Genomic DNA, 57253 nt, shown 5'->3' on the forward strand with positions numbered 1-57253 from the left:
GCAAGGCGTGCCCTTGACCTGGCGGCTGTTACTCGCCATTGAGGCCGAAGCGCTCGCGGATCTTGGTTTTGCGGGGCGACATGAATCCGCACTGCGCGCGCTGTTTGCGCGCCCGGATGACATGGCTTTTCCGGAAACCGATGACCTCGTGGATTTCGGGGCATCGAATGCATTACCGCCGGTGTTTGTATTTGCCGTCGATGCCTACGATTGTGCCGCGCGTGCTGGACATCCCGAACTCGCAATAGCTGTTGCACATTGATAGCCAACAAAGTGATCGAGTGAGCTTCGAGCGTGGCCGCCGGGCAATCGGTGGCCGTGCCTCCGCCGATAACCATTACAGTTTGCCGCGAAACTCCAATGCACAAATGCCGGGACGCGGTTTGTGCGCCGGTTGCCGCACGGCCATTACCAGGATGCCGGCACCTGTTACTCGCACTTCTTACTCATCACGCAATAGCGCGCCGGTGCTCAACAAGCGCGGCGTTCAAAATGCGGTGCAATGGACATCGCTTCCAGCTATCGCGTAATCTTCTATCCAATAAATTCACAACTAACGGATTGCCAAGTCGATGACTGCCTCAGCCGAAAGCCACGGGATCTTCGATCACACGCGCGCCAATTGGTACGCTGATCCACGTAGCGCGTTCGACTCATGGATGGCGAAACAAGCATTCAAGGCATCGTCCGCCGATGTTTACCGGGCTCAATGGGGACTCTTCCTCGAGTGGCTGACGGTCAAACGCGTCGATCTGCGTACGGTTGATAGGCTGGCAATCGAACAGTTCGTCACGCAACTAGAAATCCGGAAGCCACAACGCATTCGCTATCTGCGCCTTATCGAGCGCGTACTCGACCACGTGCGCGAGATAGAAATGGCATCGACGAACCCGGCTCGCTTCATCGCCCAGGACGGTGAGGCTTCGTGGCGAGATGCCCGGGAAAACGAGCCAACAGGATTTCTCGCCCATGGCGAACGAGCAGCTCTGATCAGTTACCTTTTTTCCGCGATCGGTGATCTACCGGCAGGGCAGCGTTGGCGGGAGCGCCGTGATCGTGCACTAGTCGGCACTTTTTTGGGCGGTGGTGTCAAAACGGGCGAAGCAGCAGCATTGACCGTTAGTAACTATGCATGGAATCAGCCATGGTTAGCCATCGAGGCAACGAATCCCGCGTTGAATCGGGAAACCCGGCTCGCGCCATTCGCGATCGCACTACTCGACAGTTGGGTCAGCGAGCGCAAAACAGTACGGTTACTCGGCAATCTTCTGTTTCCATCCGCTCCCTCGGGGCGCCCGATGCATAAGGCGACGATGCTTCGCGCCGTCGATGCCGTGATCGAAGCCGCGGGCATTGCCAATTCCCGAACGGCGCGCGCCAGTCCGCAAACCTTGCGGAACACATTCGCAGCCGAGTTATTCGAAAGTGGCACGGCAGCCGAGCGCGTGGGCCAATGGCTGGGGTTCCAACAGCAGATCTCGGCGCACCGGTTGCATCGAGCATGGGAAAACTGGACAGGTGAGGAAATACGGGAGCGCGATTTAGCAGCGGCCCAGGAAAGCGGCCACCAGGAAACTCGCGGATTCGAATAGCGTTCGCCTCCCGAAAAGTCTCACCTCTCGGTTTGCTCACTGGCGTCGACCCTCTCGGCGGAGCGAAAGCGGGCCACCGCAAGCAGCCGGGACAAAGCTGTCCCCGACGAGCGCTCACAATCCGGACAGGATAACTCGAACTCGTCATCGTGCTGCGCGAGCTCAGGCTCACCGGTGACGCATGTGGGGCAACGTGCCGGCACCGTGACAAAACCATCGATATCCGTTCCCAAAGTCCGGATTTCCTCCATGGATAACCGTCCTTCCTCGACCATCGTGCAGATCAGCCGGGCGACGTTTTCGCTCGTTCCACTTCGTCCGAGCAGCGCATCGCGCTCAAGGGCCAACGTGTCGAGTTCGTCGGACTGCTCGCGAATTCTCAGTTCCAGCCGATCCGCTCGCGCCTTCGCAATGCTAAGTTGTTGAATAAAATCGAATTCCTTCTGGCTTGCCTGACGTACACCCGCTTGATAGGTCGCAGCCATGCCACGCAGGGAGTCAAGTTCCACGAGCATTGGCTTCACCCGCCGCTCGGCTTCGCTGATTGCATCCTTGATCTGTTGCGCGTAATGCTCGGTGTTGTGCCTCAGCTCACCGTTTAACGTATCGACGCGGTCGCGTAGTGTGGCGTTGGCTGTTTGTTCCGTTTCAAGCCGTTGAGTCAGCGCCGCGTGCTCACTCTCCAGCCGATGAATCGATGCGTGCAGGCTGCTTTGCGCGTCCAGTTCGCGGCCACGAAGCGAGCCCAACTCGATTTCCAGCGAGGAATTTCGGGCTAATGCGGTATCGGCACGCGCTTCACTGCGGCGAAGCGCCTCTTCTACCGTCGCACAACGCACTTCGGCATCGCGAAGCCGGCTCATTGCCGCATCAATGTCATCTTTTGCTGCGTGACGCTCGTCTTCCAGCGATCGAATTGCAAACTCCTGCGCTTCCTGGAAAAGTTGGCCGAGCAGTTCGCCGGCTCGTTCCTGCAATCCCTCGGGAATCGCGCCACCTTCGATACGAACGCGCGACGCGGATCTGATCCGTGTCCAGAATGTGTCGATATCCTTCGGAATATCGCTTGCGCTACCGGTTTGTGTCAGGTCTCTGACGGTGGCCATTGAAGGGCGAATACCGAAATCGAAGAAAAGCCGCTTACACGCATGCTGCGAGAGATCCTGCCGACGCGCACCATTGGTCCGCATCGCAGCGAGTTCCGTCCGCAGCGCGAGACGTTCTGCGTCGTTCATGGAAAGCTCCGAATCAATTTCGTTCGTATAATAATACTTTACGTATCAAATGCTACACATTTAGGTTGAACGGATGAGTTACCCACTGCCGCTACTTTTTTTCTGACTGAATGACTGATATTACACAAGCTCTGCAGTGGTATCCGTGAAACATGTCGAGGTTAATCCCTCAAGCTGTTGATTACTAGCGTCTTTTTCAAACGTATGCCTTTCTGCTGATGTTCCACGGGGTCTTTGTTTCACGCTTCTCTTTCTTGGATCGCTCAGCTGCTTGAGAGTATTAGAAGTAAACACCTTTGAACCCTAGTTAAAGACGTTAACGCCACGGCAAAGCCTTGCCAGATAAGGCTTTCCAAGATGATTGGTGAGTATCTGCGGGATAGAAGGTGAGTGAACACGGGGGTGATCGGTGTATAGGTTCGGGACCTAGCGTGAGGAGTCACGGGAGCATGTGTGAGCGAGTTCGGGAGACAGGCGTTTTATGAAGGTGAGGAAATACAGGGGCCATTCAGACGATCGACCATACACAGCAGCACGATGCACTTCCGATCGTGAATCTGAGCAGTGAGCGTTTGCAGGATAAAGAAAATCAGAAAATCTCAATCGAAAATAGGTATTTATTACCTATAGGTGAGGCTTTGCAGGGGCCAAACCGACTTCAGGGTGAGACTATGCGGGCGTGAGCGGCTCGAAGGCCGTAGTTTGCAAAGCGAGTAATCCCTCGACGGTGAGGAAATACGGGAGAGGTGCGTGGCTCGGTTCGAGCCCTCCCACTTTGACGATGGTGCTGGTTTTAAGGGGTATTTCGGGCGAACTGGGTTAGAGGTGAGGTTTTTCGGGAGCGGTGTGAGGCCACTCCTGGACCGCGTCAGTGGCATTAGGGGATATCAAAGGTGAGGCTTTTCGGGAAGGTGTCGCTTCCGTCGTAGGGCTTGAGGATCTCGTTCAGCAGATACCTTGTTAACCAATGTTATATTAAGTATATGATTTAAAAAGGTTTTGTGTGGAATTAATGCATTTGTATCGCGACAAAGGTGAGTGTTTCCGGGAGTGTTGATCTCGAGCGCGAGGCTGTCCTCGCTGTGTTGAAAAGAGGCAAAGGTGAGCTTTTACAGGACCATATTTAGCCGAGTTTGGGTCCCTGGACGGGTCCCACAGCACTGAAATCGAGCAAATCGTCCGTTTGTGAGCCTAAAGGTGAGTGTTTGCGGGGGCCGATGGGGGACATCGACCGATGCCGCTACCCGCGCGAAAGTTTAAAGGTGAGGTTATGCGGGACTGCGGATGTGAGGTGAAGAACCCCGTTTTGAAACGCCAACTCGGCTGAATAGGGCTCTCCGGCGAGTCTAAGGTGAGCTTTTACAGGATCAATTGCACGGCAATTGGCGTGCTATCAAGGGTTAAAGCTTTGATAACTCGACGATTACCGCAATTTCTCTGCGTTTTCGTGAGTTTTTGCCGCGCAGGGAGAATTTCGTAAAAACCACAGGGACGCGTAAAAAAATTTCAGGTGAGGAAATACGGGACCAGGTTTGAAGCACCTTGATGCGACTCCGCAGCCGCTCAATCCGTTTACCCGCATGGCACGGGGCATAAATGAGATGGTGCATGACGGTGAAGGTGAGAGTTTTCAGGAGCGCACCTCAGTGAGTTTTGCATGCTGCATCCCCTTCACCACTACAGGGTGAGGGCGCGCCTGTAGACGAGCTTCACCGTCATGAGTATGCTTTCCCAAAATTCTCCTGACTCCAGCATGGCAACCAAACGCGCGAAGAAGACCGATGTAGTGAGTCCGAGTTCGGCTGAGCTGCGAAAAGCCGTCGAAGCCATCGCTATCCAGCCAAAGAGCGGCAAGATCACGCTCTTGACCCGCAAGTTGTTCAACGTGTTGCTGGCTGTTGCTCAGCAGGCGGACGAATCCGGGGACACGTACCGCGCGCTGTTATCGGACATTGTCGCGAATTCGGCGTTCGATTCCAACGATACCGCGCTGGTGAAAGAGCATTTACGCCGCATGGTGTCGGTTCAGGTTGAGTGGAGTACGGGCACGTCAAGCCAGAAGCCTGGACGTAAGTGGGGTATATCGACATTGATCGCAGACGCCGAAATTCTCGAAGACCCCGCCACGCGCCGGGTGTGGGTCGAGTTTTCCTTTGCGCCGAAGATCAAGAAAAAACTGCTCGACCCGGTGCAATATGCGCGTTTGAGTCTGCAGTTTCAGAGTCAGCTTCGCAGCAGCGCGGGTCTCGCGCTGTACGAAATCTGCGTTCGCTATCTGACGAACCCGAGTCATCTCACCATGCGCGAGACCTGGGAATGGTGGCGGCCTATCCTCTCGGGAACGCCCGACACCGAAGCGGGCGACGAAGCCAAGCGCGAGTACAAATATTTCAAGCGCGACTATCTTCGGCCCGCGATCGCGGAAGTCAATGCCGTTACCAACATTTTTGTCGAACTGATCGAGCATCGGGAAGGTCGGCGCGTGGCTGAAATCCAGTTTCGCGTGACTGAACGCAAGCAGCCAATGCTGGCACTCGATGAACATCCGAACGTCTTCGACAGTACGCTGGTCGACCGCATGGTCAAGATCGGGATTCCGTTGAAAGATGCGCAAACGCTTTATGCGGACAGCGAGGAAAACCGGATTCGAGCAGCGTTGCAAATGACCGAGCAGAGAATGCGGAGCACGTCGCTGCCACCGGTACGAAGCGCCGCCGCACTTTTCAAGGACGCTTTGAAGAAAGGTTATGCGCCGCAGCTTGAAGCGTTGCCGGCAGCAGCAGCTCCCGTGAAAGCCACGGGAGCACCGGCCGACGACCTGAAGGCGCGTTTGCTGAGCGAATACTCCGTGTTTCGCCGGAAGGAAGCACGTGCGTTGTACGAGGAACAAGGTGAGTCGGAACGGGAGCTGGCGCGTCAGACCTTCGAGGAAGATGTATTGCCAGAACTCGGCGCCCACATGCGTGACGATTGGCGCAAGCGGGGCCTTGATTCAAAGATGGGAGAAACCTCGTTTTTCGACTGGCTTGCACGGAAAACTTGGGGCGAGCCGACTGACGGCGACCTGCTGGCTTTTACATTGAATCAAAGCCGCGTCGCGTGAGACCACGATAGAGGGACGGCTTGTCGCGGCGCTGTCCCTGTTTTCGTTTGCCCGTTTGCCGCTATCCCGCTTGCTTTATCGCTTTACCGTATCCGCTTGCAGCATTTTCTCTATCTGTTGAAGAATGTCGTCGCGTTTGTCCTTCGACAATCCACGCAAGCGCAACTCCAGCCTGTCATCTCCATACGTCTTGAGATCACCTACAGCTAGCCCGTCCAGCTTGATTTCCAAGCGTTGCGCGTAGCGTTGACGGCTCGCGGGCTTCGGCGTTTCTTGTGCGCTCGCACGGCCTTTCACAATGTCGGCGACTTGTCGTGTGCTTAGGTCATCCGAGGCAATTTTGTTGATCAACCGCAACGTGGCATCGGCGCCGCGCGCCGTATGAAAGCGTGAGACCTGGTAAGCCATGTTGGACCCGAACCTATCCGGACGGGCGACCATTTCATGCATGACGTTCTCGGGCAACTTTGCGATAGCCAAAGCCACGGCAATTGTTGACTCGTCCAGACCTAGGTGGTCAGCGAGTTCCCGCTGGCTCTGGAAGTGCTTTTCATCGAGGAAACGCTTCCAGACGATGGCGTTATCGAAGACGGTTTGCGAGTCCCGCTGTACGTTCAGGTCATAACCCAGCTTGTAGCTTTCAATACCAATAGGAAGGTCGATGACGATTGCCTTGACCGTTTCCTTGTTGGCTTCCTTCAGCGCCCGCACGCGTCGGCCACCGTCGCTGACGAAGAACGTGCCGGGGTTTTCGTGATCGGGGATTACGTGAATCGCTTGCTGCTGGCCCTGTTTCGCCAGATTGACGGCCAGTTCCGCGATGGACGCCTTCAGATAGAAATGCCTCGGGTTGAATGGGCTCGGCTTGATTGCCTTTAGCGGCAACTCAACGACCTGGCCATGTACGTATCTGTTTTGCCGGCGCCACGCCTTGAACTGTTCCGACTCTTGCATCGCTGAGTCAGCGTGAAACTCTTCTTCGGTGTAAGCGCTGGAACGGCCGGTGACCTGCTTGTCGTTGCCTGCCTCTTGATTGACGATTTCGTCGATAGCGTTGATCCGGTCAAGGGCCGTGCGCTTTTCGCTGCTAGTGGTATCCGGCCGTGCTTTAAAGCCTTTTGCGAACTGGGTAGGTTTCATTCAGGATCCTTTATGCGCATAAAGTCAGGGAAGCATGGCGAGAACTTCGTCTGCGCACGCACGTATTTCAATGGCAGCCAGTCGCGCTCCCCGGTCGCTCATCTGAAGTACCGTTTGCCCTAGCGCCATTGCCTGCTTGTAGCACTCTCGGGTCGGAATCTGCGTTTTCATCAAAGGAAAACCCAATTCTTCCAGCGCACGTTTCAGTTCGCGCGTAAGCATGCGTTTTTCCTCAGTTTTGTTGAGAAGAAACACGGCGCGCAGATCTTCATTCATGACCTGCGCTTGCTGAATGAGTTTGACAAGGCCCACGCTGGACCAATAGTCGGCGGGTGATGAGGATGTCGGGACAATCGCAACCGTCGCAGCGAGAAGGACAACGCCCGAAACCTTTTCCGTAATGGAGGGTGGGCAGTCGACAACGATGATGTCGTAGTCGTTGACGAATTTCTTGATCTCTCGATGGATCTGGGCCCCCGCTTCTGACAGGTTCACGATAGGAAACGGGATACCGCTGGCCTCGTCGGACGCAGCGCTGGCCCAGTGAACCAGCGTGTTTTGCCCGTCTGCGTCGACGACAAGCACTCGCTTTCCTTTCTCGTGAAACGCCGCGCCTAGATGCATTGCTATCGTGCTTTTCCCCACTCCGCCCTTCTGCTGCGTGATTGCAATGATTTCAGCTGCCACGTTTTGCTCCCAAATTTAGCTTTGCGAATTTTACATTGAAAACTCAATTTTTCTAGAGATAACTCAGCGAGTTGGCTGTTCAGCCGGTTTTTGGTGGGGTTTATGCGCATAAAGTCCCCGCTTGTGGTTGCTTGGTCTCGCCGCGATAGTGTTCTCGATCATTGAAGATGCGGATGGGCTCGCTAACAATGCGACGTAGCGCAGCGCAGATCCTCTGTGCCGCAGTTCGGTTATCTACATTTGGTCTGCGTGCCAGTGCGATTCCAGTCGATCCGGAAGCAATTCGTGCCTGAGCGCCAGTCAGATCAATCGGGAAAACTCGGCTTTGGCTTTGGCTTCGGACGAAGGTCTGTAGTCTGTTCTGGGTATTTCCGTAGCGCGTCGACGTCTTCGACTTTGGCAGGAACATGAGCCGTGGCCCCGGCATCGCCTTTTTCAACTCGATAGTCTTTTATCTTTGGCACAGCCTGCGGGAGTTCGGCCCCTCCTGCTCACAACGAAAGTAGTGCGATCTATAGGGCTCGGCTGGAAACGTCACGGATCAAGGCGCAGGGTCCGGCTCCATGTGAATTGAAGTTAAGTTGCGCCGTAACTACCGCAACCATTGCTGTGACGGCGACTGCATGGAAGCAAGCAATACCGAGCTGGGAAAAGTACCGAGGCAAGCCAGCTTTATGCGCATAAAGTCGGGTATGACGACACTTGGCGCGACGCCAGGCGATTCGTCGAGAAAACGCTGACCCCCTCCGGCGACGTGACAAACCTCGAATGTTCTTATCCGATTCAGTCCCCCACTCGTGGAGTCTCGGATACATGAGTCGTGTATCGCTCGGATGTCTGCTACAGGTGGTTATCGCGGTCTCTCTAAAGCTCTCCAAGAGTTGCTAGACCCTGCGGTGTTCTGAACACGCGTAGTTCTGGCACAGATCCCGGCGGACTTCAGGTTCGCAGCAATCAAGGGATTAAGGTGAATTTATAGAAATTAAATTTATTAAATATCGTCGACGACATACATGGCGACCCCCGTTTGCCATCTTGGGAACGACCGCAAACCAGTGCATACGGGCCCATTCCGTATCCGTTACACACAAAGCCAACCCGACTGCCTCAGACCTGGCTCCTCACTTGAAAGCCCATCCCAGCCAACCCAACCGAACCCAACCCCCAATCCCGCCGCCCCAAAAAACACCTCTAAACCCCTACGGAGTGAAAGCATCCCAAGTATTCTGTAAGCCATCGCTCGTAAAATCCGGCGACCGTGCGGTGCCTGCCGCTTATCGGCACCGACCGCGGCACCGACCGTCGCCGACACACGGAAAAAACGGACAAACGAGTCACTCCCTCCACTTAGCCAAGGGCATTTCAGTGCATCTGACCTCGACTCTCGCCGCGTGGTCCCCCAACGACACGCGTCTTCTCATTGCATGCGCACTCGGTCTGGCGTCAATCATCGTTCTCATCAGCGCGCTGAAACTGGCGCCATTTCTCTCGATACTAGTCGGCACTTTTGTCGCGGGTTTCACGGCGAGCTTGCCGCTGGAGGCCGTCGCGAGCGCATTCAGCAAAGGGGCGGGCGGCATTCTGGGGGACGTCGGCATCATCATTGCGCTTGGCGCGATGCTCGGCGCGTTGATGGCCGAATCGGGAGCGGCGGACCGGTTGGTGTCCACCATCCTCGATCACTCCACGCCGCGCACGTTGCCGTGGCTGATGGCGCTGGTGGCAATCATCATCGGCTTGCCGCTGTTTTTCGAAGTCGGTCTCGTGATGATGGTGCCAATCATCTTCGTGATGGCGCGCCGCTCGAAGCAACCGATCCTGCGTATCGCGATTCCCGCGCTCGCCGGCATGACGACGCTGCACGCGCTACTGCCGCCGCATCCAGGTCCGCTGATCGCGGTCAGTGCGCTGCACGCTGACCTCGGCATCACCATGGGACTCGGTTTCATCATCGCCATTCCCGCCGTGATTCTCGCCGGGCCGGTCTACGGCATGTGGTTGTCGAGTCGCATGCACGTGGATGAGCCGGAGGAGATGGGCAAGCTGTTCTCATCGAAAGTCGATGCAAACGGCGTGCTCGATGCGCCGGGCTTTGGCCTCTCGCTGCTGACGATTCTTCTGCCCGTCGTCCTGATGCTCGGCCGAACGATAGCGAAGCTGGCTATCCAGCCCGAAACCCTTCTCTTCGATACCCTCAATTTCCTCGGTGAGCCGCTTATCGCCTTGGGACTCACCGTTCTTTTCGCGATTGTCGCGCTTGGCTGGACGCGTGGCATGCCGCGCGACCGCGTGGGCGGGATCCTGCGTAAAAGCCTGCCGCCGATCTGCGCGTTGCTGTTGACCATTGGCGCGGGCGGCGGCCTCAAGCAGACGCTGGTCGCCGCCGGCATCAGCACGACGATCGGCAAGATTGCGATTGGGTCGCACATGCCGCTGATCCTGCTGGCCTGGCTGATCGCGGTGGCCTTGCGTCAGGCGACCGGCTCGGCGACTGTCGCGACCACGACCACCGCGGGCATCATCGCGCCGGTCGTGGCGGGCTTGAGCGCGACCCACAACTCGCTGCTGGCGCTGGCGATTGGTGCGGGTTCGGTGTTTTTCTGCCACGTCAACGACGCCGGTTTCTGGATGATCCGCGAGTATTTCGGCTTGCAACTGAAGCAGACGGTCTATGTCTGGTCGGTGTTGCAAACCATTGTCTCGGTGGTTGGCCTTGCGTTGACGCTGGTCATGTGGGGCGTGCTGACGTAAATCGTGGGCGAATTGGCAAGGCAAGGTCGAGCTCCGACTCTAAACTGCAAAAAAGGAGATATCGACCATGCTTGCCTTGCGCCCGTCTTGTGAATGCTGTGGAAAAGCGCTGCCGCCCGACGCGCGTGACGCGATGATCTGCAGCTTCGAATGCACGTTCTGTGAAGCTTGCGCGTCGTCCCGGCTCAGCAACGTATGTCCTAACTGCGGCGGCGGCTTCCAGCCCCGTCCAATCCGCCCGAAAGCCATGCTCGAGAGCCGACCGGCTTCAACCGACGTGCACCCGGCCGGCGTGAACGAACAACAGCATCGTGCATTCCTCGATCGCTACAGCACGATCGAACCTTCCGAGCGATAAACGCCCGTCGCGGCATGGGGATCGCTGCGGCAATGACGGCCTCAGGGCATTCCCCGATCTGAGCGGCGCTCATACCCGTCCGCATGAATCGTCGATTCCTCCTCATCGACGCGCGCTCGCACAATCTGTTCATCGATCCACTCCTTGAACGGAAAACACCATGCCAGCACCCCAAACCGGCCGCACCCTCCATATTGGCGAGGGCTTTGAAGGTCCGGGCGTCAATCTCGCTCACATCAACGTGCTCGTCGGCCCGCGCAATGGGCCCGCGGGTCAAGCGTTCGCCACCGCGCTTGCTACGCCGTCAGCTGGCCATGCGCCGTTTGTCGTCATTGCGCAACCTGGCGTGCCGACCAAACCACTCACGCTGTATGTCAACAAAGCCCCCATCGCCGGCGAATTTCACGGCAATGCAACCTGGGGCGCATCGCAGGCGGGAATTGCGAAGGCGGTTGCTGAATCGCTCGAAGACGGGACATTGCCACCCGAAGCGGAAAACGAATGGGTCGTGGTATCGGCGAATTGGGTGAACCCGTCCACCGACGATCTCGACGCCGTCTTCCGCAACAACTACCGCGCGGCGAAAAACGCCATCAAGGCCGCCATGCTCGGCTTGCCGTCGAAGGAAGACGTGTTCGCCGCGGCGCGCGAAGTATCGAATCCCTTCTACACACCCCGCTTGCCACAGGCAGCCCTCTAAAAATCAGCGTGCCGGTGCCGTGCTCGGCAACCGTCGCCACGTGTCATGGAGACTCAAAGAATGGAATTCGTCCGTCTGGGCCAGTCAGGCCTGAAAGTGTCGCGTCTGTGCCTCGGCACAATGAACATGGGCACTCCGCAATGGAAGCCGTGGATTTTTGACGAGCAGAAGAGTGAACCCATCGTTCGCCACGCGCTGGAGGCGGGGGTGAACTTCATCGATCTGGCGGATTTCTATTCGGCGGGCGTCGGCGAAGAAGTTGTCGGCCGCATCCTCGGACGCCTTGCGCGCCGTGAGGAAATCGTGGTGACCACCAAGGTCGGCTACGACATGGGCACGTATCAAAACGCCGGCGGTCATTCGCGCAAGCACGTGCTTGACGGTATAGACGCTTCGTTGCGGCGTCTGGGCATGGATTATGTCGACATCTACATGCTGCATTACTTCGACACCGCCACGCCCGTTGAGGAAACCATGGGCGCGCTGAACGACATTGCCCGTTCGGGCAAGGCGCGCTACATCGGCGTATCGACCATGTACACGTGGCAACTGGCGAAGATTGTCCAGATCTGCGATCGGCATGGCTGGCACAAGCCCATCAACATGCAGTTGCAGCTGAACCTTGCATACCGCGAGGAAGAACGAGAAATGATGCCGTATTGCGCCGATCAGGGACTGGGCGTGTCGGTCTTCAGCCCGCTGGCGCGCGGTCTTCTTACATGCGACACCGCGTCGACGCGTAACCAGACCGACTTCTTCACCTCGCAAATGTACGGCGACGCGGCGTCGCGCGAGATTGCGGCGTCGGTGGCCCGTGTAGCCAGGCGACGTGGCGTGAGCGCGGCGCAAATCGCGCAGGCTTGGGTGCTTCAGCGGAAGGCGTCGCCAGCATGCTGGTGGGTGCGGATTCGCCTGCCCAGTTCGATAGCGCGCTTAGTGCGCTGGGAACCCGCCTGGACACTGAAGAGCTGTATGAACTCGACCGCAACTACACCCCGTGCGATGTCATCAACGACTACACGGCAGGGCGTCGTACCGCACGCGAACCTCGCGCTCTGAAAGGCGATTTCGTTCAACCGATCAAGGACGCAGCATGAATCTGCTTCGCAAAGAGCATTACATCAACGGGGCGTGGCACAAAAGCGCTGAGACTTACGCCGTTCGTAATCCGGCCACAGGCGAAGTCATTGCTGATGTCGCGAAAGCCGGTGCAGAGCAAACGCTTCAAGCGATCCGCGCGGCGGAGATGGCATTTCCCGTTTGGCGGGCATTGACCGCGAAAGAGCGCGGGGCGCGGGTCCGGCGTTGGGGAGAGTTGATGCTCGAGCATCGTGATGCACTCGCTGAATTGCTGACGCGAGAGCAGGGCAAGCCGCTCGCAGAAGCAAAAGGCGAGGTGGCCTATGCAGCGAGCTTTCTTGAGTGGTTTGCCGAGGAAGCCAAGCGCAGCTACGGAGACGTGATCCCGAGCCCGAAGCCGGGTTCGAAGATCATCGTGACGCGCGAGCCGGTTGGCGTGGTCGCGGCCATCACGCCCTGGAATTTTCCACTCGCAATGATTACGCGCAAAGCCGGCCCCGCATTGGCAGCGGGTTGCACGATGGTGCTGAAGCCGTCGGAGGAAACGCCGTTGAGTGCGCTGGCGCTCGCCGTCCTCGCAGAGGAAGCCGGCATTCCTCCGGGGGCGTTCAACGTCGTATCCGGGAACGCTGTTGCAATCGGCGCGGCGTTGACCGCATCGCCCGTGGTACGCAAGCTCTCGTTCACGGGATCAACGCGCGTAGGCAAGCTGCTCGCCGCGCAATCCGTGGACACGTTAAAGAAGCTCTCGCTGGAGCTTGGCGGCAACGCGCCGTTCATCGTATTCGACGACGCTGATCTTGACGCAGCGGTACAAGGTGCGATGGCATCGAAGTTTCGTAACACAGGCCAGACCTGCGTATGCGTGAATCGCTTTTTTGTCCAGGCGAGCGTGCATGGCGAATTCACTCAACGCCTGACCGACGCCGTACGCAAACTTCGCGTGGGTAACGCGCTCGAACAGGAAGTCGATCAGGGACCGCTCATCAACGAGGCCGCTTTCACGAAAGTCGGTGAGCACGTCGCAGACGCACTGAGCAAGGGCGCGGCGGTACTAACAGGCGGGCGTCCCCATGCGCTGGGCGGGACATTCTATGAACCGACCGTACTCGCTCACGCCAACCGCACCATGTCGATCGCGCAGGAGGAAACGTTCGGGCCGGTGGCTGCATGCTTCCGTTTCGAGACGGAGGCCGAAGCAATCACGCTTGCCAACGACACCCCGTTCGGACTCGCCGCATATTTCTATACACGTGACCTGGGCCGGGCGTGGCGGGTTGCCGACGCACTCGAGACAGGAATGGTCGGTATCAACGAAGGAATCATATCGACGGAGGTCGCGCCCTTTGGCGGGGTCAAGCAATCGGGCCTGGGACGCGAAGGATCGAAGTATGGCCTCGATGAATATACCGAACTGAAATACATGATGATCAGTGGCCTGACGGGCATTGAACGCTGAACACCAAACACCAAACACCAAACACCAAACACCAAACACCAAACACCAAACACCAAACACCAAACACCAAACACCAAACACCAAACACCAAACACCAAACGCCGAACGCCGAACGCCGAACGCCGAACGCCGAACGCCGAACGCCTGAAGCCGATGGACACGCTTAAGTGTGTTGGCGGCTTGCGCCATTAGAGAACGTATAAGCAAGGAGACGCAGTGAGTCACCAGGACACATCAAGTAGTGCATTCCCGATCAGTCCTCCACTTCATGCGGGCACACCACCCATTCACCCGCAAGACCCACCGACGCCGAAACCCGTTTTACTCGACGACATTCCGCTGAACCGCTTCCACGTGAAGATCGCGGGCCTTACCTTTGGCGCTCACTTTACGGAAGGTTACGCGCTCGGCACGGTGGGTTATGCCCTGGCGTCGATGAACCGGCAGATGCCGCTTGATTCATTCTGGATGGGTGCGATCGGCAGTTCCGCGCTGATCGGGATTTTCCTGGGCAGTCTGGTGTTCGATCAAATTACCTTGGTTCCCGGTGCGAAACAATAGCCCGTTCGGTTGACGCTGAAACAAAACGAATTCTCATACTGGGCATCAGGAAATGTGAGAACGGTTGCTGGAAAAGGCGGGACATAGGCCATCAGGCTAGTAGTTGGGGGCGCACGAATCGCCTATGCTCGATACATTCCCGATATGGAGGCCGCATGACCGTACGTAATCTCGACGCACTGTTTAACCCGAAGTCGATCGCCGTGATCGGGGCGTCGCTGCGTGCTGGCAGTATTGGCGAAATGGTGTGGTCGCGGCTGAGCGTCGCCAACTTCGCGGGCCCTGTCTGGCCGGTGAATCCGAAGCATCGTCAGTTGAATGGAGCCGCAGTTTTTGCGGGCATCGAAGACTTGCCCGACGCGCCGACCGTGGCGGTGTTGTGCACGCCGCCGCATACGTGGCCGCAGATCGCCGGGCATCTGGGGGAACGCGGCACGCGGGCGGTCGTCATAATCGGGCAGGCAGGGGACCTGGAGGGTAAGGACTGGACGCGTCGTACGCTGGCGGCGGCCCGGCCTTTTTTGCTGCGCGTGGTCGGTCCGGCAAGTGTCGGCGTGATGACGCCCGCTTTGGGCGCTGTGCTGGGCGCGCCGTCATGTGCCATCGCGGCGGGCGGGGTGGCCTGGGTATCGGCATCGAACGCGCTGACCAACGGCGTGATGGGCTGGGCGAACGCACGTGGCCTGGGTTTTTCGCGGGTAGTTGCTCTGGGCGACGAGGCCGATGTCGACGTGGGGGACATCCTCGATTTCCTCGCCAGCGACTCTCGGACGCGTGCGATCCTGATGGCCATCGAATCGGTGCAAATGGCGCGCAAATTCATGTCGGCAGCACGGGCGGCGGCGCGCAACAAACCCGTGCTGGTGTTACGTACAGGCCACGACGATCCTTTCGACGCGCTTTATAGCGCCGCATTCCGGCGCGCCGGCCTTGTGCGCGTGGATTCCCTTGACGACCTGCTCGACGAAATCGAGACCCTCGGCGTGGGCCGCGTGGCGGCAAGCGACCGGGCGACGGTCATCACCAGCGATCGCGGCGTGGCCGCTCTCGCGGCCGACGCTTTTGCCGCGGCCGGCGACGCGCTGGCGCTATGGCCCGAGGCCGCGCGCGTATCGGTCGCCGCCGTTTTGCCGCGTGCGCGGCTTGAGAATCCGCTGCAACTGGGCGATACCGCAACTGCCGCGGACTTCGGCGCGGCGCTCGAAGCGCTAGCGCCGCATCGCGACACCGGGACGGCGTTCGTGGTCCACGCGCCAACGCACACCGCGCCTGTCGCAGACGTCGCGCGCATGCTGATCGAACAGCAAAGCCACGCGTATCGCGGTTTGCTGACCTGTTTTTTCGGCTGCGTTGACCAGGCCACGCGCGATGCGCTGCACGCCCACGGCATTCCTGTGCATACCACGCCTCAACGCCTGGCGCGGGGTTTCGCGCGGCTCGTAGACTACCGGCAGGGGCGCGAGTTGTTGATGCAGACGCCCGACGGGCCACGTCCTCAGACGGTGGTCGCGCTGGACAGCGCGCAGGCTCAGGTCATGGCCGCGTTGAAAGCGGGCGTCGCCGAACTGGACGGCGAGCGGGCGTCGCGGGTGCTGGCGCAATTCGGCGTGATGGTGAAGGCGGGACCGGCGGGGCCGCGGAGCGAAGACGCCATTCAGATTGACGTCCGCTTGCTGAACCATCGTGTGTTCGGACCGGTGTTCGAGTTCAAGGCCGTTGGCGCGCTCGGGTTGCCCGACGCGCCGCACGAATTCGCACTTCCGCCGCTCAATCCGGTGTTGGCGCGCGATCTCGTGATGCGTTCACCGAGAGCGCGCGAACTCCCGGCGGAGAACTTGCTGGCGGCGTTGACGGCGTTGTCGCAGGCAGTCTGCGAGATCGCGCAGATTGTCGCGCTGCGGTTGACGGTGTGCGTGACCCGCCAGGCGGTCCTGGTCTATGAACCGCATCTGACGCTCGCCGCGCATCGCACGCCACTCGCCATTCAACCGTATCCGCGGCAACTGGAAGAAATGCTCGACTGGAACGGCTTGCGTATCACCGTTCGGCCTATCCGCCCCGACGACGAAGCCGCTCACAGCGCCTTCGTCGCCGCGATGACGCCGGACGACTTGCGTTTGCGGTTTTTCAGTTCGGTGCGCAGTTTCGATCACACGCAACTTGCCCGGATGACGCAGATCGACTACGACCGTGAAATGGCGTTCATCGCGGTCACGGGTGAACACGACGCGATCGAGACACTTGGGGTGGCGCGCGCCGTTGCAGATCCGGACAACGAGACGGCCGAATTCGCGGTCGCAGTGCGCTCGGATCAGAAGGGCAAGCGGCTGGGACTGTTGCTGTTGACGCGGATTATTGCGTATTGCCGGGCGCGCGGGACACGCTGGCTGGTCGGCGAGGCATTGCGCGAGAACAGCGGCATGATCGGACTCGCGCGTCGTTTAGGATTCGAGATAACAGCCACCGAGGATCCTGGCGTGACCGGTTTCAGGATGCGCCTGGCCGCAGCCGATACCGAAGCCGCAGCCGCAGCCGCAGCCGCAGGCGCAGGCGACACCAACGTGCTGCCGTCATGAAGGCCATGAAGGGGACGGGGTCGATAGCCGGTCGCCGCAATGAGCGGCCGGAATGCGGTCGCGGTTCGCTTATCCGCGACCGCCGCCGTTCGAATCAGGAAGGCAGCTTGGCGAGCGCTTCGTCGACTTGCGCGCGAGATACGGCGAGTTCTTCCAGCCACGCATCGGCGTAGGTGCTGCCGGTTTCGCGCTCAAGACGTGCAATCGTCGCCGCGCAACGCGTAATGTCCTTGGGCGTGGCAATAAACGTTTTCACCGACGCACCCGACGTGAACGCTTCGAACAACGGGACGCGAATGTCGTCAGGCAATGCGCGAGCGGTCCATTGGTAAGGCTTGCCGTTGAACGACAACTGCGGGGGCAGCACGCGCTCTTTCTTCGCTGCGGGAATCAGGCCGAAATTGCGCGCTGCATCGGCAATCTGGTCGGCTGTAAAGAGTTCGTCCGCGCCAATGTCGAACTGCGTGATGAACGTTTCGATCGACTGCATAGCGGCCGCGCGGTCGTCGCGCTTTTGCTGCGCGCGAGCGACGATATCGCGCAACTCGTCCGCTTCCTCGCTCGTGATCGTGAAGCTGGACTGCTTTTGCTGAAGTTCGGAGAAGCGCTGGAATTCGGGATCGGAGAGGAGTTTCGCCATTGCCTTGCGTAGAAAAAAGACGCGAAACGTCGCGGGAAGCGACGATCCGCTTTTTGAGAGGGCCGCCATTCTAACGCGTCGCGCGGATCTGCAGCCTGCCGAATCCCGAACCGGATCCGATCGTCGAATCTGCTGCCGAATCTGCTGCCTTCTGCCAGGTCTATGCCGCGCTCGAATCTCGCGAATCGCCGAACTCCACCTCCGGTTCGCGAAACATCGACAGCGCCGCCGCCGCTTCGCCCAGCAGCGCGCTTACTTCGCTAATGGATGGCGCCACGTATTCGTCGATACGCCTGAGATACGGACACGTCAGCGTCGCAATCGCCTGGCCCGACGGGCCGAGCAGCGGGAAACTCACGTCCATCACGCCGAAGGTTTGCTGGCTTTCCTTATGGAGAAACCCATCTGCACGAATCTGCCGGTACGCATTTTCCAGCGCGAGCGGATCGAGCGCCGATTCACCCTTCACACGCGTGTGCTCCGCAAGCATATGCGCCCGCTGCTCGGCGCTCTGAAACGCGAGGATCACGCGCCCCGAACCGGTATCGATCAATCCAACCCGTGCGCCGAGCCGTACTGAAATCCCCCATGTTCCCGGCCCGTCGACCTGGGCGATCACAAGCAGATTGCCGCGGTCATAGGCGGCGAGATGACACGACTGCTCTGCGCGATCGGCGAAACGCTGCATGACCGGCAAGGCTTCCGCAATCAGACGGTTCATCGGCGGGTGCCGGTGCGCGAGCGCATACAACTTCAGGCTGAGCGAGTAGCGGTCTCCCGCGGGCGAGCGCACCACGTACTGCCGCGCGACCAGCCGCTCGAGCATCCGGTACATCTCGCTGGCGTTGCGTCCGAGCGATTTCGTGATCTCGGCACGCGTGAGCCCATCCTTTTGCTCGGCGAGCAGTTCGAGGATATCGAGACCTTTATCCAGCGCGGGTGCCCGGTAGCGGTCGGCGTCGGTGAGATCGTCTGCCTGCATGATGGCCTTCAGTTAGGTCGCTTAAAAGCAAGATGCTAAGGGAAAACACGGACCGCTCAGCGGCGCACTTAGCTTGACTTCGACTTGTCCGCATATGAATAATACGTTCACTGATAAATGATTGTACTGATGCAAACCCGCGGCATGGCTCACACGACCGCTTGAATGCCGCCCGAATGCCGTCCGTTCTCAAGGAAGTTTCTGTGCAGCAAGCCCCTCCCAAGCCCACCGACGCCCGGCTCATTCTGCAAAGCCCGCAGGACAATTGCCTGATAGCGGGCGCTCGCCTGGAAGCCGGGGAGCGTGTGCAGATCGAAGGGGAGATCGTCACGCTTGCGAAGACCATCGACCTTGGGCACAAAGTTGCGCGGCGCGCGTTGCGGACCGATGAAAAAGTGCTTCGGTATGGCGCGATCATTGGCCATGTGACGTCGGACGTTCAGTCTGGCGAACATCTGCATACCCACAATCTCGAGAGCGACTATCTGCCGACGTACACCCACGACGCCGGCCATGCGTTCGTGGATCACCGGGACCGCTAAGCCAATGACGGCCACCACCACTCCGCTGCTTCAAGGTTTCCTGCGCGCCGATGGCGCCAAGGGCATCCGCAATGTAATCGCGGTCGCTTATCTCGTCGAATGCGCGCATCACGTCGCACGGGAAATCGTCACGCAGTTTCGTCCGGCGTTCGACGCCTTTGACGACCCCACGGCCGAGCGGGAACCTCCGGTTCACTTGATCGGCTTTCCGGGTTGCTACCCGAACGGCTATGCCGAAAAGATGATGAAGCGGCTGACCACGCATCCGAACGTGGGCGCGGTCCTGTTCGTCTCGCTTGGCTGCGAGAGCATGAACAAGCACTATCTGGTCGACGCCGTGCGCGCGAGCGGCCGCCCGGCCGAGGTCCTGACGATCCAGGAAAAGGGCGGGACGCGCAGCACGATCCAGAATGGCATCGACTGGATTCGCGACGTACGCGCGGTGCTTGCGCAACAACCGAAGGTGCCAATGGCGCTTGACGAATTGGTCGTCGGCACGATTTGCGGCGGTTCGGACGGCACGAGCGGCATTACGGCGAATCCCGCTGTGGGCCGCGCGTTCGATGCGTTGATTGACGCCGGCGCCGCCTGCATTTTCGAGGAAACCGGGGAGCTGGTTGGCTGCGAATTCCACATGGAAAGCCGGGCTGCGCGCCCCGAACTGGGTCGTGAAATTGTCGCGTGCGTAGACAAGGCCGCCCGCTATTACTCGACCATGGGACACGGTTCGTTCGCGGTCGGCAACGCAGATGGCGGTCTCACCACGCAGGAAGAAAAGTCACTTGGCGCGTATGCGAAAAGCGGTGCATCGCCCATTGTGGGAATCATCAAACCCGGTGACATTCCGCCCGTCGGCGGTTTGTATCTGCTTGACGTCGTTCCCGACGGCGAACCGCGTTTCGGCTTTCCGAACATTAGCGACAACGCGGAAATTGGCGAACTGATTGCGTGCGGCGCGCATGTGATCCTGTTCACAACCGGACGCGGGTCGGTGGTCGGCTCGGCCATTTCGCCCGTCATCAAGATTTGCGCCAATCCGGCGACATATCGGAATCTCTCGGGCGACATGGATGTGGATGCGGGCCGCATCCTGGAAGGTCGTGCGACGCTCGATGAAGTCGGCCGTGAAGTATTCGATGCCACCGTGCGGGTGGCGTCCGGTGCCGCGTCGAAGTCGGAGTCCCTCGGTCATCAGGAGTTCATCCTGACCTACAAGACTTTTGAGCCGGTTGGTCCGGCGTGCCTGCCGGCGAACGCGACGCCGCGGTATGCGGTAGCGATTACCTCGATCTGAACCTGATTTATTGGTCTAACGCAGCAGTCCAACTCCTCAGGCGGACACAATGAACCCGATCACAGGAAATCCCGTTGTGAAAAAGCGCAAAGTGGGCAAAACCTCGCTGGAAGTCACGGCGTTGTCGCTGGGCACTGCACCGCTGGGTGGCCTGTATCACGATCTTTCCGAGGCTGACGCGCAAGCGACCGTGGACGCTGCGTGGCAAAGCGGCATTCGTTTCTTCGATACCGCTCCGCATTACGGCCACACGAAAGCCGAGCACAGGCTGGGCGATGCGTTGCGCCGATACCCGCGCGAGGACTACGTGTTGTCGACGAAGGTCGGCCGTCATTTTGTCCCGCGCACCACGCCTTACGATGGCAGCGAAGGCTGGTCGGACCCGCTGCCGTTCCAGGCAATTTTCGACTACACCTACGACGGCATTCTTCGATCGTTCGAAGACAGCCAGCAGCGCATGGGTATTGTCGATATCGACATTGTGTTGATCCACGATATCGGCCGCGTCACGCACGGCGACAACAACGCGCGCTACTGGCGGCAACTGACGGACGAAGGCGGTTTCCGCGCGCTGGATGAACTGCGCACATCGCGTGGCGTAAAGGCCGTTGGACTCGGTGTGAACGAAGGCGCGGCCATCCTGGACGTGATGGCGGAATTCAACATCGATTGCGCGTTGCTGGCGGGACGTTATACGTTGTTGGAGCAAGCGGTACTCGACGACTTGCTGCCTGAATGCGAGAAGCGCGGTGTCAGCCTCATTCTGGGCGGGGCGTTCAATTCGGGCATTCTCGCGCGAGGACTGACGTCCGATGCAACGCGGAATGCGGACAACCGAAAGTTCAACTACGTCGATGCGCCGCCGTTGATTATCGAACGAGTCGATTCGCTGGAACGGATATGCCGTGCGCATGGCGTCGCCTTGTCGAGCGCGGCCCTGCAGTTTCCTTATGCGCATAAAGTTGTGGCCACGGTCCTGATGGGCGCACGAAATCCTGAGGAAGTGCGCTTGAACGCGGCTTCGTTCGCCGATCCGTTGCCTGATGCTTTGTGGGACGAGTTGCGAGCGGCTGGTTTGTTGCATCGTGCCGCGCCTGTGCCACGTTTGGATCGAGCCGGCACCGATCACACCGACGCGGGCAAGTCATGAGCGCTGAACGAATTGATGCACATCAGCACTTCTGGGATCCGTCGCGTGGCGACTATGGCTGGTTGACGCCCGAGCTGCAGACCCTGTACCGGGTTTTCGGTCCCAATGACCTGAAGCCGCTTCGCGAAGCCGTGCACGTTGCGCGGACGGTGGTGGTGCAGGCTGCGCCTACAGTCGATGAAACGCGCTATCTGCTTGATCTCGCTCGTGACGACGCCTCTGTCGCCGGCATTGTGGGCTGGGTTCCGCTTGACGCACCGGACAGCGTGGAGCTGATCGACGAACTGGCGCGCGAGCCCAAGCTCAAGGGTGTGCGTCCGATGCTGCAGGACCTGCCGGATGATCGCTGGATCGAAAATCCGGCTCTCGCTCCGGCAATTCGCGCGCTGATCAAAAACGACCTCGCTTTCGATGCACTGATATTTTCGCGCCATATCCCCTCGTTGAAGGTGTTCGCGGCGCGCTTTCCTGAGCTGCGAATTGTTGTCGACCATGGTGCGAAGCCGCAAATCAAGGATGGTCATGCGGCCTGGCAAAGCTGGGCGGACGGCATAGCGGAATTGGCCGCGCTGCCACAAGGGCTGGTGTGCAAACTGTCCGGTCTCGCGACGGAAGCCGCGCCGGGCTGGTCTGTTGCCACACTGAAGCCTTATGTCGATCATCTGCTTGATCGTTTTGGGCCTGAGCGGCTGATGTGGGGCAGCGACTGGCCGGTGCTGAACCTGAACGGTGACTATTCACACTGGTTTGACGCGGCGCGACAATTGACGTCACACCTTGACGCGTCTGCCCAGCAGTCGATCTTCGGGGACACCGCGCGCGAGTTTTATCGGCTGTGAAAGTTGAGTAAAACGCATGAAGAATGAGCGCGGTATACCCGGAATTCCTCAACTGCAATTGCAACGAAAGCAGAGAATGGTAAAAAGATTGGCGTGAAAGCCGCGCGAGATTTCGTGACCGCGGTACGCGGAAGGCGTCATGCAGGTGACGTGGGACCTGAAGGAATCGCGATGCTATGGTTGTAATCCGCCTCCGTTGAATCGTCGCTCGCGACCGGCCGATTCACTTAACCGCAAACGATCGAAAGCAAACTCGAGCGACTTCACCCGATCAAAACAGCCGCTTGAGCTGAACATCTCGAAACCGAATCAAAACCTGAAAACTGAAGGATCACTCACGATGAAACTGCTGCGCTATGGGCCGAAGGGTCAGGAAAAACCGGGTTTGCTGGATCAGAACGGCAAGATTCGCGATCTGTCGAAGGTGGTCGACGACATTGCCGGCGCGGCGCTGTCCGACGCCACGCTGGCCAAATTGCGCGCGCTCGATCCGGCCTCGCTGCCCGAAGTGCCGGGCGAACCGCGCATTGGCCCGTGCGTGGGAAGCGTGGGCAAGTTTGTCTGCATCGGACTGAATTATGCCGATCACGCAGCCGAATCGAACCTGCCCGTGCCGGCCGAGCCGGTGCTTTTCGGTAAGTGGACGAGCGCTATTTGCGGCCCGAACGACGACGTCGAAATTCCGCGCAACTCGAAGAAAACGGACTGGGAGGTCGAACTCGGCGTGGTGATCGGCAAGGAAGCCAAGTACGTCAGCGAAGCGGACGCACTGGATTATGTCGCCGGATATTGCGTGATCAACGACGTCTCCGAACGTGAATGGCAGCTCGAGCACGGCACGCAATGGGACAAGGGCAAGGGTTTCGATACCTTCGGCCCGATCGGCCCCTGGCTGGTCACGAAAGACGAAATCGCCGATCCGCAGCAACTCGATATGTGGCTCGAAGTGGACGGACATCGCTACCAGAATGGCAGCACGAAGACGATGGTGTTCGGCGTGGCCGCGCTGGTGTCGTATTTGTCGAAGGTGATGAGCCTGCAACCGGGCGACGTTATTTCCACCGGCACGCCGCCGGGCGTGGGCATGGGCGTCAAACCGGCGCCGGTCTACCTGAAGGCCGGACAAACAATGCGGCTCGGGATCCAGGGCCTGGGCGAGCAGCAGCAGCGTACTGTGGACGCGAAATAAGGTTTATTGCGACACAACCAGCCAAGCCGGCCAGCAAATTAACGCCGGGCCGGCGCGCTTAAAAAAAGTCGTTCCAACGGTGGTTGGAACGACCTTTTTTACAGCAGGTTCACGGCGATGGCTCAGCGGTCAGGGCTGCAATGTTGCCATCGTATTAACCTTTAAGCGCATAAAGCCGGCGCCCGCACCCCCATTCACTCGTTAAAGACCGGCTCAAGCTCCGCAGCCATTTCGCTGATCCGGTGAATGGTTCCCTGTGCGACCGCCACGAGCCGTTCGGCGCCGCCGTCGGTGACATACACGTCGCATTGGCAGGTCGCCTGCGTCATCCCGGCGTAGACCACGCGCGCACGCGCCATTAACGTGCCGGAAACCGCGGGCCGCAAATAATTGATCTTGTATTCGCCCGTGACCACTTTCGGTCCCAGGCGCAATGCGCCAGCGAAGGTCAACGCGTTATCGACGAGATAACTCACTACGCCGCCGTGCACAAAACCGTGTTGTTGCCTGAGTTCGTCGCGGATGGTCAGACACAGCGTGAGACTCGAGGAGTCGACCTGCATGAGCTTCGTACCCAGCAAGGCGCTAAACGGCTGCGCATTCAATGCGCCCCGTGCGATATCGACAATTTCGGCCATTCGGACACTCCTACACTTGGTTTCGGTCCAGTCAGCGTGAGTCCCACAATCCGCATCGGGGCAGGAGCCTTCGTCGCGGTCCTGCACAAGACTGTAGGTAGCGCATGGTCACTCCGCAAGGACGATCTCAAAATCGAGGACAAATTACCGGGTTTGCACGAACTTTCTCTGCGATTTGAAACGAAAGCGCGCAAACCGTTCGGCATCGCGCTGATTTCTCCGGCCGCAATGAAAAATGCCTCGCGGCTTGGCGAGGCATTTGATTCCGCGAGAGCACCAGGCGCTGGGTGTGCGTTGTCAGGGCAACGCGGCGTAGGCGGTGGCCAGGTGATAAGGCGTTGTCGACGGCAATTCGGCACGCATGACCAGGCCTTCTGCCGACTGGCTCTCGATCCACCCTTGCGATCGAAGAAAACGTCCGGCAAAACGCGCGATCTGCGCCGGCAGTTGTGCGCGCGCGGACTCGTCAACATGCGTCGCGAGGGCGCGCAGATATTCGGTCTGGGCCCAGATGCGCTGCGTCGAATCGATCACGCCGCCCTGTTCGTTCAGCAACGCCGCTACGCCGCCGGTCTCCGGATCGACTCCGTGCCGCTGGACGAAATCGAACCCGCGAACTAGCGCCCGGTTCAGGCCTGCTGCATCGAAAGCCGGGTGCCGGCTGGCTTCTGCGAGAAATAGCCACTCGAACTGGTGACCTGGTTCCAGCCAGTTATTGGCGCTGCCGATCGTCAATTCCGCGATGCAACCGGTTTCGTCATGCACAAAAGCTCGTGCGAACGCGGCTGCAAGCTTTTCCAGCCGCCGATCGAACCGTGGATCCGCAGTCGCCTCACGGGCGGCGAGCCACGCTTCGGTCAGATGCATCAGCGGGTTTTGCAGCGGCGGCCCAAGCACCGTGGAAAAATCTTCCGCCATGGCCGAACTGAACAAGCCGCCACCGCCCCCACCACCGCCGCTGATTGCCATCCGCCGTTCAATCACCACCGACGTTTCCTCAAGCACCGCCAGCGCTTCCTTCGCCGCTGCCGCGCCGGCCCGTTTCGCGTACTCCGCGCACGCAAAAATCACGAATGCGTGCGTGTACAGGTCCTTGTGACGCTCATGCGGCGCGCCGCTTGCGTCGACGCTATAGAACCAACCGCCGTTTTTCGTGTCCTGAAAATAGGTCCGAAGCGAAGCGAACAGTGTATCGGCGTGCTCGATATCGCCCGCTTGCGAGAACACGAATAGCTGCCGCGCGCAGGCCATGGCGCGATAGCGCTGTGGCGGCAAGGGTGTGCGGCCGTCCTCGGCGACCGCCTCGAATGCCAGCCGCAACACCGTGTTGAAGCCCGGCCCACGCCAGATTGGCAGCACAACGTGGTGATAGTGCGCTCGGAGGGCGGTGGCGCTTGGAGGTGTGGCGGCGGTTGGATCTGGGTCGTGCATACGGCTTACCGATGGTAGTTGCGTTTGGCAGTTGAGCGCGGCGGCGTGCGTGGAACCTGTCCAGTGCGCCACCCGATGCGGGGCACCAAGGATAAATCAAAACGCCCGCGCTTCGACACAACGGCGGTTTGTCCGCGGCCGTTTTTACATGGGCGCCGCGCCATCATCCCATCACAGAACACTTATAAGGAGCAAATCCACTCATGTTAAGCAACGTAGAACTCATTTCCCGCCTGGTGCTGGCCGCGGCGCTCGGCAGCGTGATCGGTTTCGAGCGCGAACGGCTGTCGTGGGCCGCCGGGCTGCGGACACACATGCTGGTGTGCGTCGGCTCGACGCTGATCATGATGGTGTCGGCGTTCGGTTTCTTCGATGTTCTCAGCCGCGATCACGTCGTGCTCGATCCGTCGCGGATCGCGGCGCAGGTCGTGTCGGGAATCGGTTTCCTCGGCGCGGGTTCGATCCTGTTGCGCGGCGAGATTGTCCGGGGCCTCACCACCGCGGCCAGCCTCTGGTCTGTGGCGGCGATCGGGCTTGCGGTTGGCGGCGGCATGTACACGGCGTCGATCGCGGCGACAGCCATCATTCTGATTATCCTCGCCGGCATCAAGCCGCTGGAGCGGCGTTTCATTTCAGTGAAACAGCGCCGCCAATTGACCTTGCTCGTCGATCGCGGGACGCTGAATTTTCATGCGCTGCACGAGGTGCTGGGCGCCGGCAGCGTGCGTGTGAAGCAGTTCGTGGTCCAGCAAAGCGACGATTCCCCCGATCTCGATGAAGTGCAGATCGAGCTTTCGCGAGTATCGTCGAATGAATACGAAGCGATCTGCACGCGGCTGCGCGCACTGGAAACCGTGCGCGAATTCAAGGAAGAAGGACCGGCCTGAGACCCTGCGCGTCCGTCGCCCGGGCGTGCAGGCATGCGACAATGCGGCCTCGAAAACCCATGCAGCCGCTTTTCCGTTGCGAGGCGCCGGGCCGGGCCGCTTCATCGGGCGTGTTGTTAGCCGCCCGGGTCGCGTCTGGCCGCGCGCTGTCAATCATCGACTTATGCCAGATTCCGCCGTCAATCCCGCTCGCCAAGTTGCTGATCCTGCTGATACCGCCGGTTCGCGTCACAGCGTTCCTGCTTCTGCTTCTATGACTACATCTGCCGGTCGTCCGGCTGAATCGGATGCCGATGCGAAGCTCGCTCGTGCCGCGCGCTCGGCGCAGCGTCTCGCGCAGCTGAGCCGGGCGCCCTACGGCGCGCCCACGCTCGATCTGTTTGCCGAAGACGCGGAGCGCGCCACGCTCCAGGCGTTGAATACCGATATCCGCCAAACTTCGTTGCCAGGCTTCGAATTGCCCGAAGTTTTCATGGCTGCTGTGCCGGCCGATGACAGCGTGCCGGCGTCGGCGCGGCCGTTGCGCGGCGGGGCGTTATCGAGCGTCGCAGCGCTGCGCGATGACGCGGCGGCGATGCAAACCGACAACCAGACGGCCGACGCCGCAACGCTGGACCTCATGTTCGACGATGTTGTCGCAACCCAAACCCATGGCGTGGTTGCCGGCCCGGTTCAGCCGGAACCGCTGGACGATGGTATGCAGGGAGCAACGGCTATGGCGGTATCGGGAGAAGGGCGTGGGCAAGGGTCCGGCAAGCGCGCATCGGCGGCACGCGCCAGGGGTGCTGCGCGCAACGTGTCGATGACTGGACCGTCACCGGTTGCCTTCGCGCCCGAAGTTGAGACGGCGGCAGAGAAGGGCGAGCCGGGCGCCGCGAGCACCACGTCTGACGCGCCCGTCACGAGCGTCACGCCCGCCCCAAAGCCGGCGACCCCCCCGTCCGCTACTCTGCGCGAAACTGCTCGAGCCGCAGCAAACCCGCATCGCGAGCCGCCGCAATCGCTGGCGGCGGCATTGATCGGCGATGACCGCCGAACCCGCCCAAGCGCCTCAAACACCCCTCAGGCGGCCTCCCGCGAGGCCTCGGAACTCGATACCGCTCGCGCAACCACGTACGCGGACACTATCGACGCGTTGTATGCCGTGATAGCGGACCAGCGCGGCGCGGCCGCGGTCTTGTCGCGGCGGGTAAAAACCGTTTTGATGATCGTAATCTGCGTGCTGCTTGTGACGGTTGCGGCGGGCGTGGCGCAGACCATTGCGCTGACTCGCCTGGCGCGTGAAAACACGGTGCAGCAACAGCGCATCGAGCAATTGATGCTGACTCAGCAGGCCACGCTGGCGTCGTTCTTCGATACCGATTCAGCCACCATCGCGATTCCGAACCGGGGCAATACGAGCACATCCGCTGTCAACAGGAATCCGGACCCCGCGCCACAGAGCCGTGCAGCGAAGCGGGCTCAAAGCAAACCGCATTGATAGCAGAACGCAGAACGCGAAGCACGCATGGGCAAAACCACTGCGCGCCGAATTCCGGTCACTCGACGAATTCGATGATCGTATTGCCGGCCGCTTCGGGAGCGACGGCAACGCCGCGCGCGGTTTCTCCATGCATGACGCCGTTTTCCGACAGGATGCGTTCGGCGGCGCGTAAGTCGCGAACGCGTATCTGCAGCGCGAAGCCGTGGGGTTTATCGGTGTAGCTCACCGGTAAACCGACGCAGGCAAAACGCTCGCGTGCCTGCGATGGCGTCAACGCCACTACGCGTCCACAACCCGTGTCAGCTTCAACATGACCGTCGACCCATGACGTGTTCGCAGCCCCGAACAACTTGGCCCACCGGACCTCGAGCAGCCCGGGCTCCCCTGCGACATAGATCACCTCATTGACTGCATTCGCGCCGTTCGGATGATCCTGCCAATCCTTCCGCCAGATGAACTCCGGGCGATGTTGCTGGCACAGGAAGTTGGACGCATCGCCCAGGTCGGGGTCCATCACCATGCCGAGCGAGACAACGGCTTCATCGGGCGTGCCGTCCGCCTTGATCAGCTTGCGCCGGAAGTCCACTCGTTGCTGCACGGGCAGCCCGGTGGCTTTGACGGCGGCAAAATCGCCTTCGATGTCCTTGCTATGAAGAGCGAGCAATCCCAGGCCTTCCGAGCGTTCCAGGAACTGGCCTAGCGTGCGCCCGTAGCAGAAGCCATCAACGGCATGGGTCCCGAACTTCGAGGCGTCATCAACACCAATCAGTTCGATGAAATTATTCTCGAACATCATCAGCGTCAGCACCGAACCCCAGGGGTGATACGAGAGGGGACTCGGCGAAAAACCGAGCTTGATATAACGCTCGACGGCCGCCGGGTGATTCCTGACAGAGACTACCGGATGGTCGATACCCAGTCGATGCTGATGCGGCGGAATCATTTTGTTATCCTATTTATTGGAAAAAGAGGGAGCGGTGATGGCGGCATAGGTACCGGAAACCGCTTTGATGACCTTCGCGGGTACCCCGGCCGCGACCATGCCGGCGGGAATCGACGAGCGAACCACGCTGCCCGCCGCAATGACCGCGCCTTCACCTATCTCGATGTTGCCAAGAATGATCGCGTGAGCGGCAAGCGTTGCGCCGCGACGCACTTTCGGGTGCCGGTCTCCGGCTTCGGCAAACGTGCTTCCGAGCGTGACGCCGTGCCACATGCTGACCTCGTCTTCAACAACCGCGGTCTCGCCAATCACAATGCCCATTGCGTGATCGACAAACAGACCCTGGCCAATCCTGGCCGCCGGATGGATGTCGACGTTATAGGACTTCGCGCACCAGTTCTGCAGCAGAACAGCGAACGTCTTTTCGCCGGCAAGCCAGTGAGCGTGCGCGATGCGATGAGACTGGATGGCGTGAATCCCTCGAAACGATAAAAACGCGGTCAGCGCGTTAGGACAAGCCGGGTTGGACGAGGCGATCTTGTGCACGTCGGCAGCGGCGCTTGTGTCGCTGCCGGACTGCCTGATGACGGCGCCGAACTCGGCCGCCATGTCGGGCAAGGTGGTGTCCGAGCGCATCAGTTCGGCCGCGAGCAACGAAGCGAACGCGTCTCCGAGTGTGTCGTGCCTCAGGACATACGCGTCGAAGTATGGCTGCATGGCGGGTCGGGCCTGCGCTTCGTGTTCCGCTTCTGCGCGGATGATTTGCCAAAGCGTAGCGGGATCTATGTTGATCAAGGTCTGTCTCCTGTCACGACAGTGTCCACCGCGAAAATTGAACAAGCGATGCCCGGCATGGGCAAAATTGTTCTAAAAATTAGATGCTGAGCGACGTGGTTTCGCACACACCGCGCTACCGGAACGCCTGCATTTGCGACGACATCAATTGCAGCATCTTGTTCGAAGCCACCGACAATTTCCGCCCCACACGCGTAACCAGATGCGCCTCGGCTTTCATCAGGATCGGATGATCGATCTCGATGGCGAGGAGGGTGCCCGCCTCCACTTCCATGGTCACGGCGAACGCGGGCAGCACAGCCAGGCCGAGCCCTGACATGGCGAACTGTTTCAGGAGGCCGATCGAATTGGTCGTGACAACCGGTTCCAGGCGAATCTTCTCCGCGAACTCGACTGCCTGAAGCATCTGGCGGGTGCCGTAGGTGGGATGGGTCGCCGCGAGCGGGTAGGTGGCCAGCTCCTGCACGCTCATGGATTTCGTCTTGCTGCCCCGCAGGAAGTTCGGCTTGACGATCGCCATCATCGGTTGGCGCTTGATCGCGCGAGACACAATTTTTGGATCGCCCGGCGGGTTGTAGACCAGGCCGATCTCGCCTTCGTCTTCGGAGACTCGCCGTATGACGTCGTTCGTGCTGCCGAGATCCAGATTGAGCTTGATGCCGGGATATTGCCTGCAGAAATGCTGGATGGGTCCGGCCAGGACATCGGACACGAAACCTTCGCCCAGGATCACGTTGACGTTCCCGGTTCTCAGCCCACGCAGTTCTTGAAGCCGCGATATCAGGTCGTCTTTATGCGCGAGCTGTTCACGGAAATATTCGATCAGGTATTGGCCGGCTTCCGTCGGCTTGACGCCGCGCGCGTGCCGCTCGATCAGCGCAACGTCGAGCTCCGTTTCGAGCAAGCCGATCTGCCGGCTGACCGCGGACGGCGCGACGTCGAGCCAGTCGGCGGCGGCGCGGATGGTCCCGCAACGAACGGCTTCGAAAAAATAGACGATTCTGCTTTCTGTCAGGTTGTCGGCCATCACTCAGTCTTCCCGGCGTTCTCAGCGTTCTAATAATTAGAACATTCTCAATATTGGCATTGATTGATTATAGGGGCTCGCCGGCCGAAGATGACAACTCCAAAACACGCTCGCCGACAGCTAGACCTGCTCTATCCGGTCGACGGCGTATTCGCTACGGAGTGGATTTATGAAGACGGTTGGGGTCATCGGACTCGGAAACATGGGGCGCGGAATGGCCCTTTCGCTCAAGCGCGGCGGCTACACGGTGCTTGGTTTCGACGCGGCGCCCGGCGTCGCCGGCAAGCTCGAGGCAGAAGGCGTGTCCGGGCGCGCGTCCATAGCCGACATCACGCGCGATTCGGACGTCCTCATTCTTTCGCTGCCCACATCGGCGATTGTGGAAGAGGTGGTGCTGGGACCTGCCGGCGTGGCGGCGAGCGCCAGGCCTGGCCTGATCGTGGTCGACACCACCACGGCCGAGCCCAACAGCACGCGCAAGGTTGCGGCGGCGCTGGCTGAGGTGAAGGTGGGTTTTGTCGATGGCCCCGTCAGCGGCGGTCCGAAGGGCGCGGCGACCGCGACCATGACCATGGTGCTGGGCGGTTCCGGGGAAGACGTCGCGGCTGTCGAGCCAATCCTTGCGGTCATGAGCGCGAAGCGCGTGCATGTGGGTCCTGTCGGCGCGGGACACGTGACGAAGATCATCAACAACCTGCTCACCGGTGTGCATCTGCTTGCGACCAGCGAAGCGGTCCGTGCAGCGAAAGCGGCCGGCGTCGATCCCGAGAAGCTGGTCGAAGCGCTCAACGGCGGCTCCGGGCGCAACAGCGCGACGCTCACCAACTACCCCACGTGGATCTTTACCGACAAGTTCGATTCCGGTTTCACGATGAAGCTGATGCGCAAGGACGTTCGCCTCGCGATGGACCTGCTGCGCAGCCAGGACATCAACGCGCCCATCGCCGAGGAAGCGGGGCGCTTGTGGGCAGAGAGCGCCCGGACGATCGGCGATGCGGAAGACTTCAACCGCATCGTTCAATTCATCGAACAGAAGTAAGGCAGTCAGCAGAATAACCAGGACATGGAGTCAGATATGGAAAACAACGCGGCAGAAAACCTGTTGGCCGCCTTCGCGCATTTCTTCCCGAATGCAAAGACGATTGGTTCGTTTGTCGACGGCGATCTGGTCGAAGGCACGGGAGAACTGATCCAGTTGTATGACGCGGCGACGGGCAAGCCGAGCCTCGCGTACAAGGACGGCGGCGCGGCGGTGGTCGAACTGGCCGCCGACGCGGCGCAGCGCGCCCAGAAACAGTGGTGGGCATTGACGCATGCCGCGCGTGGACGCGTGATGTTCGAGATCGCGCGCGAGTTGCGCAAGGACACGGAGAGCATTGCGCGTCTCGAGTCGCTCGGTTCGGGCAAGCCGATACGCGATTGCCGCGGCGAAGTGGCGAAAGTCGCCGAGATGTTCGAATACTACGGTGGCTGGGCGGACAAATTTTACGGCGATGTCATCCCGGTTCCGACCTCGCACCTGAACTACACACGTCGCGAACCGGCCGGAACGGTCCTGCAGATCACGCCGTGGAATGCACCGGTTTTCACGTGCGGATGGCAGGTTGCACCGGCCATCTCGATGGGTAACGCCGTCTTGCTGAAGCCATCGGAACTGACGCCGTTCACGTCGCTGGTGGTGGGGCTGCTGGCCGAGAAAGCGGGCGCGCCGAAGGGCCTCATCAACGTCCTCGCGGGCCTTGGCCAGACTGTTGCTCAAGCGGCCATCGCGCATAAGGTCGTGAAGAAGGTCGTGTTCGTCGGCTCGCCTGCAACCGGAGTGCGCATTGCAGAAGCCGCCGCGAAGCGCGTGCTTCCCTGCGTACTGGAACTCGGTGGCAAGTCCGCCAACATCATCTTCGCCGATGCCGATCTCAAGCGCGCCGCGCTGACTGCCCAGGCCGCTATTTTTGCCGGCGCGGGCCAGAGCTGCGTGGCGGGTTCGCGCCTGCTCGTGCAGCGTTCGATCTATGACGAGTTCGTCGGCATGATTGCCACGGGCGCGAAGAAGATCAGGGTCGGTGCGCCGCTTGATGATGCAACCGAAGTCGGTCCCATCAACAATCGCACGCAGTATGACCACATCATGAAGATGATTGCGAGCGGGGTTCAGGCGGGTGCCACGCTCGCGGCCGGGTCGGCTGAACGCTCTTCAGGCGGCTACTTTGTTTCGCCTGCCGTGCTGTCGAACGTCACGAACGAGATGGACGTTGCGCGCACTGAAATCTTCGGTCCGGTTGTCGCTGCAATTCCCTTCGATACCGAGGAAGAAGCCCTTAACATCGCGAATGACACCGAGTTTGGTTTGGCCGGTGCAGTGTGGACGAACGACGTGGGCCGGGCTCATCGGGTGGCGGGGCAGGTCAACGCGGGAACGTTCTGGGTCAATGGCTACAAGACCATCAACGTGGCGTCCCCGTTCGGCGGTTATGGCTTGAGCGGGTATGGACGTTCGAGTGGTGTTGAGGCGTTGTACGAGTACACGCAGACCAAGAGCGTCTGGGTGGAAACCGCCAGCGAGCCGGCGACGACGTTCGGCTATTTGTAGAGCAACGTGTCCTCTCGCCGCTAATGAAACGCGAGAGGGCAATCGGAGAGAACAATGGAAAATACGTTGGCCGCGCAGCAATCGGGGAGTGGTGGGTCAAGGACGGCAAAGCTGTTTTTCTATGCCGCGATCATCCTGTTGATTGCCGAGTTCATCGGCTCGTTTACGTTCAAGGTCGGGCCGGGGAAAGTCGTCTTGCTGCCAATGATCTGGGCGCTGTTGTTGGGCGCCGCCCTGGGATTGGCGAGTGAACGATGGAACGGCGCTGCCCGGCTCGACGTCAAGACCCAGTTCCTTGCCGCAGCCATCCTGCAGCCCGCGCTGTTGCTCTTTGTCGCCAAGCTGGGCCTGATGGTCGGCGGCGCGTTGCCGAAGCTTGCCGCCGCCGGCTGGGCGCTGGCGTTCCAGGAGTTGGGGCATTTCGTCGGCACGATCCTGCTGGGACTTCCGCTTGCATTGCTGCTCGGGATCAAGCGAGAAGCAATCGGGGCAACGTTCTCGGTGGGCCGCGAGCCGAGCCTTGCGATCATCGGCGAGAAGTACGGCATGGACTCGCCTGAAGGGCGCGGCGTGCTGGCCGAGTATTTGACCGGCACCGTATTCGGCGCGGTCTTTATCGCGATCCTGGCGGGCTTCGTAGCAAGCCTGAATATCTTCCATCCTCTCGCGCTCGCCATGGGTTCAGGCGTGGGCTCCGGCAGCATGATGGCCGCTGCTTCCGGCGCAATCGCTGCGCAGCAGACGCCCGAAATGGCGAAGACGGTCCTCACATTCGCTGCGGCCAGCAACCTCATCACGACGACTATCGGCACGTACTTCACGCTGTTTATTTCGCTGCCGATGGCCGTGTGGGGATATCGTCTGCTCGAGCCTTTGATCGGCCGGACGAGCAAGGCATCGGATGCATCGGAGGCGATCGAAAAGTCTCGTCCACAACTCGGCGATGTCGACACTGCCGCGCCTCAGCTGGGTTATCGCGGCAAGCTGCTCGCGTGGGGCGTCACCGCCGTGTTTGCGCTGGGCTGTGACTGGATCACCCACGGCACCACGCCCCTCATGGGGCTCCCGGGCATGTTGATCATGGTGCTGGCGACCATTGTCGGCGACGCAATCTACACGGTGACCGGGCGCAAGATTCCGGCGGTCTGCTGGGTGTCAATCGTTGCCATGTTCATGACGTCGCCGCTGTGTCCCTGGGCTGCGCAGATATCAACGCTTAGCGCGCAGAACGATTTCCTCGGCATTACCACGCCTATGCTGACGTTCGCGGGGTTGTCCATCGCCAAGGATATTCCGGCGTTTCGCCGGCTGGGCTGGCGCATTGTGCTGGTGTCGTTCGTGGCGAATGCAGGGACGTTTCTTGGCGCTACGCTCGTGGCCCAGATTTTCCACGTTTAGGATATCAATGTTTCGATAGCGCCAGCCTGTTTGCGCCGGCGCTATCGGCGCGAACGCTCCCTTCGCGCTTATCAGCGTTTGAGACCGTCGGTGTCTTCAATCAACAAGCGGCGCAGCAACACCACCTGATTGACGGCATCCGCTTCAAGCAGCGAGAGACCCTGTTTGGGAAAGACCTCCTGAGCATCGAGTCCAGCGCTGCCCGCATCACGCCCGATCCGCTCTTCAATACCCTTGCCGACGCTTTCGATCCACGCCGCGAGATCCCGGTTCGGAGCCGCACCCGCGCGGCCAAAGCGAGCCCGGGTCGCCGTGCCTGCCACCCGCCGCAACAGGGCGAGGGCGGTTGAGCCGGTCCGGTCGTCGTGACTCGTTTCGAGTTTTTCCAGCCTCAGGCGAGCCAGCACTTCTTCCGCGTTATTGCTGGCCAGCCCTGCTGCACGACGTAGCCGTTCCAGCTCGATCTCACTCTCTTCACCCCGTCCCAGCGATGCGCCAAGATAACCAAGGTTCGCGGACACGGCCTTTGCCAACCGGTCGCTGAAGCGGCTGGGCTCGCGGCTTGGCCATAGCAGGAAGGTGGCGAGCAGCGCGATCACGCAGCCGAATACATTGTTCTCCAGGCGTACCACGGCGTAGGTAAGCTCGGCGCCACCCGGCGCCGCAAAGTCGGCGACCAGCACGAAAGCCGGTGTGATGAACAGCACGAACAAGCTGTAGCTGACGGGCCGCAAGGCCATCGTCGCGCAGACCAGCGGGAACACCACCAGCGAGATCGCTATCGGCGAATGAACGACCAGGCCTATGGCGGCCGCGAGCAATCCGCCTACGATGCTCCCCGCAGCACGCTCGATGCTGCGCGGCCAGCTGGTCGCAATAGACGGTTGCAGGATCAGGAGCGTCGCCATCGTCGCCCAATAACCGAAGGGCAGATGCAGCAGCCTGACGGTCAGGAACGCTGCTGTCGCGGCCACGCAGACGCGAGCGGCATGGCGCGCGCCTATCGATTGCGTCGATGCATTCGCCTTCAAGGTTTCCACGCCACGTTTCATGGTCGTGAGTGCAGCCGACCATACGCTTGCGCGTCGCTGAGCCGGGGATTCAAGCTCGCTGAAGTCGACATCGAAGCGCAAAGACACGGTCTCGCCCAACGCAACTTCAAGCTGGCGGGCGAGCGCCTGCAGCCGGTCGCGCAGGGCGGCGGGCGGCTCCCGGGGTTGGTCTGCCATGGCCCGTGCGAGCCGGGCGAGGACTTCGGCGAAGGCCTCCAGCACACGCACCGCGCGCGGCAGATTGGGCAAACGATGATGGCCGCGCTCGCAGGCATCGGTGACGGCAATCAGGTACGCGAAGATCCGTTCGCTGTCGGCGAGCGCGAGCAGCAGCATGTTGTACGTGCCCCGCCGGTCTGTCTTCGATGACGGCACGCGTGCGAGCGCCTTGCGCGCCAATTCGATGCCGCTGCGCGCCTGGCCCCGGAAACGCGAAGCATGCGAGGCCCAGTCGCCGAAACCTGTGCTTTCCCGTTTCAGTAACCGGGCGCTGTCGCTCGCGATATCCGAGAGGTTCGCATAAGCCGATCGCATGGCCGCGCGGCTGGCGCCGAACGGATGAATCCGCCACACGGTGAAGCTGAGCGCTGTCGCGAACAGGCAGCCCAGGAAGTAGAGCGCGAGGAAACGCAGTTCCCCGCGTGATCCATGGATGGGTTTGTCCACCATCACTACGCAGGCAGTCGCGGCAAGAATGGAGACCTGGGCGGACGCCGCACCCCATACACGCCCGAGTGCGCCGAGAAACGCAAAGACCAGGACGGCGAGCGCCGCAGCAACGATGCCCACGCCGGACGCATATGCGGTCAGTCCGCCGCAGAGGGTGGACAGCACCGCGAAGCCTGTCATGGACGCAAACCGCATGCGATTCGAGCCGGCGGCATCGGCCAGACAGGTCCAGAACGCCCCAATGGCTGCCCACGAGAACTCGGGCATGTGCAGCAGGTTGCCGAGCAGCAGCATGGCGGTCGACGCGAACGCGGCTCGCAGCCCTTCGGACAGATCGGCCTGGCTCAACGCGAAGGAAACCATCCAGACGGGCCGGTGGCGCGTGATGGAATCGAGCGTTCGGGAGAACGCTTTTGAGCGGCGGCTTGCCGCTTGTCGAGACTGCCGGTGAAAGTTGCGAAGGCGGAACATGGCCTGGCTTATCAAGGGGTGAGTGCCGGTAATCGGGTGGTTGCCGCGTGACGCGCGTGAACGGTTCTATTCCGGTGGAGTGTGGATCCTGAACACCGGTTCGGCGCCGTTACGTGGTTGCGCACTAATTTTCGAAGAACAAAAATCCAATCCCAAAAAGTCGATGTGGAAGTCGATGTAAATCCAGCGAAACATCGGATGCCCGGTGTCTTTTGCGGCCATCCAGTTCGCAACCGTATCCGGGTTCCTGGGTCACCCCGGAATCCAGTAATTCCTACTGGATTCGGGCCCAGGATCCGGTCCGGATGTGGCGAAAATACAATTATGTAGAAAAACTACCAAAGAAATGTTGCGTTGCACTAGGAATTGGTCGGTGAAAACCCTATAATGCCATCTAAGGGATAACCCTTGAACAACCATCAGGAGTTTGACATGAGCTACCTCTTCGCATTGCTGCAAAAATTCGCATCGTTGTTTGAATCGCCGCATCTTCCGATGGACTCGGACTACTCGTACCAAGCCCGTCAGCAAGAAGCAGAGCGCATCCGCAAGTCGCGTGGCACCATCATGGGTATTCGTCTGTGAGCTGCAGGGAAGACAGGCCGGACGGCAGAAAAAACTGAAGTGTTGTTGCTTTGTGCTTGACAAGGTTTTTTCGTAGTGCGGTTCGCCTGTTTTCATTGTTGTAGATTATGTAGTTTTTCTAGCTTCAAGTTTTGCCGATCGCCCTGTGTGGGTCCCCGCGACTCTCCGGCCATGACGTCGCTTTTGCGCGACACTCCTCTCCAGCGCCGCTCGGCGCATGCCTCCCAGATCGTTCCCCGTTTTTCTCTCTTGGCGTCTGTCCCAGCCAAACACCCGCCACATATTTTCGTTGCTTACACGCCGATGGGCGAAATAGTGCCAGGCTGCCTCGTTGGATCGGCGTAAAGGCGAATGAAATCAGGGGTTTGGAAAATTCCTGGTCAATCCGTACCCGCCGGGTTCGTTGATACGAACTCTTACAAGCGCTCACGTCATGCAATCTGACGCCCCGCTAAAGTGGTTTCAACGACGCGGCACCTGGCGGCCACATCCGCCAACGGCACATCGTTCTGGCTGGCCGCTCGTTCTGAAACGAAATCAAGCTGAAAAGGGAGAATAGTCATGAACACCTCACGCTCGATCATTGCCGCACTGCTCACCGGCGGCGCGCTTTTAACGGCTACGACCGCGTTCGCGCAGGTCGATAACGGCATGATCCACGGCCCCGTGCCGCAGCAGGGTTATGCACAACCCCACATGGTGCAGGCCGACGTGGTGATCAACCTCGGCTGGCATGGCGACCGCTATTGGGACGGCCACCGCTACTGGCAGCGCGACGAATGGATGCGCCACCATCCGCATGATCCGGGTCCCCCGCATCATCCGCCGCGCCATGACGACCACGGTCCGAACCACGGCTAAGCGCCGGTCACAGGATCTCGCCGCAAAAGCCGGCTTCCGCAAGGGAAGCCGGCTTTTTTTGGTTTTGGCCTTCTCTGTGGAGGGCGAAACAGGACGATCAGCGTCAAGTCATAAGCCAATCGCTGCCCCGCGCGATTCGAGGCGCTGAGCTATCCTTCCTCACGCGGCCTGAGAGCCGCATCGGACGGCTTTGGTGAGGCCCTTTGGAACCTGGACCGGCTGTCAATCTGGCTGTCAATCGAAGCTCGGAATTCAAGCATTGCGGGGAAAATTTGAATCAAATCACTATCGGCGTGGTGGGCAGCGGCTTGATGGGCGTCGGCATTGCGACGCAAGCGGCGCTGCACGGCTATCCGACTATCGTTCACGACATAGACGCCGCGCGGCTGGCGTCGGTGCATGGAAAAGCTGAGGCGATCCTCGACGAATTGATCGACGCCGGCGTATTCAATGCGGACCATAAACAGGACGTACTCGCGCGCATTGAAACGACGGATCAGCTGGAGCGGGTGGCCACGGCGGGTTTCATCGTGGAAGCCATTCCGGAAGTGCTGGAACTGAAAAACCGCACCTACCGGGCGCTCGAACCGCTGCTGCGCGAGGACGCTATTTTCGCCAGCAACACGAGCGGGTTTCCGCCCGACCTGCTTGCGCAAGCACTGCAAAACAAGGCGCGTTTTGTGATCACGCATTTCTGGAATCCGCCGCACACCATTCCGCTTGTGGAAGTGGTGCCGGGCACTGAAACGGCTCCGGACGTCACGCGCCGCACGGCTGAACTCATGACGGCTATTGGCATGGAGCCGGTTGTGCTGACGAGGGCCATTCCGGGTTTTGTGGGCAACCGGCTGCAGTTCGCCGTATTGCGTGAAGCGCTCGCCATTGTGCGTTCGGGAGCCGCAACGCCGGCGGTGGTCGACGCCGTGATGAAGGCGTCGCTCGGGCGCCGCTATGGCATGGTCGGGCCGCTCGAAAGCGCGGATCTCGGCGGGCTGGATACCTTGCTCGATATCGGCACGCACCTGATGCCGGAGCTGGCGAAGGACGAAGACGTGCTGCAACTGATGCGCGAACACGTGCAGAAAGGGCGGGTGGGTGTGCGCAGCGGGCAGGGGTTTTATGAATGGAATGACGCGCACCATGCGCGCGTGAAAGAGGGGCGCAAGCGCCTGATTCACCACACTGCAAAGAAGACCGGGAAGCACTCATGAGCGACAGCAACGCCGTACATTTCTACAACCCTGACGAGGGCCACCAGCTACGCCACGATCCGTTCAAGGCGATCGTCGCGCCGCGGGTGATCGGCTGGATTTCGAGCTGCGATCCGGACGGCCGCGTGAACCTCGCGCCCTACAGTTTTTTCGGCGCGTTCGCCTCGTTCCCGCACATCATTGGATTCTCGAGCGAGGGGTTCAAGGACAGCATCGCGAATATCGAGACCACCGGCGAATTCGTGTGGAATCTGGCGAGCAAGCCGCTTGCCGAAAAGATGAACCGGACGTCCGCGACGGTACCCCGCGAGGTCGATGAATTCGAGTTGGCGGGACTCACCAAGGCGCCGGGCGTGAACGTGGCCGTGCCGCATGTGGCGGAGTCTCCGGCCGCGCTCGAATGCAAGTTGTTGCAGATCATCCGGCTGAAATCGCTGGACGGCACGCCGATGAATAACTGGCTCGCGCTCGGGCAAGTGGTGGGCGTGCATATCCGGCGCGAGTTCCTGAAGGACGGCCTCTTCGATACCGCCGCCGCGCAGCCCATCATGCGCGCGGGTTATCGCGGGGACTACGCGGGTATCGGCGAAATGTTCGAGATGATCCGGCCGTCGTGATGAGCGGTTCCGCGGGCGCGGGTTAAACGTGGTCAATGGCGCTTAAAGCCTGAACACGCTCACGGCACGGCTCAACTGTTCGGCTTGTTCAAGCAAGCCGGCAGTCGATTGTTCCGCCTCGCCGACCAGTGCCGCATTCTGCTGAGTCGCTTCGCCGATCTGCGCCACGGCAAGGTTCACTTGCTCGATGCCGCTTGATTGCTCACGCGACGCCACGCTGATCTCGCCAATGATCGCGTTCACCCGGGCGACGCGCTCCACGATCCCGTTCATTGTGCCGCGTGCTTCTTCGGCAATCCTGTAGCCATCGGCGACCCGGCTGACCGATTCCGCGATCAGCGTCTCGATCTCCTTGACCGCTGCGGCGCTGCGCTGAGCCAGTCCGCGCACCTCCGACGCCACCACGGCAAAGCCCCTGCCGTGCTCGCCGGCTCGCGCGGCTTCCACGGCCGCGTTCAATGCCAGGATGTTGGTCTGGAACGCGATGCCTTCGATCACCGACGTGATGTCTGAAATCTTGCGCGCGGAAGCATCGATTTCACCCATTGTCGCGACCACCCGGCCGACCGCTTCGCCACCGGCGCGCGCTGCATCGGATGCCGATACCACGAGCTGATCCGCCTGCGCCGTGTTGGCGGCGTTTTGCTGCACGGTCGACGTGATCTGCTCCATGCTCGCCGCCGTTTGTTCGAGACTGCTGGCCTGTGTCGCGATGCGCTGCGAGATGTCGCTGCTGCCCGCCGCCATCCGCCCTGTGCCGTCCGACATATCCGCCGACGCGCTGCGCACCTGCGTCACGATGCGCGCAAGCCCGGTCGCAATTCCGTCGATGGCGAGCATCAACCGGCCGATATCGTCCTCTCGCGTGGTCGCGATCCGCACGCTCAGATCCCCGGCGGCGATGCGTTCGGAGGCCTGCGTCAGTTCCGCGAGCGGCCTGCCCACCAGCCTGGCGACTGCGAAGAGCAGCACGGCCACGAACGCGGCGATCACGACCAGCCCGATCAGCAGGAAGCGGTTGCGCGTGGCGCGAACGCCCGCGAGCAATTCGTCGCGATACGCAATCCCGCCAATCAGCCATTTCCATTCCGGCACCGTGCGAAACACGATCTCCTTCGCTCCGCCGTGCACTTTGGGATCGGCGGCGTCGGCAATCGCGGGGGCATCGAAGGAAAGACGGCCTTCTTTCGCGTCGAGCATCTGCTTGAACGGCGCGATGCGCTCATCGGCGAGCGGGGAACCGGCACCCGCCGCACCGCTCAGGCCCGGATGCACGAGCAGCTTGCCGCGATTCGCCCCGTTCGATGCATCGACGACGAAGAAGTAGCCGTTCTGGCCGATCGTCAGGTCGCGAATGTTCTGCTGCAGCGTCGCGACTTCCGGCGTGACGTCCACGCCGACAAACAGCGCACCGATCACGCGTCCCGACGAATCGGTGACGGGTTTGTACTCGGTGATGTACTGCTTGCCGAAGAGCGTTGCCATGCCGATAAAACGTTTCCCGTCCAGCATGAGCGCATAGGCCGGACCCTTGCGGTCGAGCAGCGTACCGATCGCGCGCGTGCCGTCCTGTTTCTTCAACGATGTCGTCACGCGCACGAAATCGTCACCGCTGCGGGCGAACACGGTCGCAATCGCGCCGCTGCGGTCGAGGAATTGATCGGGGATCGAGAAGTCGAGGTTCATCGGCGTGTCGCCGGCCTTGAACGTGGGTGTTGCCACGCCGCCGATATCGACCTTCTGCGATTCATCGAGCGTGAAATCCGTGGGCAGGAAGCTTGAAAACAGCGTCATGTAGCGCTCGACTTCGGCACTCACGGCCTTGTCGTAGAGACGGATCATCGTGCCGATCGCGCGGTTGTCGTCGTCCATGCGTTCGAGCGCCTGCGCGTCGATTTGCTGACCGGCCAGATGCGTGACTGCGATGGTAAATCCGGCTACGACCGTGGCCGCAAGTGCACAGGCGAGAATGGCGAACTTCGCGCCGACACTTGCCCGGCGGATGTTGAATAGAGGCATGAATGAACTTGATAAGCGAAATGTAGGGAATATGAAGGGTTAACGGCATCGGCTCGCGATTCTTGATCGCCGCGGTTCCAGCGCGCCCCTTACGCAAGCTCTCCAGGCAGCCAAAAGCCGACATCGTCCAGACGGCTACATTCGTGGAATATGATGGACTGGCCGGCAAAAGCGCTCGGAGGCGCCTGCAATCCCGGCGACACCTCAGGGAAAACCCGGAAACTCCCTCAAAAAAACTTAACGAAATGATCGTCCACTTGCTCTGGCGCGACATGTGAAAAAGCGCCGAAATCGGCTCTGCATAGCTCGCAAACCCTTGCCCAGCAAGCCTCCCGCTTTCGATCTGCCAAAAAAGGAAAAACGAGGTGTCGTATTTCCACATGTGCCTGTCGGAAATAGTCGGCAACCCGCACTTTTTTCTGGCAACTATGTATGCAGAGCGCGGACGCACGTCCGCCAACCAGGAGAGCGTTCGATGAATTCCCACAAGGTCGTGGTCGAAAACCTGTGCAAGGTGTTCGGCACGAGCCCGAAGCAGGCGATCGACATGCTTGCCGGCGGCGCAACGAAGGAAGAAGTTTTCGCCCGCACCGGACAGATTGTCGGTGTCCACAACGTGTCCTTCGAAGTGAAGGAAGGCGAGATTTTCGTGTTGATGGGTTTGTCGGGTTCAGGCAAGTCGACACTGATCCGCCTCATCAACCGGCTGGTGGAACCGACAGCCGGCAAGGTGCTGATCGACGGCCGCGACGTGGCCTCCGTGCCGCGTTCCGAACTCACGGCACTGCGTCGCAAGGACATGAGCATGGTGTTCCAGTCGTTCGCACTGATGCCGCAGCGCACCGTGCTGTCGAACGCGGCGTTCGGGCTCGAAGTGGCGGGCATCGGTCGCAAGGAACGCGAGAAACGTGCGATGGCCGTGCTCGAGCAGGTCGGTCTTGCGCCGTTCGCGCAGAAGCTGCCGGCGCAGTTGTCGGGCGGGATGCAGCAGCGCGTGGGCCTTGCACGGGCGCTGGCCGTGAACCCGTCGCTGATGATCATGGACGAGGCTTTCTCCGCACTCGACCCGTTGAAACGCAAGGAAATGCAGAACGTGCTGCTCGATCTGCAGCGCGAACAGCAACGCACGATCATGTTCGTGTCGCACGACCTGGAGGAGGCGCTGCGCATTGGTACGCGCATCGCGATCATGGAAGGCGGCAAGGTGGTGCAGATCGGCACGCCGCAGGAAATCATCTCGAACCCCGCCGACGACTACGTGCGCGCATTCTTCGAAGGGATCGACACCAGCCGTTACCTGACCGCCGGCGACCTGATGCAGACCGACGTGGTGCCATTGATGAAGCACGGTTCGCAGATCGATGCGTCGAGTGTTTCGCAGGCGCTCAACGGCAGCGCCGACTACGCGTTCGTGATGGACCACGAGCGCAAGATCCGCGGTTTTGTGTGTCGCGACGCGATTGGCCAGGCGTCGCCGGAAATCAACCTGATCGAATGCATCCAGCGCACCACGCCGCTTGACGTTGTCGTCAGCAGGGTGGTCGCCAGCCGTGCACCGTTGCCGGTGGTGGAGGCGGACGGATCGTATTGCGGTTCGGTCAACAAGGCGAATGTTCTCAAGGCTCTGACTCGGCATCGAGGTTCCCATGTCTGAAATTATCCCGCTGGGTACGTGGGTCGACCACGGTGTCAAATACCTGCTCGACCACGATGCAAACACCTTCGACGCAATCGGCAAAGTCATTGAGAGTTTCGCCGCGCTGATCGAACACGGCCTTCAGTCCATTCCGATGTGGCTGATGATGGCGATCTTCGTCGGCATCGGCTTGTGGCGCGTGGGCTGGCGCTTCGCGCTATTCACGTTGCTGTCGTTGCTGCTGATCTATGCCACCGGCTTCTGGGACGAGATGGTGATCACGCTCGGCCTCACGCTGTCCGCCACCTTGATCAGTTTGCTGCTCGGTATTCCGCTCGGCATCTGGACGGCGAAGAGCAAGACGATCGAGACAATCGTGCGTCCGGTGCTCGACCTGATGCAGACCATGCCCGCTTTCGTGTACCTGATTCCGGCCGCCATGCTGTTCGGTCTCGGCCGGGTTCCCGGGATCCTCTCGACGGTGATCTTCGCAATGCCGCCCGCTGTGCGCCTGACGTCGCTCGGTATCAAGCATGTCAACCGCGAGATCGTTGAGGCGGGTCAGGCATTCGGCTGCACGCCGTGGCAACTGCTTTACAAGGTGCAGTTTCCGAACGCGTTGCCGTCCATCATGACCGGCGTCAACCAGACCATCATGATGGCGCTGTCCATGGTGATCATCGCTTCAATGGTCGGTGCCGGCGGCCTGGGCAACGACGTGCTGGCGAGTATCCAGCGGCTGGATATCGGGCTGGGATTCGAGAGCGGCTTGTCGGTGGTGCTGCTCGCGATCATTCTTGACCGTATCACGGAAAGCTTTGGCCGCTCGCCAGGGATGGCGCGGGCACCGCTGTTGTCGGGGATTCGCAGCGTGATGCGTGTGCGCCGCGCACCGGCTGCACAGCAAAGTTAATTAGCAAAATGAGCAGCAAGGCCAGGTAGCAGATCAGCGGTTAAATCAGGCAGCGAAATAAAGCCACGCCCAAGGATAAAAACCCGATGAAACGCGACGCGATGGTGCCGGACCGGATTCATCCTGTTGAGAATTCGCCGTTGTCGAAGCTGGCGCACTTCGGGTTCCTGACGCTGCCTAATTTTTCGATGATCGCGTTCACCAGCGCGATCGAAGTGCTGCGCATGGCGAACTACGTCGGCCGGGCTGAGCACTACACGTGGTCGGTGATCACCCCGGACGGTGAACCGGCACGCGCGAGCAACGGCATTACCGTGAAGCCGACAAAAACGCTGGCCGAGGCGGGCATGCCGGACGTGCTGATCGTGTGTGCGGGATGGCATGTACGCGATTACGTCGACGACAAGGTGATCGCGCTGCTGCAGCACGTCGCGGCGCAAGGCGTGCCGCTTGGCGGCGTGTGCACGGGCGCGTATGCGTTGCTGGCGGCGAACTTGCTGGACGGGTATCGCTGCACGGTGCATTGGGAGGACATGTCGCCGTTGCACAAGCGTTTCCCCCACGTTCGATTCGCCGATGAACTCTTCGTGATCGACCGTGATCGCGTGACTTGCACCGGCGGGACCGCGCCGCTCGACCTGATGTTGAACCTGGTCGGCCAGCGGCTCGGGCAGGCGCATGCGGCGCAGGTGTCCGAGCAGTTCATTGTGGAGCGGATTCGCGGCACGACCGATTATCAGCACATTCCTGTTGATGCCCGCGTGGGGTTCTCGCGGGCCGAGTTGATCGAGGTCGTGCGGCTGATGGAGGCGAACATTGAAGAGCCGTTGTCGCTTGAAGAGCTTGCGAGGCTGGTGAAGCTTTCACAGCGTCATTTGCAGCGGATGTTCAAGATGTTCCTGAGTGTTTCGCCGACGCATTATTACCTCACGCTGCGGCTGCGGCGGGCGCGTGAGTTGTTGCGTAATACCGATGCATCCATTTCGCGTGTGACGGCTGTTTGCGGCTTTCATTCGCCGTGTCATTTCAGCAAGGCGTACCGCGCGCAATTCGGCCACGCGCCGAGTATTGAGCGCAGGCAATCGGCTTGATGATCCATTTTTAGACGTGGCGCGCTCATTGGGGCGCGGCATCGTCGTGTCTGGCAGTTTCCAAAATAGGGAGAATCATGAAACTTCACGGAATCGCGTCATCGTGCGCGCTGGCTGTCCTGCTCAATGTCACGATGTCCGGCGGCGCGTTTGCGGCTGATCCGGCCACGTGCCAGAACGTCCGTTTCGCCGACGTGGGCTGGACCGATATTGCCGCGACCACGGGTCTGGCGACGACTGTGCTGCAGGGCCTCGGATACAAGCCGACGAAGACGATTGCGTCGGTGCCTATTACGTTTGCGGGTATCAAGAGCAAGCAGATCGATGTGTTCCTCGGCTATTGGTCGCCGACAATGGATCCCATTGTCGAGCCGTTCCAGAAAGCCGGGCAGGTCAAGGTATTGCCGACGCCTAACCTGACGGGCGCGAAATACACCTTGGCCGTGCCGGACTATGCGTATAACGGCGGCCTGAAGTCATTCGCCGATATTGCCAAGAACTACGACAAGCTTGACGGCAAGATCTACGGTATTGAGCCGGGTAATGACGGCAACGCGTTGATCAAGAAGATGATCGATTCGAATCAGTATGGGCTTGGCAAGTTCAAGATGGTGGAGTCGAGCGAAGCGGGCATGCTCGTGGAAGTGGGCCGCGCGATTCGCGAGAAGAAGTGGATTGTGTTCCTGGGCTGGGAACCGCATCCGATGAACGTGACCATGAAGATTGATTATCTGAGCGGTGGCGACGATGTATTCGGTCCGAACTATGGCGAGGCCAAGGTGCTGACGGTAACGCCGCCGGATTACGCGGCGCGCTGCCCGAACGTGGCGAAGCTGGTCGATAACCTGCGGTTTTCGACGGACATCGAGAATCACGTGATGACGCCGATCATGAACAAGACCGATCCGAATCTCGCTGCGAAGCAGTGGCTGAAGGCGAATCCTGCTGTGCTGGACAAGTGGCTGGCAGGGGTGAAGACGTTTGACGGCAAGGATGGGCTGCCGGCTGTGAAGGCTTATGTAGCGGCGCAGTAGGTTTTTGTTCGCGCCGGTGGGCCAAGCGGCCGGCCGGCGCGGGTACAACGCTCCAACCTAGATAGCCTGAGCCCGCCCCGGAAAAGTCTCATCGAAATCCGCGGCAAGATCGAGTGTCGCCGCGCTCGCATCGTCCGGTGCTGCCGTGCCGCGCTGCTCGCGATACATCATTGGCGGAAGCCCGAACTGCTTCCTGAACTCCCGCCCCAAATGCGACGCATCGGAAAAACCGCAACTCGATGCAATGTCCGCCACCGTCTTGTCGGAACTCGTCAGCAGCCAGGCGGCCGTGCGCAACCGGACCTGCTTCGCGTAAGCCTGCGGCGCCTTGCCGGTCTCCGCCTTGAACAAACGCTCCAGCTGCCGTGTAGATAAATCCAGCTTGTGCGCAAGCTCATCGAGCGTCAGCGAACGCCCCACATGCTGCTCCATCAGCAAGATCGCCCGCTTCACTTTCGGATGCGTGGCGGGCGCCAGCCCCGGCGGATGCGGCTGCGGAGCGTTGCCCTTCTGCATGTCATCCACCAGCAGGATGCGTAGTGCCTTTTGTACCGTGGCAGCCTCGAAATGGCGCAGCAGGATGGCTGCGGCAACATCGATTGACGCGCGTCCGCCCGAACACGTAATGCGCCGGTGATCCATCACGAACAAACGGTCTGCGACCAGCATCTCCTCGTTCACACCCGGAAAACGCTCGACAAAATCCCAGTAGTGGAACCAGCTCACACAAATGCGATAACCCTCCAGCACGCCCGCCCGCATCAGGGAAAACACACCCGTGCAAATGCCGACCAGCGTGGCGTCCGTGGTAGCGGCGCGGCGGATGAACTGCAGCGTGGCGTCGCTCGCGCCCGCGCCGGAATGCAGCAAGCCGCCGACGACCACCACGTAGTCGAAGGGCTCAGCCTTCTCGAAGGTTTCCCAGGGAGTGATCTGGATGCCGCAACTCGCCCGCACCGGCGCCAGCGTTTCCCCGATCACGCTCCACGAGCAGCGCACCGGTTTGCTGAAATCGCCTTCGTCGGCGGACAGGCGCAATAAATCGACGAAACCGGAAAACGCCGTCAGCGTGAAATTCGGCAACAACACAATGCCAAAACGAATGCGCTGTTTGGACGGTGTGTCGGGCGATTGAGCGGGAAGAAGGTCAGCGGGATTCATGCGCTTGCCGTTGATGTGCAGCCGTCATTCGGGTCATGGATGATGGGCGACAGACGACCCGGTAATCAATCAGCATATCACCGTCATTAACCGGTTTGAAATACCGGAATGTGCGCGGGCTTTGCGGCACTCTGGATTTTGGACTCAAGCGTCGCGAGCGTTGAAGGCGGCTCGGAACGGAAAGCGGCTTGTCCCGTCAGGACAAGCCGTCTCCGATAACCGGCTAGCGGCCCGGTTATTTCTTAAAGCATTAAGCGGGTTTAGTACGAAGTGGTTTAGTCCGGGCTTGATACCGGCTTGATGACCTGATTAATGAGCAACGTGCTTGACGTGCTTGGCCTTGGTGTACTTGTGGTGATGATGCGGCTTTGCATACGACACAGCCGGTGCAGCAACAGCCGCAACGATAAAGACCGCGAGGACTTTCTTCAGAATATTGTTCATGGAGCAAACCTGATGGACGAGAGTTTGATGACTGATTGATTCGAGCGCATTTGAAAATGCCGGCACAGTGTATCGCAGCGTTTCTTGAACCCGGAAAGGGTAAATAAGACCTGCGCCGAAAGTGTTGTAAAACCGTCGACATGTAAATCTTGCGTCGAATTTGCGCCCCTGCCCGCAGGCTTGCTCAACCGCGTATTCAGCCTGTGATGCGCCGCCAGCATGGCGCCTTGCGCCACCTGCCCGTTTGCGCCGCCGATCATCGCTAAAGCGCCTTGCCATCCACGCGCGTTGTCGTGCTGACGCCGCCATCCCACGTGCATGCCGTTTTTGTTCTATCAGCGGAAATTGGCGTGCGGTGCAATGGCTACCTAGTGAAATCCCATGCAGTCCACCGACAAGGCACCCCATGAACGTCAGCGTTTTCGATCTGTTCAAGATCGGCATCGGTCCGTCAAGTTCGCATACGGTCGGCCCGATGATCGCAGCGTGCCGTTTTGCCTCGCACATCGAGGACGCCAACCTGCTCGCGTTCGTGCGCCGCGTCCGGGTGGGTCTGTTCGGCTCGCTGGGCGCGACCGGAAAGGGCCACGGTACCGACAAAGCCGTGCTGCTTGGACTTGAGGGCAATCTCCCCGACTCGATCGATCCGGATGCGATCGAACCGCGTCTGCGGGAGATCCGCGAGTGCAAGAGCCTGAACCTGCTCGGCAAGCACACGGTCAAGTTCGACGAGCGCGAGCACATTGGTTTTTTTCGCAAGCTGATGCCGGGTGCGCCTGGATCGAGCGTCGTCCATCCGAACGGCATGCGCTTCCAGGCCTTCGATGAAAACGGCCAGCTCGTCGTCGAAAAAGAGTACTACTCGGTCGGCGGCGGTTTTGTGATCAACAGCGAGGGCACGCGCGTGAACGGCGTGCAATCCGGTGGCGAGGTGCCGCATCCATTCCGCACGGGCGACGACCTGATGCGCGTGTGCCGGGAGACGGGCTTATCCATCGCTGAAATTACGCTGCGCAACGAATGCGCATCGCGCCCGGAGCGCGAAGTGCGCGACGGCTTGCTTGCAATCTGGCGCGTGATGGCAGCGTGCGTGGAGCGCGGCTGCAAGGTACGTGGCGAATTGCCCGGCCCGATGCACGTGAAGCGCCGTGCCGCCGATCTCTCCGCGCAGTTGCGCAAGCACTCGGAAGAGTCGTTGCGGGATCCGCTCTCCATGCTCGACTGGGTCAACCTCTACGCAATGGCCGTGAACGAGGAGAACGCCGCCGGTGGCCGCGTGGTCACCGCACCCACGAACGGCGCGGCCGGCGTGATCCCCGCGGTGCTGCATTACTACGTGAAGTTCATGCACAACTCGACCGACGAGGGCATTGTCACGTTCCTGCTGACGGCGGCGGCTATCGGGATCATCTACAAGGAAACGGCGTCCATTTCCGGCGCCGAAGTCGGCTGCCAGGGCGAAGTCGGCGTGGCGTGCTCGATGGCCGCCGCGGCGCTCGCCGCTGTCATGGGCGGCACCCCGGCGCAAGTCGAGAACGCCGCCGAGATCGGCATGGAACACAACCTCGGCATGACCTGCGACCCCGTTGGCGGCCTTGTGCAAATCCCGTGCATAGAACGCAATGCAATGGGCGCGATCAAGGCGCTCAACGCGGCGCGCATGGCCATGAAGGGCGACGGTACGCATTATGTGTCGCTCGACAACGTGATCAAGACCATGCGCGAAACCGGCGCGGACATGAAGACGAAATACAAGGAGACGTCACGCGGCGGGTTGGCCGTGAACGTCATCGAGTGCTGATTTTTAAGCTTGGCAACCGCGTTCGCAAGCGCTTTTGCAACATCAACAAGTTCAAGGAAACACCATGAGCCGCTATTCGATATTCAGCCTGTTGCGCAACGGCATGTCGTATCACGAGAACTGGGAACGCCAGTGGAAAAGCCCGGAGCCCAAGCAGGAATACGACGTGGTGATCGTCGGCGGTGGTGGTCATGGGCTCGCGACCGCCTACTATCTTGCCAAGGAACATGGCGTGCGCAACGTCGCCGTGCTCGAGAAGGGCTGGATCGGCGGCGGTAACACGGCGCGCAACACGACCATCGTGCGCTCGAATTATCTGTGGGACGAATCGGCGGCGCTTTACGAAAAAGCGATGCAGTTGTGGGAAGGGCTCTCGCAGGACCTGAACTACAACGTGATGTTCAGTCAGCGCGGCGTGATGAACCTCGCGCATACGCTGCAAGACGTTCGGGATACTGAACGTCGCGTGAACGCGAACCGCCTGAATGGTGTCGATGCCGAATTCCTCACGCCGGAACAGATCAAGCAGATCGAGCCGACCATCAACCTGAATAGCCGCTACCCGGTGCTGGGTGCGTCCATCCAGCGTCGTGGCGGCGTGGCGCGACATGACGCCGTGGCATGGGGGTTTGCGCGCGGTGCGGATCAGGCAGGCGTGGATATCGTGCAGAACTGCCAGGTTACGGGCATTCGCCGTAACGGCAGCCAGGTGATCGGCGTGGATACCACGAAGGGGTTTATCAGGGCCAAGAAGGTCGCGATCGTGGCGGCAGGCAACACCTCTACACTCGCCGACATGGCCGGCATCCGGCTGCCCCTGGAAAGCCATCCGTTGCAGGCGCTTGTGTCCGAGCCTATCAAGCCGGTGGTCAACACGGTGGTGATGTCGAACGCGGTGCACGCGTATATCAGCCAGTCCGACAAGGGCGATCTCGTGATCGGCGCCGGGGTCGACCAGTACACGGGCTTTGGCCAACGCGGCAGTTTCCACATCATTGAAGGGACGCTGGAGGCCATCGTGGAAATGTTCCCGGTGTTCTCGCGTGTGCGGATGAACCGTCAGTGGGGCGGGATTGTGGATGTGTCGCCGGATGCGTGCCCGATCATCAGCAAGACCGACGTGAAGGGCCTGTACTTCAACTGCGGCTGGGGAACGGGCGGCTTCAAGGCGACGCCAGGTTCCGGTTGGGCTTATGCCCACACCATTGCGAAGGATGAGCCGCATCCACTGAACGCGCCGTTCTCCATCGACCGTTTCTACACGGGTCACCTGATCGACGAACACGGCGCTGCGGCCGTCGCCCACTAACCTGAGCAACCAAGGTTGCATGGGACCAAAGTAAGGCGCTGAAGCGCCAACTCTGGTCGACACTGGAGATAAGACATGTTGCTGATTGAATGCCCCTGGTGCGGGCCACGCGCCGAAAGCGAATTCTCGTGCGGCGGCGAAGCCGATATCGCGCGCCCGCTCGACACCGAAAAGCTCACCGATAAAGAATGGGGCGACTACCTGTTCATGCGCAAGAACCCGCGCGGCGTGCACCGTGAGCAATGGATGCACACGCAAGGTTGCCGCCGCTGGTTCATGGCGCAACGCGACACCGTGAGCTACGCGTTCCAGGGCTATGAAACGTTCGCCCGGCCGCTCGCCGTGATGGAACAGAAAGAAGAAGGACAATCCAAATGAGCCAGAAAGACCGACTTTCCACGGGCGGGCGCATCAATCGCGCCATCTCGCTCACGTTCACGTTCAACGGCAAGACATACCAGGGCCATCAAGGCGATACGCTCGCTTCCGCGCTGCTCGCGAACGGCGTGCATTTCGTCGCGCGCAGCTGGAAGTATCACCGGCCGCGCGGCATTGTGACGGCCGATGTGGCGGAACCGAACGCGGTCGTGCAGCTCGAGACCGGCGCTTATACGGTGCCCAATGCGCGCGCTACCGAGATCGAGTTGTATCAGGGGCTGGTGGCGAACAGCGTGAATGCCAAGCCGAGCATCGAAAACGATCGCATGGCCGTGAACCAGAAGATCGCGCGGTTTATTCCGGCGGGCTTCTACTACAAGACCTTCATGTGGCCGCGCAAGTTCTGGCCGAAATACGAGGAGGTGATCCGCGACGCAGCGGGCCTTGGCAAGGCGCCCGAACACGTGGACGCAGACCGTTACGACAAGTGCTTCGCGCATTGCGACGTGCTTGTGGTCGGCGCCGGCCCTTCGGGCCTGGCTGCTGCGCATGCGGCGGGGTTGTCGGGTGCACGCGTGATCCTCGTCGATGACCAGCCGGAACTCGGCGGTTCGTTGCTGTCGTATCGCACGGAAATCGATGGCGCTCCGGGCTTGAAGTGGGCGCAAAAGATTGAAGCCGAACTGCGGAAGATGCCGGATGTGAAGATCCTGTGCCGCAGCACGGCGTTCGGTTATCAGGACCACAACCTCGTCACCATCACGCAGCGCTTGACCGAGCATTTGCCGGTTTCCATGCGCAAGGGCACGCGGGAACTGCTGTGGAAAGTACGCGCCAAGCGCGTCATTCTCGCCACGGGCGCGCAGGAACGCCCGATTGTGTTCGGCAACAACGATCTGCCGGGCGTGATGCTGGCGTCGGCGGTGTCGTCCTACCTGCATCGCTATGCTGTCCTGCCGGGACGTAACGCCGTGGTCTTCACGAACAACGACAGCGGCTACCAATGTGCGCTCGATCTGAAGGCGGCAGGTGCACAGGTGACGGTAGTGGACCCGCGTCTCGCCAGCGACAAGGGAGCGTTGCAGGGACAGGCGAAACGCTATGGCGTGAAGGTCCTGAACGGCTCGGTGATTACCGTGGCGCACGGCAAGTTGCGCGTGGCGTCGGTTGAAGTCAGCGCTTATTCAAACGGCACGGTCGGCGCGAAGCAAGCCGACCTGCCGTGCGACCTGCTGGCTGTGTCGGGAGGCTGGAGCCCGATCCTGCATCTGTTCGCGCAGTCCGGCGGCAAGGCGCACTGGCATGACGAGAAGCTTTGTTTCGTACCCGGCAAGGCGATGCAGGCCGAGAGCAGTGTAGGCGCGTGCGCCGGCGAATTCACGCTTGCACGCGCGATTCGTTTCGCGGTCGACGCAGGCGTTGACGCAGCGCGCGCCGTGGGTTTGATCGTGGCGCGCCCGACATCCGTGCAAGTGGCCGAGGTCAGCGAGGCACCGGTCATGCCGTTGTGGCTGGTCGGCGGCCGTGAACTGGCAACACGGGGTCCCAAACAATTCATCGATTTTCAGAACGACGTCTCCGCGGCCGACATTTTCCTCGCCGCGCGTGAAGGATTCGAGTCGGTCGAGCACGTGAAGCGTTACACCGCGATGGGCTTCGGTACGGATCAGGGCAAGCTTGGTAACATCAACGGCATGGCGATTCTTGCTCAGGCGCTGAACAAGACCATCCCCGAAACCGGCACCACGACCTTTCGTCCGAACTACACGCCGGTTACGTTCGGTACGTTTGCCGGCCGTGAGCTGGGCGAGTTTCTCGATCCGGTCCGCAAGACCGCCGTGCATGAATGGCATGTGGAAAACGGCGCGGAGTTCGAGGACGTCGGCAACTGGAAGCGGCCCTGGTACTTCCCGAGAAATGGCGAGGACCTGCACGCGGCGGTTGCGCGCGAGTCGCTGGCGACGCGTACCAGCGTTGGCATTCTCGATGCATCGACGCTTGGCAAGATCGACATCCAGGGACCAGATGCCGCGAAGCTGCTCAACTGGGTCTACACGAACCCGTGGAGCAAGCTGGAAGTGGGCAAGTGCCGCTACGGCCTGATGCTCGACGAAAACGGCATGATCTTTGACGACGGTGTGACCGTGCGCCTCGCCGACCAGCACTACATGATGACGACCACGACCGGCGGCGCGGCGCGCGTGCTGACGTGGCTCGAGCGCTGGTTGCAAACCGAGTGGCCCGACATGCGGGTGCGGTTGGCATCGGTGACGGATCACTGGGCCACGTTCGCGGTTGTCGGCCCGAATAGCCGCAAGGTATTGCAGAAGGTCTGCCGCGATATCGACTTTGCCAACGCGGCGTTTCCGTTCATGAGCTACCGCGAAGGGACAGTGGCGGGTGCGGCGTCGCGCGTGATGCGGATCAGCTTCTCGGGCGAACTTGCCTACGAAGTCAATGTGCCGGCGAACGTCGGGCGTGCCGTGTGGGAGGCGCTGATGGCGGCCGGCGCGGAGTTTGACATCACGCCGTACGGCACGGAAACCATGCACGTGCTGCGTGCCGAGAAGGGTTACATCATCGTCGGGCAGGATACCGACGGTTCGATGACGCCGTACGACGTCGGCATGGGCGGGCTGGTCGCGAAGTCGAAGGACTTCCTCGGCAAGCGGTCGCTGACGCGCTCGGATACGGCTAAGGCCGGACGCAAGCAGCTCGTCGGCTTGCTCGCCGAAGATGCGTCGTTCGTGATTCCCGAAGGCTCGCAGGTCGTGCCGGGTCCGTTCACCGGCGACACCGCGCCCATGCTCGGCCACGTCACATCCAGCTATTTCAGCCCTATTTTAAAGCGCTCGATCGCGATGGCCGTCATCAAGGGCGGTCTCGACAAGATCGGTGAGTCGGTGATGATCCCGCTCGCGGGCGGCAAGCAGATGCCGGCAAAAATCACCAGCTCGGTGTTCTACGACAGCGAAGGAGCACGTCAACATGTGGAATGAAAACAGAAGCAGCCAGACGGTCGTGGATCGTGCAGTCGGGCAGGGCGTGTGGCAGGAGTCTCCGCTCGTAGGCGTAACTGGCCTGCTGAAAAAGCATCAGGCGAGTGCATCGAAGGCGTTTCGTCTTGTCGAGCGGCCGTTCCTCGAACTGGTCAACGTGCGAGGCGATCTGTGCGACGCCGCGTTCGTGGCGGCGGTGGAAAGCGTGATTGGCTGCAAGCCGCCGGAGAAGCCGAATACGACGGCGGCGGGCAACGGCTACGACTTGATGTGGCTTGGTCCCGACGAGTGGCTGGTGCGCTCGGTCGCCACGCATTCCGCGACGCAGCCGGCTCCCATGGAAGCCAGGTTGCGCGAGGCGTTCAAGGGTTTGTATGCAGCCGCCGTCGACATCGGCAGTGGTTACACCGTGCTTGAAATCAGCGGTCCGCGCACGCGTGATGTACTCGCGCGAGGTTGTCCGCTCGATCTGCATCAGAATTTGTTCGGTGTCGGCCAGTGTGCGCAGAGCCATTACTTCAAGGCCTCCGTGACGGTGCTGCCGACGGGTGACAACAGCTTCGACCTCGTGGTCCGCCGCAGCTTCGCGGACTACTTCGTGAAGATGATGCTCGACGCGGCCGAGCCGCTGATGTCGTGAAACCGTACGAACCATTCGGAACATTAAGCCCGGGCGGGCGCGGCTGGCGCATTGTTATCGATGAGCTTGTCGTGCCAACGCGTATAGGCTTGCATGCCCGGGAGTATCTCGCGCCGCAGCCGGTCGCCATTGACGCGAGCCTGCATTACCGGGGCGTACCGGCTGAGGAGAATGCGCACGAGCTGGTTGACTACGAGGCGTGGTGTGCGGCGGTGCAGGGCTATCTGGAGAGCAAGCCGCATACGCGCTTGCTGGAAACGCTGGCCGTGGAAATTGCGGCGCTATCGTTCACGCAATGGCCCGCTCTCGATGCGTTGACGCTGCTGCTTTACAAGCCGAAGATTCGCGAAGGCACGCGGCGCGTGGGGGTTGAGCTTGATTGGCATCGTGCGGATTTCGATGCATGGCGAGCGCCCGCGGAGTTGCATACGGCCCAGCTGGCAGTCAAGCGCTGAATCCGCCATGACGTCGACGCGCGTTCAAACAGCCGGACTGTCGCATCGTGCGTGCGAGCGGCATGATCCTCATGCTGCGCTCGCTTTGCTTGATCACAGCCTCGCGCTCGGGCACCGGCGGATTGCGTTGATCCGCTATCTGCACGCGCAGTATCTGGGTGCGCCGCTCGAGCCGCGCCATCATGAGTATGTTCACAAGGTGGCCGAGCGCTTGAGCGCCGAGACCATCGCGCGCATAGCGACGGCCGCGCGGGCGCGGCTCGAAGGCTGATTCAGGGTGCGGCAAGAACGCTGAACGATCGCCTCACAACCATCAGCGACGAAGCCAGCACACACCCGCACGACAGCGCAACCGACAACGCTGCGCCCATCACACCAAAGACCACACAGAGCGCCGAGAGCAACGAGAGCGAGCCGGCGACCTCCATGGTCGAGAGGATGAGGAATGATCGCTTGCTGATCGAGAACACCATCAGGGAGGTGATCCGGCAGGCGAACATAAGCGCGGCGCCTGTGAAGATCAGAAGTAGAAACAACCATTGGTTCAAGGGTGTGCCGAGACTCGCCGTAGGGAACAGCTTGATCTTGTAGGCGCAGAGTGTGGCGGCCGCAAGCAAGCTTGATACCGCGGCACCCAACGTGAATGCCGATGACACGGATAGGCGTTTTGTGGAAGCCATGACCCATTCCCGCATGCGCGAATGCATGACTAGCGCGAGCGCTTGTCCCAGGTTGAACGCAAGGTTATGCACGCTTTTCGCCCCCGCGGTACAGCGCCGCGCCGGCAGGCCCGAGAAGCATCGCCGCGATGATGACATCAACGTGTTTTGCCCCCGAGAA

Annotated in this window: 50 protein-coding genes and 4 pseudogenes (2 of these 54 running past the window's edge); 36 read left to right on the forward strand and 18 right to left on the reverse strand. The window is 60.5% G+C overall.

Annotated elements, in window-relative coordinates:
- Together ABH944_RS25585 and ABH944_RS25590 are read left to right on the forward strand one after the other, a co-directional pair.
- On the forward strand, nt 1-262 hold the 3' portion of the coding sequence (locus ABH944_RS25585; RefSeq protein ID WP_097268892.1) for a DUF2471 family protein. The gene continues 98 nt to the left of window position 1, outside the view; only the last 262 of its 360 coding nucleotides appear in the window; the start codon falls outside the window, past its left edge; it ends in the stop codon at nt 260-262.
- A 310-nt stretch (nt 263-572) separates the two neighbouring features.
- Nucleotides 573-1592, forward strand: a complete 1020-nt coding sequence (locus ABH944_RS25590; RefSeq protein ID WP_404610080.1) for a tyrosine-type recombinase/integrase — start codon at nt 573-575, stop codon at nt 1590-1592.
- 20 nt (nt 1593-1612) lie between these two features.
- Here the strand turns inward: ABH944_RS25590 and ABH944_RS25595 are convergent, their stop codons facing one another.
- A complete protein-coding gene (locus ABH944_RS25595) occupies nt 1613-2827 on the reverse strand; it encodes a DNA-binding protein (protein WP_404610079.1) in 1215 nt (404 codons plus the stop codon).
- Nucleotides 2828-4580: 1753 nt separating this feature from the next.
- On the opposite strand from ABH944_RS25595, the gene ABH944_RS25600 reads away from it, so the two are divergent.
- Nucleotides 4581-5930 carry a replication initiation protein gene (locus ABH944_RS25600; RefSeq protein WP_404610078.1) on the forward strand — a complete coding sequence of 450 codons (1350 nt, stop codon included), beginning with the start codon at nt 4581-4583 and terminating at the stop codon, nt 5928-5930.
- Nucleotides 5931-6005: 75 nt separating this feature from the next.
- Here ABH944_RS25600 and ABH944_RS25605 read toward each other — a convergent pair.
- The 3 genes and pseudogenes from ABH944_RS25605 to parA all read right to left on the reverse strand — a co-directional run.
- Nucleotides 6006-6896: pseudogene (locus ABH944_RS25605) on the reverse strand (ParB/RepB/Spo0J family partition protein); the annotation flags it as partial.
- Between the two features lie 56 nt (nt 6897-6952).
- A pseudogene (locus ABH944_RS25610) lies at nt 6953-7070 on the reverse strand (ParB/RepB/Spo0J family partition protein); the annotation flags it as partial.
- A 24-nt stretch (nt 7071-7094) separates the two neighbouring features.
- A complete protein-coding gene (gene parA, locus ABH944_RS25615) occupies nt 7095-7757 on the reverse strand; it encodes a ParA family partition ATPase (protein WP_404610077.1) in 663 nt (220 codons plus the stop codon).
- A 1365-nt stretch (nt 7758-9122) separates the two neighbouring features.
- Here parA and ABH944_RS25620 point away from each other — a divergent pair.
- The 7 genes and pseudogenes from ABH944_RS25620 (at nt 9123) to ABH944_RS25650 (ending at nt 17242) form a co-directional block, all read left to right on the forward strand.
- Nucleotides 9123-10508 (forward strand): GntT/GntP/DsdX family permease, encoded by a 1386-nt coding sequence (locus ABH944_RS25620; RefSeq protein ID WP_404610076.1) that lies wholly within the window; start codon nt 9123-9125, stop codon nt 10506-10508.
- A 67-nt stretch (nt 10509-10575) separates the two neighbouring features.
- Complete coding sequence (locus ABH944_RS25625) at nt 10576-10866, forward strand: DUF1272 domain-containing protein (protein ID WP_404610075.1); 291 nt, start codon at nt 10576-10578, stop codon at nt 10864-10866.
- Nucleotides 10867-11026: 160 nt separating this feature from the next.
- Nucleotides 11027-11566: a formaldehyde-activating enzyme gene (gene fae, locus ABH944_RS25630; RefSeq protein ID WP_097268905.1), complete on the forward strand. Its 540-nt coding sequence runs from the start codon at nt 11027-11029 to the stop codon at nt 11564-11566.
- A gap of 60 nt (nt 11567-11626) precedes the next feature.
- Nucleotides 11627-12663, forward strand: a pseudogene (locus ABH944_RS25635) (aldo/keto reductase).
- A complete protein-coding gene (locus ABH944_RS25640) occupies nt 12660-14105 on the forward strand; it encodes an NAD-dependent succinate-semialdehyde dehydrogenase (protein ID WP_404610074.1) in 1446 nt (481 codons plus the stop codon). Before ABH944_RS25635 ends, ABH944_RS25640 begins: the two are co-directional and overlap by 4 nt.
- A 285-nt stretch (nt 14106-14390) precedes the next feature.
- Nucleotides 14391-14630, forward strand: a pseudogene (locus ABH944_RS25645) (MFS transporter); the annotation flags it as partial.
- 191 nt (nt 14631-14821) lie between these two features.
- On the forward strand, nt 14822-17242 hold the full coding sequence (locus ABH944_RS25650) for a bifunctional acetate--CoA ligase family protein/GNAT family N-acetyltransferase (protein ID WP_404610073.1): 2421 nt from the start codon (nt 14822-14824) through the stop codon (nt 17240-17242).
- A 94-nt stretch (nt 17243-17336) separates the two neighbouring features.
- Here ABH944_RS25650 and ABH944_RS25655 read toward each other — a convergent pair whose 3' ends face one another.
- Complete coding sequence (locus ABH944_RS25655; RefSeq protein ID WP_404610072.1) at nt 17337-17882, reverse strand: hypothetical protein; 546 nt, start codon at nt 17880-17882, stop codon at nt 17337-17339.
- Nucleotides 17883-18042: 160 nt separating this feature from the next.
- Nucleotides 18043-18864: an IclR family transcriptional regulator gene (locus ABH944_RS25660; protein WP_404610071.1), complete on the reverse strand. Its 822-nt coding sequence runs from the start codon at nt 18862-18864 to the stop codon at nt 18043-18045.
- A gap of 203 nt (nt 18865-19067) precedes the next feature.
- On the opposite strand from ABH944_RS25660, the gene ABH944_RS25665 reads away from it, so the two are divergent.
- The 5 genes from ABH944_RS25665 to ABH944_RS25685 all read left to right on the forward strand — a co-directional run bounded on the left by ABH944_RS25665 (nt 19068) and on the right by ABH944_RS25685 (nt 23878).
- Nucleotides 19068-19406 (forward strand): UxaA family hydrolase, encoded by a 339-nt coding sequence (locus ABH944_RS25665; RefSeq protein ID WP_404610070.1) that lies wholly within the window; start codon nt 19068-19070, stop codon nt 19404-19406.
- 4 nt (nt 19407-19410) lie between these two features.
- On the forward strand, nt 19411-20700 hold the full coding sequence (locus ABH944_RS25670) for a UxaA family hydrolase (protein ID WP_404610069.1): 1290 nt from the start codon (nt 19411-19413) through the stop codon (nt 20698-20700).
- Between the two features lie 49 nt (nt 20701-20749).
- The gene (locus tag ABH944_RS25675) at nt 20750-21850 is read left to right on the forward strand and encodes an aldo/keto reductase (RefSeq protein ID WP_404610068.1); all 1101 of its coding nucleotides are present in this window, start codon (nt 20750-20752) and stop codon (nt 21848-21850) included.
- The gene (locus ABH944_RS25680; RefSeq protein WP_404610067.1) at nt 21847-22689 is read left to right on the forward strand and encodes an amidohydrolase family protein; all 843 of its coding nucleotides are present in this window, start codon (nt 21847-21849) and stop codon (nt 22687-22689) included. Before ABH944_RS25675 ends, ABH944_RS25680 begins: the two co-directional genes overlap by 4 nt.
- A gap of 340 nt (nt 22690-23029) precedes the next feature.
- Complete coding sequence (locus tag ABH944_RS25685; RefSeq protein WP_404610066.1) at nt 23030-23878, forward strand: ureidoglycolate lyase; 849 nt, start codon at nt 23030-23032, stop codon at nt 23876-23878.
- Between the two features lie 194 nt (nt 23879-24072).
- Here the strand turns inward: ABH944_RS25685 and ABH944_RS25690 are convergent, their stop codons facing one another.
- Both ABH944_RS25690 and ABH944_RS25695 read right to left on the reverse strand, forming a co-directional pair.
- Nucleotides 24073-24516 carry a PaaI family thioesterase gene (locus ABH944_RS25690; RefSeq protein WP_062085280.1) on the reverse strand — a complete coding sequence of 148 codons (444 nt, stop codon included), beginning with the start codon at nt 24514-24516 and terminating at the stop codon, nt 24073-24075.
- Between the two features lie 297 nt (nt 24517-24813).
- Nucleotides 24814-25947 carry an AGE family epimerase/isomerase gene (locus tag ABH944_RS25695; protein WP_404610065.1) on the reverse strand — a complete coding sequence of 378 codons (1134 nt, stop codon included), beginning with the start codon at nt 25945-25947 and terminating at the stop codon, nt 24814-24816.
- 203 nt (nt 25948-26150) lie between these two features.
- Here ABH944_RS25695 and ABH944_RS25700 point away from each other — a divergent pair, with 203 nt between their 5' ends.
- The 3 genes from ABH944_RS25700 to ABH944_RS25710 are packed head-to-tail and all read left to right on the forward strand — an operon-like array spanning nt 26151 to nt 28314.
- Nucleotides 26151-26834: an MgtC/SapB family protein gene (locus ABH944_RS25700; protein ID WP_097268931.1), complete on the forward strand. Its 684-nt coding sequence runs from the start codon at nt 26151-26153 to the stop codon at nt 26832-26834.
- A 59-nt stretch (nt 26835-26893) separates the two neighbouring features.
- On the forward strand, nt 26894-27091 hold the full coding sequence (locus ABH944_RS25705) for a hypothetical protein (protein WP_404610064.1): 198 nt from the start codon (nt 26894-26896) through the stop codon (nt 27089-27091).
- Entirely contained in the window at nt 27088-28314 is a 1227-nt protein-coding gene (locus ABH944_RS25710) for a hypothetical protein (protein WP_404610063.1), read from the forward strand. The genes ABH944_RS25705 and ABH944_RS25710 overlap by 4 nt, the downstream gene beginning before the upstream one ends.
- A gap of 58 nt (nt 28315-28372) precedes the next feature.
- Here ABH944_RS25710 and ABH944_RS25715 read toward each other — a convergent pair whose 3' ends face one another.
- The 3 genes from ABH944_RS25715 to ABH944_RS25725 form a co-directional block, all read right to left on the reverse strand.
- Nucleotides 28373-29260: a VOC family protein gene (locus tag ABH944_RS25715; protein WP_404610062.1), complete on the reverse strand. Its 888-nt coding sequence runs from the start codon at nt 29258-29260 to the stop codon at nt 28373-28375.
- A 9-nt stretch (nt 29261-29269) separates the two neighbouring features.
- Entirely contained in the window at nt 29270-30055 is a 786-nt protein-coding gene (gene epsC, locus ABH944_RS25720; RefSeq protein ID WP_404610061.1) for a serine O-acetyltransferase EpsC, read from the reverse strand.
- A 115-nt stretch (nt 30056-30170) separates the two neighbouring features.
- Complete coding sequence (locus ABH944_RS25725; RefSeq protein WP_404610174.1) at nt 30171-31082, reverse strand: LysR family transcriptional regulator; 912 nt, start codon at nt 31080-31082, stop codon at nt 30171-30173.
- Nucleotides 31083-31251: 169 nt separating this feature from the next.
- Between ABH944_RS25725 and ABH944_RS25730 the strand changes: the two genes are divergently transcribed.
- The 3 genes from ABH944_RS25730 to ABH944_RS25740 are packed head-to-tail and all read left to right on the forward strand — an operon-like array spanning nt 31252 to nt 35067.
- On the forward strand, nt 31252-32121 hold the full coding sequence (locus ABH944_RS25730; protein ID WP_404610060.1) for an NAD(P)-dependent oxidoreductase: 870 nt from the start codon (nt 31252-31254) through the stop codon (nt 32119-32121).
- Nucleotides 32122-32157: 36 nt separating this feature from the next.
- On the forward strand, nt 32158-33669 hold the full coding sequence (locus tag ABH944_RS25735) for an aldehyde dehydrogenase family protein (protein WP_404610059.1): 1512 nt from the start codon (nt 32158-32160) through the stop codon (nt 33667-33669).
- 54 nt (nt 33670-33723) lie between these two features.
- Complete coding sequence (locus tag ABH944_RS25740) at nt 33724-35067, forward strand: DUF3100 domain-containing protein (protein WP_404610058.1); 1344 nt, start codon at nt 33724-33726, stop codon at nt 35065-35067.
- A gap of 71 nt (nt 35068-35138) precedes the next feature.
- Here the strand turns inward: ABH944_RS25740 and ABH944_RS25745 are convergent, their stop codons facing one another.
- Nucleotides 35139-37259 carry an FUSC family protein gene (locus ABH944_RS25745; protein WP_404610057.1) on the reverse strand — a complete coding sequence of 707 codons (2121 nt, stop codon included), beginning with the start codon at nt 37257-37259 and terminating at the stop codon, nt 35139-35141.
- 432 nt (nt 37260-37691) lie between these two features.
- On the opposite strand from ABH944_RS25745, the gene ABH944_RS25750 reads away from it, so the two are divergent.
- The 4 genes from ABH944_RS25750 to ABH944_RS25765 all read left to right on the forward strand — a co-directional run bounded on the left by ABH944_RS25750 (nt 37692) and on the right by ABH944_RS25765 (nt 40533).
- Complete coding sequence (locus tag ABH944_RS25750; RefSeq protein ID WP_165101877.1) at nt 37692-37844, forward strand: hypothetical protein; 153 nt, start codon at nt 37692-37694, stop codon at nt 37842-37844.
- Between the two features lie 561 nt (nt 37845-38405).
- On the forward strand, nt 38406-38705 hold the full coding sequence (locus ABH944_RS25755; protein WP_404610056.1) for a hypothetical protein: 300 nt from the start codon (nt 38406-38408) through the stop codon (nt 38703-38705).
- A 272-nt stretch (nt 38706-38977) separates the two neighbouring features.
- Nucleotides 38978-39916, forward strand: coding sequence for a 3-hydroxyacyl-CoA dehydrogenase family protein (locus ABH944_RS25760; RefSeq protein WP_404610055.1), 939 nt, complete (start codon nt 38978-38980; stop codon nt 39914-39916).
- Nucleotides 39913-40533, forward strand: a complete 621-nt coding sequence (locus ABH944_RS25765; protein WP_404610054.1) for a flavin reductase family protein — start codon at nt 39913-39915, stop codon at nt 40531-40533. Before ABH944_RS25760 ends, ABH944_RS25765 begins: the two co-directional genes overlap by 4 nt.
- A gap of 42 nt (nt 40534-40575) precedes the next feature.
- On the opposite strand, the gene ABH944_RS25770 is transcribed toward ABH944_RS25765, so the two are convergent.
- A complete protein-coding gene (locus ABH944_RS25770) occupies nt 40576-42552 on the reverse strand; it encodes a methyl-accepting chemotaxis protein (RefSeq protein WP_404610053.1) in 1977 nt (658 codons plus the stop codon).
- Nucleotides 42553-43027: 475 nt separating this feature from the next.
- Here ABH944_RS25770 and ABH944_RS25775 point away from each other — a divergent pair, with 475 nt between their 5' ends.
- From ABH944_RS25775 to ABH944_RS25790, 4 genes are all read left to right on the forward strand, one after another.
- Nucleotides 43028-44206, forward strand: coding sequence for a quaternary amine ABC transporter ATP-binding protein (locus ABH944_RS25775; protein ID WP_404610052.1), 1179 nt, complete (start codon nt 43028-43030; stop codon nt 44204-44206).
- Nucleotides 44199-45101, forward strand: a complete 903-nt coding sequence (gene choW / locus ABH944_RS25780; RefSeq protein ID WP_097268956.1) for a choline ABC transporter permease subunit — start codon at nt 44199-44201, stop codon at nt 45099-45101. The genes ABH944_RS25775 and choW overlap by 8 nt, the downstream gene beginning before the upstream one ends.
- An 86-nt stretch (nt 45102-45187) precedes the next feature.
- The gene (locus tag ABH944_RS25785; RefSeq protein WP_404610051.1) at nt 45188-46192 is read left to right on the forward strand and encodes a GlxA family transcriptional regulator; all 1005 of its coding nucleotides are present in this window, start codon (nt 45188-45190) and stop codon (nt 46190-46192) included.
- A 134-nt stretch (nt 46193-46326) separates the two neighbouring features.
- Nucleotides 46327-47226: a choline ABC transporter substrate-binding protein gene (locus ABH944_RS25790; protein ID WP_404610173.1), complete on the forward strand. Its 900-nt coding sequence runs from the start codon at nt 46327-46329 to the stop codon at nt 47224-47226.
- 57 nt (nt 47227-47283) lie between these two features.
- On the opposite strand, the gene ABH944_RS25795 is transcribed toward ABH944_RS25790, so the two are convergent.
- The 3 genes from ABH944_RS25795 to ABH944_RS25805 all read right to left on the reverse strand — a co-directional run bounded on the left by ABH944_RS25795 (nt 47284) and on the right by ABH944_RS25805 (nt 49091).
- Entirely contained in the window at nt 47284-48387 is a 1104-nt protein-coding gene (locus ABH944_RS25795) for a GlxA family transcriptional regulator (RefSeq protein ID WP_062085268.1), read from the reverse strand.
- Nucleotides 48388-48696: 309 nt separating this feature from the next.
- Nucleotides 48697-48831: a hypothetical protein gene (locus ABH944_RS25800; protein ID WP_255541718.1), complete on the reverse strand. Its 135-nt coding sequence runs from the start codon at nt 48829-48831 to the stop codon at nt 48697-48699.
- The gene (locus ABH944_RS25805) at nt 48828-49091 is read right to left on the reverse strand and encodes a hypothetical protein (RefSeq protein WP_404659533.1); all 264 of its coding nucleotides are present in this window, start codon (nt 49089-49091) and stop codon (nt 48828-48830) included. Before ABH944_RS25805 ends, ABH944_RS25800 begins: the two co-directional genes overlap by 4 nt.
- A 146-nt stretch (nt 49092-49237) precedes the next feature.
- On the opposite strand from ABH944_RS25805, the gene ABH944_RS25810 reads away from it, so the two are divergent.
- From ABH944_RS25810 to ABH944_RS25840, 7 genes are all read left to right on the forward strand, one after another.
- Complete coding sequence (locus ABH944_RS25810) at nt 49238-50632, forward strand: L-serine ammonia-lyase (protein WP_404610049.1); 1395 nt, start codon at nt 49238-49240, stop codon at nt 50630-50632.
- 64 nt (nt 50633-50696) lie between these two features.
- Nucleotides 50697-51941: a sarcosine oxidase subunit beta family protein gene (locus ABH944_RS25815; RefSeq protein ID WP_404610048.1), complete on the forward strand. Its 1245-nt coding sequence runs from the start codon at nt 50697-50699 to the stop codon at nt 51939-51941.
- A 75-nt stretch (nt 51942-52016) separates the two neighbouring features.
- Nucleotides 52017-52319 carry a sarcosine oxidase subunit delta gene (locus ABH944_RS25820; RefSeq protein WP_062085265.1) on the forward strand — a complete coding sequence of 101 codons (303 nt, stop codon included), beginning with the start codon at nt 52017-52019 and terminating at the stop codon, nt 52317-52319.
- Nucleotides 52316-55318 (forward strand): sarcosine oxidase subunit alpha family protein, encoded by a 3003-nt coding sequence (locus tag ABH944_RS25825; RefSeq protein ID WP_404610047.1) that lies wholly within the window; start codon nt 52316-52318, stop codon nt 55316-55318. Before ABH944_RS25820 ends, ABH944_RS25825 begins: the two co-directional genes overlap by 4 nt.
- The gene (locus ABH944_RS25830; RefSeq protein WP_404610046.1) at nt 55308-55958 is read left to right on the forward strand and encodes a sarcosine oxidase subunit gamma; all 651 of its coding nucleotides are present in this window, start codon (nt 55308-55310) and stop codon (nt 55956-55958) included. Before ABH944_RS25825 ends, ABH944_RS25830 begins: the two co-directional genes overlap by 11 nt.
- Complete coding sequence (locus ABH944_RS25835; RefSeq protein WP_404610045.1) at nt 55955-56413, forward strand: dihydroneopterin aldolase; 459 nt, start codon at nt 55955-55957, stop codon at nt 56411-56413. Before ABH944_RS25830 ends, ABH944_RS25835 begins: the two co-directional genes overlap by 4 nt.
- Nucleotides 56414-56420: 7 nt before the next feature.
- A complete protein-coding gene (locus tag ABH944_RS25840; RefSeq protein ID WP_404610044.1) occupies nt 56421-56684 on the forward strand; it encodes a hypothetical protein in 264 nt (87 codons plus the stop codon).
- Between the two features lies 1 nt (nt 56685).
- On the opposite strand, the gene ABH944_RS25845 is transcribed toward ABH944_RS25840, so the two are convergent.
- Together ABH944_RS25845 and ABH944_RS25850 are read right to left on the reverse strand one after the other, a co-directional pair.
- Nucleotides 56686-57093 (reverse strand): hypothetical protein, encoded by a 408-nt coding sequence (locus ABH944_RS25845; RefSeq protein WP_404610043.1) that lies wholly within the window; start codon nt 57091-57093, stop codon nt 56686-56688.
- 64 nt (nt 57094-57157) lie between these two features.
- Nucleotides 57158-57253, reverse strand: partial view of a hypothetical protein gene (locus tag ABH944_RS25850; protein WP_404610042.1) — the 3' end only. It continues 666 nt past the right edge of the window; only the last 96 of its 762 coding nucleotides appear in the window; its start codon lies off the right edge, out of view; the stop codon is at nt 57158-57160.

The sequence above is a fragment of the Caballeronia udeis genome (assembly GCF_044909315.1).
Taxonomy (GTDB): Bacteria; Pseudomonadota; Gammaproteobacteria; order Burkholderiales; family Burkholderiaceae; genus Caballeronia; species Caballeronia udeis_A.

Excerpts from the sequence above, each read along its gene's own strand:
- ABH944_RS25590 (WP_404610080.1), top strand. The coding sequence starts at position 573 with ATGACTGCCTCAGCCGAAAGCCACGGGATCTTCGATCACACGCGCGCC.
- ABH944_RS25595 (WP_404610079.1), bottom strand. The coding sequence starts at position 2,827 with ATGAACGACGCAGAACGTCTCGCGCTGCGGACGGAACTCGCTGCGATG.
- ABH944_RS25600 (WP_404610078.1), top strand. The coding sequence starts at position 4,581 with ATGGCAACCAAACGCGCGAAGAAGACCGATGTAGTGAGTCCGAGTTCG.
- ABH944_RS25625 (WP_404610075.1), top strand. The coding sequence starts at position 10,576 with ATGCTTGCCTTGCGCCCGTCTTGTGAATGCTGTGGAAAAGCGCTGCCG.
- fae (WP_097268905.1), top strand. The coding sequence starts at position 11,027 with ATGCCAGCACCCCAAACCGGCCGCACCCTCCATATTGGCGAGGGCTTT.
- ABH944_RS25640 (WP_404610074.1), top strand. The coding sequence starts at position 12,660 with ATGAATCTGCTTCGCAAAGAGCATTACATCAACGGGGCGTGGCACAAA.
- ABH944_RS25650 (WP_404610073.1), top strand. The coding sequence starts at position 14,822 with ATGACCGTACGTAATCTCGACGCACTGTTTAACCCGAAGTCGATCGCC.
- ABH944_RS25655 (WP_404610072.1), bottom strand. The coding sequence starts at position 17,882 with ATGGCGAAACTCCTCTCCGATCCCGAATTCCAGCGCTTCTCCGAACTT.
- ABH944_RS25660 (WP_404610071.1), bottom strand. The coding sequence starts at position 18,864 with ATGCAGGCAGACGATCTCACCGACGCCGACCGCTACCGGGCACCCGCG.
- ABH944_RS25670 (WP_404610069.1), top strand. The coding sequence starts at position 19,411 with ATGACGGCCACCACCACTCCGCTGCTTCAAGGTTTCCTGCGCGCCGAT.
- ABH944_RS25675 (WP_404610068.1), top strand. The coding sequence starts at position 20,750 with ATGAACCCGATCACAGGAAATCCCGTTGTGAAAAAGCGCAAAGTGGGC.
- ABH944_RS25680 (WP_404610067.1), top strand. The coding sequence starts at position 21,847 with ATGAGCGCTGAACGAATTGATGCACATCAGCACTTCTGGGATCCGTCG.
- ABH944_RS25685 (WP_404610066.1), top strand. The coding sequence starts at position 23,030 with ATGAAACTGCTGCGCTATGGGCCGAAGGGTCAGGAAAAACCGGGTTTG.
- ABH944_RS25690 (WP_062085280.1), bottom strand. The coding sequence starts at position 24,516 with ATGGCCGAAATTGTCGATATCGCACGGGGCGCATTGAATGCGCAGCCG.
- ABH944_RS25695 (WP_404610065.1), bottom strand. The coding sequence starts at position 25,947 with ATGCACGACCCAGATCCAACCGCCGCCACACCTCCAAGCGCCACCGCC.
- ABH944_RS25700 (WP_097268931.1), top strand. The coding sequence starts at position 26,151 with ATGTTAAGCAACGTAGAACTCATTTCCCGCCTGGTGCTGGCCGCGGCG.
- ABH944_RS25705 (WP_404610064.1), top strand. The coding sequence starts at position 26,894 with ATGCAGCCGCTTTTCCGTTGCGAGGCGCCGGGCCGGGCCGCTTCATCG.
- ABH944_RS25710 (WP_404610063.1), top strand. The coding sequence starts at position 27,088 with ATGACTACATCTGCCGGTCGTCCGGCTGAATCGGATGCCGATGCGAAG.
- ABH944_RS25715 (WP_404610062.1), bottom strand. The coding sequence starts at position 29,260 with ATGATTCCGCCGCATCAGCATCGACTGGGTATCGACCATCCGGTAGTC.
- ABH944_RS25725 (WP_404610174.1), bottom strand. The coding sequence starts at position 31,082 with ATGGCCGACAACCTGACAGAAAGCAGAATCGTCTATTTTTTCGAAGCC.
- ABH944_RS25730 (WP_404610060.1), top strand. The coding sequence starts at position 31,252 with ATGAAGACGGTTGGGGTCATCGGACTCGGAAACATGGGGCGCGGAATG.
- ABH944_RS25735 (WP_404610059.1), top strand. The coding sequence starts at position 32,158 with ATGGAAAACAACGCGGCAGAAAACCTGTTGGCCGCCTTCGCGCATTTC.
- ABH944_RS25740 (WP_404610058.1), top strand. The coding sequence starts at position 33,724 with ATGGAAAATACGTTGGCCGCGCAGCAATCGGGGAGTGGTGGGTCAAGG.
- ABH944_RS25745 (WP_404610057.1), bottom strand. The coding sequence starts at position 37,259 with ATGTTCCGCCTTCGCAACTTTCACCGGCAGTCTCGACAAGCGGCAAGC.
- ABH944_RS25750 (WP_165101877.1), top strand. The coding sequence starts at position 37,692 with ATGAGCTACCTCTTCGCATTGCTGCAAAAATTCGCATCGTTGTTTGAA.
- ABH944_RS25755 (WP_404610056.1), top strand. The coding sequence starts at position 38,406 with ATGAACACCTCACGCTCGATCATTGCCGCACTGCTCACCGGCGGCGCG.
- ABH944_RS25765 (WP_404610054.1), top strand. The coding sequence starts at position 39,913 with ATGAGCGACAGCAACGCCGTACATTTCTACAACCCTGACGAGGGCCAC.
- ABH944_RS25770 (WP_404610053.1), bottom strand. The coding sequence starts at position 42,552 with ATGCCTCTATTCAACATCCGCCGGGCAAGTGTCGGCGCGAAGTTCGCC.
- ABH944_RS25775 (WP_404610052.1), top strand. The coding sequence starts at position 43,028 with ATGAATTCCCACAAGGTCGTGGTCGAAAACCTGTGCAAGGTGTTCGGC.
- choW (WP_097268956.1), top strand. The coding sequence starts at position 44,199 with ATGTCTGAAATTATCCCGCTGGGTACGTGGGTCGACCACGGTGTCAAA.
- ABH944_RS25785 (WP_404610051.1), top strand. The coding sequence starts at position 45,188 with ATGAAACGCGACGCGATGGTGCCGGACCGGATTCATCCTGTTGAGAAT.
- ABH944_RS25790 (WP_404610173.1), top strand. The coding sequence starts at position 46,327 with ATGTCCGGCGGCGCGTTTGCGGCTGATCCGGCCACGTGCCAGAACGTC.
- ABH944_RS25795 (WP_062085268.1), bottom strand. The coding sequence starts at position 48,387 with ATGAATCCCGCTGACCTTCTTCCCGCTCAATCGCCCGACACACCGTCC.
- ABH944_RS25800 (WP_255541718.1), bottom strand. The coding sequence starts at position 48,831 with ATGAACAATATTCTGAAGAAAGTCCTCGCGGTCTTTATCGTTGCGGCT.
- ABH944_RS25805 (WP_404659533.1), bottom strand. The coding sequence starts at position 49,091 with ATGATCGGCGGCGCAAACGGGCAGGTGGCGCAAGGCGCCATGCTGGCG.
- ABH944_RS25810 (WP_404610049.1), top strand. The coding sequence starts at position 49,238 with ATGAACGTCAGCGTTTTCGATCTGTTCAAGATCGGCATCGGTCCGTCA.
- ABH944_RS25815 (WP_404610048.1), top strand. The coding sequence starts at position 50,697 with ATGAGCCGCTATTCGATATTCAGCCTGTTGCGCAACGGCATGTCGTAT.
- ABH944_RS25820 (WP_062085265.1), top strand. The coding sequence starts at position 52,017 with ATGTTGCTGATTGAATGCCCCTGGTGCGGGCCACGCGCCGAAAGCGAA.
- ABH944_RS25825 (WP_404610047.1), top strand. The coding sequence starts at position 52,316 with ATGAGCCAGAAAGACCGACTTTCCACGGGCGGGCGCATCAATCGCGCC.
- ABH944_RS25830 (WP_404610046.1), top strand. The coding sequence starts at position 55,308 with ATGTGGAATGAAAACAGAAGCAGCCAGACGGTCGTGGATCGTGCAGTC.
- ABH944_RS25840 (WP_404610044.1), top strand. The coding sequence starts at position 56,421 with ATGACGTCGACGCGCGTTCAAACAGCCGGACTGTCGCATCGTGCGTGC.
- ABH944_RS25845 (WP_404610043.1), bottom strand. The coding sequence starts at position 57,093 with ATGGCTTCCACAAAACGCCTATCCGTGTCATCGGCATTCACGTTGGGT.